Annotated in this window: 48 protein-coding genes and 4 pseudogenes (2 of these 52 cut by a window edge); 24 read left to right on the forward strand and 28 right to left on the reverse strand. The window is 72.6% G+C overall.

The annotated features are described in order from the left end of the window. Together NLX86_RS01950 and ptsP are read left to right on the forward strand one after the other, a co-directional pair. Positions 1-86, forward strand: partial view of a PTS glucose transporter subunit IIA gene (locus NLX86_RS01950; RefSeq protein WP_254369791.1) — the end only. 364 nt of this gene lie to the left of the window's left edge; 86 of the gene's 450 nt are visible here — the last part of the coding sequence; its start codon lies beyond the left edge, outside the window; it ends in the stop codon at positions 84-86. 75 nt (positions 87-161) lie between these two features. Next, entirely contained in the window at positions 162-1,832 is a 1,671-nt protein-coding gene (gene ptsP, locus NLX86_RS01955; protein WP_254369792.1) for a phosphoenolpyruvate--protein phosphotransferase, read from the forward strand. Between the two features lie 93 nt (positions 1,833-1,925). Here ptsP and NLX86_RS01960 read toward each other — a convergent pair whose 3' ends face one another. Both NLX86_RS01960 and NLX86_RS01965 read right to left on the reverse strand, forming a co-directional pair. After that, positions 1,926-2,810: a hypothetical protein gene (locus NLX86_RS01960; protein ID WP_254369793.1), complete on the reverse strand. Its 885-nt coding sequence runs from the start codon at positions 2,808-2,810 to the stop codon at positions 1,926-1,928. An 80-nt stretch (positions 2,811-2,890) separates the two neighbouring features. Next, entirely contained in the window at positions 2,891-4,891 is a 2,001-nt protein-coding gene (locus tag NLX86_RS01965; RefSeq protein WP_254369794.1) for an acetoacetate--CoA ligase, read from the reverse strand. A gap of 225 nt (positions 4,892-5,116) precedes the next feature. Between NLX86_RS01965 and NLX86_RS01970 the strand changes: the two genes are divergently transcribed. Next, positions 5,117-7,465 carry a glycoside hydrolase family 31 protein gene (locus tag NLX86_RS01970; protein WP_254369795.1) on the forward strand — a complete coding sequence of 783 codons (2,349 nt, stop codon included), beginning with the start codon at positions 5,117-5,119 and terminating at the stop codon, positions 7,463-7,465. A gap of 71 nt (positions 7,466-7,536) precedes the next feature. Here NLX86_RS01970 and NLX86_RS01975 read toward each other — a convergent pair whose 3' ends face one another. Beyond that, on the reverse strand, positions 7,537-8,097 hold the full coding sequence (locus NLX86_RS01975; RefSeq protein WP_254369796.1) for a GNAT family N-acetyltransferase: 561 nt from the start codon (positions 8,095-8,097) through the stop codon (positions 7,537-7,539). A gap of 122 nt (positions 8,098-8,219) precedes the next feature. Beyond that, positions 8,220-8,753 carry an NUDIX domain-containing protein gene (locus tag NLX86_RS01980; RefSeq protein ID WP_308409535.1) on the reverse strand — a complete coding sequence of 178 codons (534 nt, stop codon included), beginning with the start codon at positions 8,751-8,753 and terminating at the stop codon, positions 8,220-8,222. A 60-nt stretch (positions 8,754-8,813) separates the two neighbouring features. On the opposite strand from NLX86_RS01980, the gene NLX86_RS01985 reads away from it, so the two are divergent. From NLX86_RS01985 to glpK, 4 genes are all read left to right on the forward strand, one after another. Further along, on the forward strand, positions 8,814-9,623 hold the full coding sequence (locus NLX86_RS01985) for a M15 family metallopeptidase (RefSeq protein ID WP_254369797.1): 810 nt from the start codon (positions 8,814-8,816) through the stop codon (positions 9,621-9,623). 251 nt (positions 9,624-9,874) lie between these two features. Next, positions 9,875-10,222: a DUF962 domain-containing protein gene (locus NLX86_RS01990; RefSeq protein WP_254369798.1), complete on the forward strand. Its 348-nt coding sequence runs from the start codon at positions 9,875-9,877 to the stop codon at positions 10,220-10,222. Positions 10,223-10,541: 319 nt separating this feature from the next. Beyond that, entirely contained in the window at positions 10,542-11,267 is a 726-nt protein-coding gene (locus NLX86_RS01995; RefSeq protein ID WP_254369799.1) for an MIP/aquaporin family protein, read from the forward strand. A gap of 13 nt (positions 11,268-11,280) precedes the next feature. Beyond that, on the forward strand, positions 11,281-12,792 hold the full coding sequence (gene glpK, locus NLX86_RS02000; RefSeq protein WP_254369800.1) for a glycerol kinase GlpK: 1,512 nt from the start codon (positions 11,281-11,283) through the stop codon (positions 12,790-12,792). Positions 12,793-12,885: 93 nt separating this feature from the next. On the opposite strand, the gene NLX86_RS02005 is transcribed toward glpK, so the two are convergent. Genes NLX86_RS02005 through NLX86_RS02020 form a run of 4 tightly spaced genes read right to left on the reverse strand, consistent with a single transcriptional unit; the run spans position 12,886 to position 16,945 of the window. Then, on the reverse strand, positions 12,886-13,491 hold the full coding sequence (locus NLX86_RS02005; protein ID WP_254369801.1) for an ATP/GTP-binding protein: 606 nt from the start codon (positions 13,489-13,491) through the stop codon (positions 12,886-12,888). Continuing rightward, on the reverse strand, positions 13,472-13,867 hold the full coding sequence (locus tag NLX86_RS02010; RefSeq protein ID WP_254369802.1) for a DUF742 domain-containing protein: 396 nt from the start codon (positions 13,865-13,867) through the stop codon (positions 13,472-13,474). Before NLX86_RS02010 ends, NLX86_RS02005 begins: the two co-directional genes overlap by 20 nt. 10 nt (positions 13,868-13,877) lie before the next feature. Continuing rightward, positions 13,878-14,318 carry a roadblock/LC7 domain-containing protein gene (locus NLX86_RS02015; protein ID WP_254369803.1) on the reverse strand — a complete coding sequence of 147 codons (441 nt, stop codon included), beginning with the start codon at positions 14,316-14,318 and terminating at the stop codon, positions 13,878-13,880. Then, entirely contained in the window at positions 14,315-16,945 is a 2,631-nt protein-coding gene (locus NLX86_RS02020; RefSeq protein ID WP_254369804.1) for a nitrate- and nitrite sensing domain-containing protein, read from the reverse strand. The genes NLX86_RS02015 and NLX86_RS02020 overlap by 4 nt, the downstream gene beginning before the upstream one ends. 396 nt (positions 16,946-17,341) lie before the next feature. Here NLX86_RS02020 and NLX86_RS02025 point away from each other — a divergent pair, with 396 nt between their 5' ends. Beyond that, positions 17,342-17,752, forward strand: coding sequence for a hypothetical protein (locus NLX86_RS02025; protein ID WP_254369805.1), 411 nt, complete (start codon positions 17,342-17,344; stop codon positions 17,750-17,752). An 18-nt stretch (positions 17,753-17,770) separates the two neighbouring features. Here NLX86_RS02025 and NLX86_RS02030 read toward each other — a convergent pair whose 3' ends face one another. Continuing rightward, a complete protein-coding gene (locus NLX86_RS02030) occupies positions 17,771-18,091 on the reverse strand; it encodes a bifunctional 3-phenylpropionate/cinnamic acid dioxygenase ferredoxin subunit (RefSeq protein WP_254370075.1) in 321 nt (106 codons plus the stop codon). Positions 18,092-18,322: 231 nt separating this feature from the next. Between NLX86_RS02030 and NLX86_RS34940 the strand changes: the two are divergent. From NLX86_RS34940 to NLX86_RS02040, 3 pseudogenes are all read left to right on the forward strand, one after another. Further along, positions 18,323-18,981 (forward strand): annotated as a pseudogene (locus NLX86_RS34940) (NAD(P)/FAD-dependent oxidoreductase); the annotation flags it as partial. A gap of 97 nt (positions 18,982-19,078) precedes the next feature. Continuing rightward, positions 19,079-19,360 (forward strand): annotated as a pseudogene (locus NLX86_RS34945) (sarcosine dehydrogenase); the annotation flags it as partial. A 61-nt stretch (positions 19,361-19,421) separates the two neighbouring features. Next, a pseudogene (locus NLX86_RS02040) lies at positions 19,422-20,257 on the forward strand (SRPBCC family protein); the annotation flags it as partial. On the opposite strand, the gene NLX86_RS02045 reads toward NLX86_RS02040, so the two are convergent. The 3 genes from NLX86_RS02045 to NLX86_RS02055 all read right to left on the reverse strand — a co-directional run bounded on the left by NLX86_RS02045 (position 20,226) and on the right by NLX86_RS02055 (position 28,128). After that, a complete protein-coding gene (locus tag NLX86_RS02045) occupies positions 20,226-25,367 on the reverse strand; it encodes a hypothetical protein (protein WP_254369806.1) in 5,142 nt (1,713 codons plus the stop codon). The pseudogene NLX86_RS02040 and the gene NLX86_RS02045 overlap by 32 nt on opposite strands. 102 nt (positions 25,368-25,469) lie before the next feature. After that, positions 25,470-26,351 (reverse strand): hypothetical protein, encoded by an 882-nt coding sequence (locus tag NLX86_RS02050; protein ID WP_254370076.1) that lies wholly within the window; start codon positions 26,349-26,351, stop codon positions 25,470-25,472. A gap of 253 nt (positions 26,352-26,604) precedes the next feature. Continuing rightward, positions 26,605-28,128 (reverse strand): hypothetical protein, encoded by a 1,524-nt coding sequence (locus NLX86_RS02055; protein ID WP_254369807.1) that lies wholly within the window; start codon positions 28,126-28,128, stop codon positions 26,605-26,607. Between the two features lie 138 nt (positions 28,129-28,266). Between NLX86_RS02055 and NLX86_RS02060 the strand changes: the two genes are divergently transcribed. From NLX86_RS02060 to NLX86_RS02070, 3 genes are read left to right on the forward strand one after another with little or no spacing between them, the layout of a single operon-like run. After that, complete coding sequence (locus tag NLX86_RS02060; protein WP_254369808.1) at positions 28,267-29,028, forward strand: LamB/YcsF family protein; 762 nt, start codon at positions 28,267-28,269, stop codon at positions 29,026-29,028. Further along, on the forward strand, positions 29,025-29,681 hold the full coding sequence (locus tag NLX86_RS02065; RefSeq protein WP_254369809.1) for an allophanate hydrolase subunit 1: 657 nt from the start codon (positions 29,025-29,027) through the stop codon (positions 29,679-29,681). The genes NLX86_RS02060 and NLX86_RS02065 overlap by 4 nt, the downstream gene beginning before the upstream one ends. Beyond that, entirely contained in the window at positions 29,678-30,538 is an 861-nt protein-coding gene (locus NLX86_RS02070) for a biotin-dependent carboxyltransferase family protein (RefSeq protein ID WP_254369810.1), read from the forward strand. The genes NLX86_RS02065 and NLX86_RS02070 overlap by 4 nt, the downstream gene beginning before the upstream one ends. 328 nt (positions 30,539-30,866) lie before the next feature. On the opposite strand, the gene NLX86_RS02075 is transcribed toward NLX86_RS02070, so the two are convergent. From NLX86_RS02075 to NLX86_RS02095, 5 genes are all read right to left on the reverse strand, one after another. Then, the gene (locus tag NLX86_RS02075) at positions 30,867-31,739 is read right to left on the reverse strand and encodes an SGNH/GDSL hydrolase family protein (protein ID WP_254369811.1); all 873 of its coding nucleotides are present in this window, start codon (positions 31,737-31,739) and stop codon (positions 30,867-30,869) included. Further along, positions 31,736-32,917: a glycosyltransferase gene (locus tag NLX86_RS02080; protein ID WP_254369812.1), complete on the reverse strand. Its 1,182-nt coding sequence runs from the start codon at positions 32,915-32,917 to the stop codon at positions 31,736-31,738. The genes NLX86_RS02075 and NLX86_RS02080 overlap by 4 nt, the downstream gene beginning before the upstream one ends. Then, a complete protein-coding gene (locus NLX86_RS02085) occupies positions 32,914-34,038 on the reverse strand; it encodes a glycosyltransferase family 1 protein (protein WP_254369813.1) in 1,125 nt (374 codons plus the stop codon). Before NLX86_RS02085 ends, NLX86_RS02080 begins: the two co-directional genes overlap by 4 nt. A gap of 146 nt (positions 34,039-34,184) precedes the next feature. After that, complete coding sequence (locus tag NLX86_RS02090; RefSeq protein WP_254369814.1) at positions 34,185-35,612, reverse strand: HEAT repeat domain-containing protein; 1,428 nt, start codon at positions 35,610-35,612, stop codon at positions 34,185-34,187. A gap of 268 nt (positions 35,613-35,880) precedes the next feature. After that, complete coding sequence (locus tag NLX86_RS02095; RefSeq protein ID WP_254369815.1) at positions 35,881-36,273, reverse strand: ankyrin repeat domain-containing protein; 393 nt, start codon at positions 36,271-36,273, stop codon at positions 35,881-35,883. Positions 36,274-36,455: 182 nt separating this feature from the next. Here NLX86_RS02095 and NLX86_RS02100 point away from each other — a divergent pair, with 182 nt between their 5' ends. Both NLX86_RS02100 and NLX86_RS02105 read left to right on the forward strand, forming a co-directional pair. Next, positions 36,456-36,650, forward strand: a complete 195-nt coding sequence (locus NLX86_RS02100) for a hypothetical protein (RefSeq protein WP_254369816.1) — start codon at positions 36,456-36,458, stop codon at positions 36,648-36,650. A gap of 37 nt (positions 36,651-36,687) precedes the next feature. Next, entirely contained in the window at positions 36,688-38,328 is a 1,641-nt protein-coding gene (locus NLX86_RS02105) for a hypothetical protein (RefSeq protein WP_254369817.1), read from the forward strand. Between the two features lie 45 nt (positions 38,329-38,373). Here NLX86_RS02105 and NLX86_RS02110 read toward each other — a convergent pair whose 3' ends face one another. Beyond that, a complete protein-coding gene (locus NLX86_RS02110) occupies positions 38,374-39,873 on the reverse strand; it encodes a PLP-dependent aminotransferase family protein (protein ID WP_254369818.1) in 1,500 nt (499 codons plus the stop codon). Between the two features lie 97 nt (positions 39,874-39,970). On the opposite strand from NLX86_RS02110, the gene NLX86_RS02115 reads away from it, so the two are divergent. From NLX86_RS02115 to NLX86_RS02130, 4 genes are all read left to right on the forward strand, one after another. Then, complete coding sequence (locus tag NLX86_RS02115) at positions 39,971-40,606, forward strand: YitT family protein (protein WP_254369819.1); 636 nt, start codon at positions 39,971-39,973, stop codon at positions 40,604-40,606. After that, a complete protein-coding gene (locus NLX86_RS02120; RefSeq protein ID WP_254369820.1) occupies positions 40,603-41,367 on the forward strand; it encodes a glycerophosphodiester phosphodiesterase in 765 nt (254 codons plus the stop codon). The genes NLX86_RS02115 and NLX86_RS02120 overlap by 4 nt, the downstream gene beginning before the upstream one ends. A gap of 51 nt (positions 41,368-41,418) precedes the next feature. Then, positions 41,419-42,777 (forward strand): MFS transporter, encoded by a 1,359-nt coding sequence (locus NLX86_RS02125; RefSeq protein WP_254369821.1) that lies wholly within the window; start codon positions 41,419-41,421, stop codon positions 42,775-42,777. A 266-nt stretch (positions 42,778-43,043) separates the two neighbouring features. Then, a complete protein-coding gene (locus NLX86_RS02130; protein WP_161311542.1) occupies positions 43,044-43,418 on the forward strand; it encodes an RNA polymerase-binding protein RbpA in 375 nt (124 codons plus the stop codon). Between the two features lie 118 nt (positions 43,419-43,536). On the opposite strand, the gene fxsA is transcribed toward NLX86_RS02130, so the two are convergent. The 4 genes from fxsA to NLX86_RS02150 all read right to left on the reverse strand — a co-directional run bounded on the left by fxsA (position 43,537) and on the right by NLX86_RS02150 (position 47,570). Next, the gene (gene fxsA, locus NLX86_RS02135; RefSeq protein WP_254369822.1) at positions 43,537-44,106 is read right to left on the reverse strand and encodes an FxsA family membrane protein; all 570 of its coding nucleotides are present in this window, start codon (positions 44,104-44,106) and stop codon (positions 43,537-43,539) included. A 44-nt stretch (positions 44,107-44,150) separates the two neighbouring features. Beyond that, complete coding sequence (locus NLX86_RS02140; protein WP_254369823.1) at positions 44,151-44,918, reverse strand: polyprenol monophosphomannose synthase; 768 nt, start codon at positions 44,916-44,918, stop codon at positions 44,151-44,153. 508 nt (positions 44,919-45,426) lie between these two features. Further along, positions 45,427-47,070, reverse strand: coding sequence for an amidohydrolase (locus NLX86_RS02145; RefSeq protein ID WP_254369824.1), 1,644 nt, complete (start codon positions 47,068-47,070; stop codon positions 45,427-45,429). Positions 47,071-47,129: 59 nt separating this feature from the next. After that, positions 47,130-47,570, reverse strand: a complete 441-nt coding sequence (locus NLX86_RS02150) for an Lrp/AsnC family transcriptional regulator (protein ID WP_254370077.1) — start codon at positions 47,568-47,570, stop codon at positions 47,130-47,132. Positions 47,571-47,784: 214 nt separating this feature from the next. Between NLX86_RS02150 and NLX86_RS02155 the strand changes: the two genes are divergently transcribed. Further along, positions 47,785-48,201: a hypothetical protein gene (locus tag NLX86_RS02155; protein WP_254369825.1), complete on the forward strand. Its 417-nt coding sequence runs from the start codon at positions 47,785-47,787 to the stop codon at positions 48,199-48,201. 19 nt (positions 48,202-48,220) lie between these two features. On the opposite strand, the gene NLX86_RS02160 is transcribed toward NLX86_RS02155, so the two are convergent. From NLX86_RS02160 to NLX86_RS02180, 5 genes and pseudogenes are all read right to left on the reverse strand, one after another. Further along, positions 48,221-49,306, reverse strand: coding sequence for a phosphotransferase family protein (locus NLX86_RS02160; protein ID WP_254369826.1), 1,086 nt, complete (start codon positions 49,304-49,306; stop codon positions 48,221-48,223). 26 nt (positions 49,307-49,332) lie between these two features. After that, positions 49,333-50,464, reverse strand: a pseudogene (locus tag NLX86_RS02165) (hypothetical protein). Positions 50,465-50,875: 411 nt separating this feature from the next. After that, positions 50,876-52,048 carry an acyl-CoA dehydrogenase family protein gene (locus NLX86_RS02170; protein WP_254369827.1) on the reverse strand — a complete coding sequence of 391 codons (1,173 nt, stop codon included), beginning with the start codon at positions 52,046-52,048 and terminating at the stop codon, positions 50,876-50,878. A gap of 75 nt (positions 52,049-52,123) precedes the next feature. After that, complete coding sequence (locus NLX86_RS02175) at positions 52,124-52,516, reverse strand: hypothetical protein (RefSeq protein ID WP_254369828.1); 393 nt, start codon at positions 52,514-52,516, stop codon at positions 52,124-52,126. A gap of 39 nt (positions 52,517-52,555) precedes the next feature. Then, the gene (locus NLX86_RS02180; RefSeq protein ID WP_254369829.1) at positions 52,556-52,708 is read right to left on the reverse strand and encodes an SCO1431 family membrane protein; all 153 of its coding nucleotides are present in this window, start codon (positions 52,706-52,708) and stop codon (positions 52,556-52,558) included. Between the two features lie 130 nt (positions 52,709-52,838). Here NLX86_RS02180 and NLX86_RS02185 point away from each other — a divergent pair, with 130 nt between their 5' ends. Further along, complete coding sequence (locus NLX86_RS02185) at positions 52,839-53,357, forward strand: GNAT family N-acetyltransferase (RefSeq protein ID WP_254369830.1); 519 nt, start codon at positions 52,839-52,841, stop codon at positions 53,355-53,357. A gap of 24 nt (positions 53,358-53,381) precedes the next feature. Here NLX86_RS02185 and NLX86_RS02190 read toward each other — a convergent pair whose 3' ends face one another. Then, the gene (locus NLX86_RS02190) at positions 53,382-54,740 is read right to left on the reverse strand and encodes a peptidase C39 family protein (protein ID WP_254369831.1); all 1,359 of its coding nucleotides are present in this window, start codon (positions 54,738-54,740) and stop codon (positions 53,382-53,384) included. Positions 54,741-54,922: 182 nt separating this feature from the next. Here NLX86_RS02190 and NLX86_RS02195 point away from each other — a divergent pair, with 182 nt between their 5' ends. Both NLX86_RS02195 and NLX86_RS02200 read left to right on the forward strand, forming a co-directional pair. Next, entirely contained in the window at positions 54,923-55,531 is a 609-nt protein-coding gene (locus tag NLX86_RS02195) for a hypothetical protein (RefSeq protein WP_254369832.1), read from the forward strand. A gap of 396 nt (positions 55,532-55,927) precedes the next feature. Next, positions 55,928-56,606: the start of an AAA family ATPase gene (locus tag NLX86_RS02200; protein WP_254369833.1), read on the forward strand. The gene runs 1,229 nt beyond the window's last position; the window shows 679 of its 1,908 coding nt (coding positions 1-679); it begins with the start codon at positions 55,928-55,930; its stop codon lies beyond the right edge, outside the window.

The raw sequence follows: 56,606 nt of genomic DNA on the forward strand, positions 1-56,606 counted from the left end.
CGCTCGAGGCCACGGCGGACGCACTCGGCGAGCTTCGCGAGGACGGCGATGTGAAAGCCGGAGACGTTCTCTTCAGCTGGCAGTGACTTCAGCGCCGAAGTTACGGCTGGTCGGAATCCATCGCGGCGGCTGGGCCCGCCGCTCTATCGGAGACGGGTGAAATGGAGACAACGCTGCGAGGCGTCGGCGTGAGCCACGGTGTGGCGATCGGCGAGGTCCGGCACATGGGTACGGCGGTCCTGGAGCCGCCGGCCAAGCAGATTCCGACGGAGGAGGCCGGGCGCGAACAGGGGCGCGCCCGCCAGGCCGTCGAAGCGGTGGCGGCCGATCTGATCGCGCGGGGCAATCTGGCGGGTGGTGAGGCGCAGCATGTGCTCGAGGCGCAGGCCATGATGGCGCAGGACCCGGAGCTGATGGCGGATGTGGACCGGCGTATCGCTGTCGGCAGCACCGCTGAGCGCGCGGTCTATGACGCGTTCGCCGCGTACCGGGCGCTGCTGGCGGGTGCCGGTGAGTATCTCGCGGGGCGGGTGGCGGACCTGGACGACGTGCGCAACCGAATCGTCGCCCGGCTGCTGGGCGTCCCGATGCCGGGCGTTCCGGACAGTGACGAGCCGTACGTCCTGATCGCGCGCGATCTCGCGCCTGCGGACACCGCTCTGCTGGACCCCACGCTGGTGCTCGGCTTCGTCACCGAGGAGGGCGGGCCGACCAGTCACAGCGCGATTCTCGCGCGGGCGCTCGGTGTGCCTGCTGTGGTGGCGCTGCCCGGGGCCGGCGAGCTGGCCGAGGGCACGGTCATCGCCGTGGACGGCAGCACCGGTGACATCTTTGTCGACCCGAGCCAGGAGAAGCGGGCCGAGCTGGAGTCTGCCGCCGCGGCCCGCAAGGCCGCGCTCGCCGCGTCCTCCGGTCCGGGCGCGACCTCGGACGGGCACAAGGTGCCGCTGCTCGCCAATGTCGGTGGTCCCGGTGACGTGCCGGCGGCGGTCGCGGCGGGCGCCGAGGGTGTGGGGCTGTTCCGTACGGAGTTCCTGTTCCTGGACGACAGCAAGCAGGCTCCGTCCGAGGAGAAGCAGGTCGAGGCCTACCGCAAGGTCCTGGAGGCGTTCCCCGAGGGCAGGGTCGTCGTGCGGGTACTCGATGCGGGTGCGGACAAACCGCTGGAGTTCCTGACGCCGGTGGATGAGCCCAATCCGGCCCTTGGTGTGCGGGGGCTGCGGGCTCTGCTCGACCACCCCGAGGTGCTGCGTACGCAGCTGACCGCGCTGGCCAGGGCTTCCGAGGGTCTGCCGGTGCATCTCGAGGTCATGGCTCCGATGGTGGCCGACCGGACCGACGCCAAGGCGTTCGCGGACGCGTGCCGTGCGGCGGGGTTGCGGGCGAAGTTCGGCGCGATGGTGGAGATTCCGTCCGCCGCGCTGCGTGCGCGTTCGATCCTGCAGGAGGTGGAGTTCCTGTCGCTGGGTACCAACGACCTGGCGCAGTACACCTTCGCGGCGGACCGTCAGGTCGGTGCCGTCTCGCGGCTGCAGGACCCTTGGCAGCCGGCGCTGCTCGACCTGGTCGCGGTTTCGGCCGAGGCGGCCAAGGCCGAGGGGAAGAGCTGTGGCGTCTGCGGCGAGGCCGCGTCGGACCCGCTGCTGGCGTGTGTGCTGACGGGCCTTGGCGTCACCAGCCTTTCCATGGGTGCGGCGTCGATTCCGTACGTGCGCGCCACGCTGGCGAAGCACACGCTGGCCCAGTGCGAGCGTGCCGCTGCCGCGGCTCGTGCCACCGACAGTGCCGAGGAGGCTCGGATGGCCGCGCAGGCGGTGCTGTCCGGCGAGTGACCGGGTGAGTACCGGGTGAGTGTTGTTCGCTGAGGGGCCTTCCGCCGGACCGGTGGAAGGCCCCTCAGTCGTTGCGCGGTCAGTGGGCGGCGGTCAGTGGTGGCGGTCGGATTCGTCGACGGTGAACCCTGCGCAGTACTCCACGCCAGGCTCGGGTGAGACGGGCTCTCCCGTGGTCGCGTCGGTGCAGTAGGCGCTGAAGACCTCACCGGCGGTGAGGGGTTGGAGCCTGCCGCGGTCCAGCTTCCAGCCGCGGACCCGGTCCCCGGTGCCTGGGCCGCTGGTCCGCAGCACTACTCCTCCGGGGCTCTCGACGGCGATTCCGGCGGCGAGGACGGTCACGAAGTCCAGGCCGTCGGCGTCGTCGAGGCGCACGGGACCGTCCGCCGGCCGTTCGGCGTGGAGGACGGCGAGGAGCTGTTCGTCTTCGGCCGGGACGCTGCACACGAGGTGGTGGGTGCCGGGTCCGGCCGCTTCGAGGAGGCGCATCAGAACTCGGGAGGCCTGCTCGAAGGCGGACCGGCCGATGTCCTCTCCGCAGTCCGCGCAGTTTCCCAGCCGGGCCAACAGCATCGTCGCGTACTCCCAGGTGGCCCGGCGGACCGCCTCGTTGATGAGGAGGGGGACGAGGCGGTCGATGGGCTGGCCGGTGTAGCGCAGGGCTGCTCCGCCGGCCGCGATCTCGGCGGTGAACCGGGTGCGGCTGGCGGCGGTGTCGGGGTCGAGCCCCGAGTCCGTGCAGAACTCTTCGAATTCCTCCGGGTCGAAGAGCGCGACGGTGGTGTGTACTCCTTGGGCGGCGAGTGACCGCAGCAGGCCGTCCATCTGGTGCAGGTAGGCCGCGTGGTCGTCGAAGGTGAAGGTGCGGTAGCGCGTCATGGCCGCGAAGTCCTGCTCGTCGGCCAGGAGGCCTACGGTGCTGGGCACTTCGCGGCGCAGTGTCCGCCGCATGCTGGTGGCTTGCTTCTGGTGCGCCATGACTCCCCCTGAGCGCGCTTGATCAATGCTCACTCAGCGTAACCAGGGGGACTGACATCGGCCGATACGGCGGGTCGGGGCTATCTCCGGGTGCGGGCGAGCTCCTCGTAGAAGCGCAGGAGTTCGAGGTTGTCGACGGAGCCCGGGTTGACCGCCTTCGCCAGGGCCGTGCCCTGGAGGAGGCGCTTGACCGGGACCTCGATGCGCTTGCCCGTGAGGGTGTGCGGGACGCCGGGGACCTCGATGATCTCGTCGGGTACGTGGCGGGGGGAGAGCTGTTCGCGGATCGTCTGCTTGATCCGCGAGCGGAGGCCGTCGTCGAGGGTCGCGCCCTCGGCGAGGTGTACGAAGAGCGGCATCCAGTAGCCGCCGTCCGGCTCTTCGAGGCCGATGACGAGGGATTCTCTGATCTCGGGGAGGCGCTCGACGGCCTCGTAGATGTCGGCGGAACCCATGCGGACGCCCTGGCGGTTCAGGGTGGAGTCGGAGCGGCCGTGGATGATCACCGAGCCGTGGTCGGTGATCGTGATCCAGTCGCCGTGCCGCCAGACGCCCGGGAACATCTCGAAGTAGCTGTCGCGGTAGCGGCTGCCGTCGGGGTCGTTCCAGAAGTGGATCGGCATGGAGGGCATGGGGTTGGTGACGACCAGTTCGCCGACCTCGCCGATGACGGGCTTGCCGTGCGGGTCCCAGGACTGCAGGTCGGTGCCGAGGCAGGGGGCCTGGAGTTCGCCGATGTGGACCGGGAGGGTGGGGACGGCCCCGGCGAAGCAGCTGCAGACGTCGGTTCCGCCGCTGACGGACGCGATCCAGAGGTCGTCGGCCACCTCGTCGTGCAGCCAGCGGAAGCCGTCGGGCGGGAGGGGCGAGCCGGTGGTCGCGACGCACTTCACGCGGGAGAGGTCGAAGTCGCGGGCCGGGTGGACGTCCGCCTTGCGGCAGGCCATGACGTACGCGGCGGAGGTGCCGTAGAGGGTGGCTCCGGTGCGTTCGGCGATGCGCCACTGGGCGGCGGTGTCGGGGTGGCCGGGGCTGCCGTCGTAGAGCACGACGGTGGTGCCGGTGAGCAGGCCGGAGACGAGGAAGTTCCACATCATCCAGCCGGTCGAGGTGTACCAGAAGAAGCGGTCCTCGGGACCGAGGTCGCAGTGCAGGCCGAGCTGCTTGAGGTGTTCGAGGAGGATGCCGCCCTGGGACTGGACGATGGCCTTGGGCAGGCCGGTCGTGCCGGAGGAGTACAGGACCCAGAGCGGGTGGTCGAACGGGACCTGCTCGAAGACCGGCTCGGTGTCCGCCGCGGTGACGGCGGACCATTCGAGGGTGCCCTCCGGGGCCGGCGTGCCGAGGAGGGGGATGTGGACCACGGCCCGCAGGGTCGGGAGCTCGCGGCGCAGTTCGGCGGCGGTCTCGGTGCGGTCGTGCTCCTTGCCGCCGTAGCGGTAGCCGTCGACCGTGAACAGGACGACTGGTTCGACCTGCTGGAAGCGGTCGAGCACGCTGCGGGCGCCGAAGTCGGGGGCGCAGGAGGTCCACACCGCGCCGACCGCGGCGGTGGCGAGGAGGGCGGTGACGGCCTGCGGGATGTTGGGGAGGTAGCCGCTGACCAGGTGGCCGGGGCGTACGCCGAGAGCGCGCAGTTCGGCGGCGAGCGCCCCGACCTGGCGGCGCAGCTCGGACCAGGTCACCGGCTGGGGGTCGTGTGTCTCGTCCACGTGGAGGAGGGCAGCGTCGTGCGCCCGGGCGGGGTCCTCGGCGGCGCGCAGGGCGTGCTCCGCGTAGTTGAGGGAGGCGCCGGGGAACCATTGGGCGCCGGGCATGGAACGGTCGGCGAGGACCGTCTCGTACGGGGTGGAGAACCGGACGTCGAACCACTCGGCGACGGCTTTCCAGAACGTGTCCAGTTCGTCGACCGACCAGCGGTGGAGTGCCGCGTAGCCGCCCCCGGCCGGTGCCCCGTACCGCTCGGCGGCCCAGCGCTGGAAGTGGGTGATCTTGGCATCGGCGATGCGGCCGGGGCCCGGCTCCCACAGGGGTCCGGGCTGCGGCACGCCCGCACTGTTCGTCGGTGTCGCTGAGGTCATTGGGTCGGCTCCCGGGCTCTACGGCTCTACGCGTCGTGTGCGTGTGTCTCCCGCGCACGCGATGGGTGTGCGCGCGACGCGGCTGACACGGACGATGCCATGTGATCGACTCCCGCACCAGGGCGGGCCACCCGGAGTCGGCCGTCCGAAGATGTGCGCTCACTACGGGTGAACGCCAGTTGAACGCGCCCCGCGCGCCGGGGAACGACTGGCAGGGTGAACGGCATGGACGGTCGTGAGCTGGTGCGTTCGGTGCGAGAGGTCGGTTCGGTACGAGGGCTGCGCGCGCTACGGGCGGCCTGGCGGCACCATCGCATGGACGCGGCCGAGCTGCCGGCCCGCGGGGCCGAGCGGGCCCGGGTGCCGGGGCCGGTGACCGGTGCCGAGCCCCGTCCGGGGGGTGGCGTGGTGCGCTTCGCACGGTCCGAGCTCGAGGTGGTCGTCGCGGCCGGCGGACCGGTCTTCTGGGGATGGGACGGGGCCGGCCCGACGCCCTCCTACGCGCTGGCGGGCGACCGGCCGGAGCCGGACCCGCGGGCCGTTCTGGAGCCGGACAAGGACGGCGGCTGGCAGGTGGTGTCGGAGCGGCTGACCGTCGCCGTCTCCCGGCACGGGGCGGTCGAGGTACGCACGCCGGGCGGGGTGGTGCTGCGACGGGAACTGCCGCCGCGCTGGTGGGAGCCGGCCGCCGGGGGCCCGGCGCGCTGGGTGCAGCCGTCCGAGGTACCGGCCGACGCCCGCTTCTTCGGACTGGGCGGACGGGCGTGCGGGCCCCGGCTTCGCGACGGCACGTACCGGCTGTGGAACACCGATCCGCGTGGCGGGTTCGAGCCGGGCGACGACCCGCTCTACATCACCATGCCGGTGGAGGTGGTGGTCGCCGACGCGGGGACCCACCTCATGTTCTACGACAACTCGTGGGACGGCCGGGTGACGCTGCGCGAGGGCGAGGAGGGCGCGGGCTCCGGACCCGACCGGCCCGGCACCAGCGAGCTGCGGATGGAAGGGGGGCCGCTGCGCTGCTGGGTGGTGGCCGGGACCCCGGCCCGCGTGCTGCGGGGCTGGGCGGCGCTCACCGGGGCGCCGGCACTGCCGCCGTCCTGGGCGCTGGGACACCACCATGCGCGGTGGGGGTTCGGGAGCGAGCGGGAGGTGCGCCGGACAGCGGCCGGCTACCGGGAGCGGGGGCTGCCGCTGTCGGCCGTACATCTGGACATCGACCACTACGACGAGCACCAGGTGTTCACCGTCGACCGCGAGCGGTTTCCCGACCTTCCGGGGCTGGCCGGGGAGCTGCGCGCGCAGGGGGTGCGGCTGGTGTCGATCGTGGATCCGGCGGTCAAGGCGGAGCCGGGCCGTCCGCTGTACGACAGTGGGGTGGCAGCCGGGGCATTCGTGCGGGACGCGCGTGGCCGGGAGGTGCGGGGCGTTGTCTGGCCGGGTGAGTGCGTGTATCCGGACTTCACGGATCCGGGGGTGCGGGGGTGGTGGGGCCGGCTGTACGAGGAGCGGTTGGCCCAGGGGTTCTCGGGGATCTGGCACGACATGAACGAGCCGGTGTCCTTCGCACCGTTCGGGGACATGACGCTGCCGCGCTCGGCCCGCCATGCCATGGACGGCGCCGGCGGCGACCACCGGGAGGCGCACAACGTGTACGGGCTGGCCATGGCGCGGGCCGGGTACGAGGGGTTGTGCCGGCTGCGTCCGCGGGAGCGGCCCTTCCTCTTCTCACGCTCCGGGTGGGCGGGCATGCAGCGGTACGGCGGCACCTGGTCCGGTGATGTGACGACCGGGTGGCCGGGGCTGCGGGCGTCGCTGTCGCTGGTGCTGGGGCTGGGCCTGTGCGGCGTACCGTACTCGGGGCCCGACGTCGGCGGGTTCAACGGGAGTCCGTCGCCCGAGCTGTATCTGCGCTGGTTCCAACTGGGCGCGTACCTGCCGCTGTTCCGTACCCACGCGGCGATCTGGGCGGGGCGCAGGGAGCCGTGGGAGTTCGGGCCGCAGGTGCTGGAGCATGCGCGGGCCGCGCTGGCCGAGCGGGAGCGGCTCCTTCCGTACTTCGTGACGCTCTCCCATCTGGCCCGGCGCACGGGCGCCCCCTATGTGCGCCCGGTGTGGTGGGATGCGCCGGAGGACCGGGCGCTGCGCGACTGCGAGGACGCGTTTCTGCTGGGCGACGCGCTGCTGGTGGCGCCGGTGCTGGAGAGCGGTACCGATCAGCGGGCGGTGCGCCTGCCGCGCGGCCGGTGGTACGACACGGTGACGGGCGAGGCGCACCAGGGGCCCGGGCAGGTGCTGCTCGATGCTCCGCTGTCGCGCGTTCCGGTGCTGGCGCGGGCCGGAGCGGTGCTGCCGGTGCGCGGGGAGGACGGCGGGCTCGAACTCGACGTGTGGGCGCCCGCGCCGGGTCGTACGGGCGGCGGGCTGGTGGTCAGGGACGCGGGGGACGGCTGGGAGCAGCCGGAGATCGAGCGCTTCACGACTCGGGTGGGCCCGGCCGGGGTGTCGGTGGAGCGGGAGGGCTGCGCGGAGGTCGGTCTTCCGGTGCGGGTGCGGGGTCTTCAGAGCTCCTGAGCGAAGTGTTCGTCAAGCTCGCCTGCTCGCTCAGCTGCCGGCGTCCCTGCGACCCACATTGCGTGAGGAGATCAAGACGCCTGCTTGCCCGCCCGCCACTCCGGTGCAAGCACCGACCAGACCTCCTCGTCGTGCCGCTTCCCCCGGTACAGGTGGCTCTCCCGCAGCACGCCGTCTTTCGTCATCCCGAGCCGCCGGGCCACCGCGATGCTGGCCTCATTCGCCGCCGAGACCCACCACTCCACGCGGTGGATGCCCCGCTCCTCGACGGCCCAATCGATGATCACGCGCGCGGCCCGGGTCACCAGACCCCTGCCCACCGCCGACGGCTCCAGCCAGCAGCCCGCCTCGGCGGTGCCCCGTTCGACGTCCATCGTCCGGAAGATGACCGCGCCGACCAGCTTGCCGTCCGTCCGGATGCCGTAGATCCGCCCGGCGTCGGCCGCAGTCTTGTCCGCGTACGCCTGGAGGAACGCCCGGCTCGAGTCCAGGTCCGTAACGACGTCGGGCAGCGCGTTGTGCTGCCCGATGAAATCCCGTCCTCGGTCCATGTGGGTCAGGAACTCCTCGGCCTGCCACGGTTCGAGCGGGCGCAGCTCCGCGCCGTCGTCGCCCAGGGATATCGCGTACATCGTCACCCTCCACGGTCGGAACCAGCGCACACGGCGAAGGGATCTTCTCACGGGCGGCGTCATGGGCGTCTGCGACGGCGTGGCACCTCCGGTGGGCTGACCGCCGGGAGTGGGAATGGTGCTCAGTGCGGGTGCTGGGCGGGGGCGTACTGGCCGTGGAACCAGGCGCGTACCGCTGCCGTGTGCAGTGGGAAGGCCAGGTCGGCCGGCTCACGCAGGAGGTGCCAGCCGGTGGTCTCGTCGGTGGGGGCGGTGGACGGCAGGTCGGCTGCCGACCGTTCCGGCAGCAGGCCGAAGAGGAGGAGGTGCCCCGCCGGGGAGCTCATGGCGTCGGCGAGCGTGACCTGGTCTCCCCCGGCGTCGATGCCGGTCTCCTCCCTGAGTTCGCGTACGACGGCGTGCCGCCAGTCCTCGCCGTGGTCGATGAAGCCGCCCGGCAGCGCGATTCCGCCACGCTGCGGCTCGATGGTGCGGGTGATGACGACGAGCGCGGCACCTTGATCGTCGTGTACGGGCAGCAGGGCGACGGCGACCGGGAGGGGATTGCGGTACACCGTGTCGCCGCAGGTGGAGCAGTACCGGGGCCAGCCGCTGTCGGCCGGGTACGGTGCTCCGCAGCTGGAGCAGTGGGAGTTCTTCACCGGAATCACTGGCACGCGCGGACTGTATCCGATCCCGCTCTCCCTGCGGGCAGTTGGACTGGCAGACGGAGGACCATGACACGACTCGCCGCTGTACTGCGACGCACCCTCGCGGTGGGCGCCGCCACCCTGCTCGCCGCTACGGCCCTTGCCCCGTCGGCCGAGGCGAAGCCCGAGCCCAAGGCGCCGAAGGAGTTCGTGGCGCTGCGCTCCGTGGACCCCACGATCATCCAGGAGATGCGGTACACCACCGCGCACAACTTCGTCGGTGAGCGGGTGGACGGCTACCGGCAGCCCGTCTGCATCCTCACCCGGCCCGCGGCGCAGGCGCTGCACCGGGCCCAGACGCAGCTGTTGCGCCAGGGCTACTCCCTCAAGGTGTACGACTGCTACCGGCCGCAGCGGGCCGTCGATCACTTCGTGCGCTGGGCGAAGGATCTTCAGGACGAGGGGATGAAGGCGGAGTTCCATCCCCATGTCGACAAGTCGCGGTTGTTCGCGGACGGTTACATCGCCGAGAGGTCCGGGCACAGCCGGGGGAGCACGGTCGATCTCACGCTGGTGATGCTGCCGGCCGCGCCGACCCGGCCGTACATCCCGGGCGAGCCACTGGTCCCCTGCTACGCCCCGCAGGCCGAGCGCTTCCCCGACAACTCCGTGGACATGGGCACGGGCTTCGACTGCTTCGACACGCTCTCACACACCGAGGACCCGCGTATCGCGGGCGAGCAGCGCGCCAACAGGCGGCTGCTCAAGAGCACCTTGGCGGGGCTGGGGTTCGTGAACCTGGCCGAGGAGTGGTGGCACTTCACGTACAAGCGGGAGCCGTTCCCGAGCACGTACTTCGACTTCCCGGTGTCCCGCCGCTCGGTCGCCGGGCATTGACATTTCGCCAGGGGTCGATCACCGCGCCGCAACTGATGTCGACCGCGGTGGCGGTCATGGCGCCCGCCGGGTCCGACGCCAGCAACGCGGCGGTGTCGGCGACTTCGTCCAGCGTCGGGGAACGCCGGGAGCAGAGCCTCCCGGCGCAACGGGCGGCCGGGACCACCCCCGTGGATTCCGGCCGCCCGTTCCTTCCTCTCGGACGTGGATCAGCCGTATCCGGTTCTCACGTCAGCGATTACGGTGCCCGTATGGAGCAACAGACCTTTGAGTCGTACGAGGAATTCTGGCCCTACTACGTGGCGATGCACTCCCGGGCCGCCACCCGCTGGGTCCACCTGACCGGGACCCTGACGGGTCTCGCGGTGACGGCGTACGGGCTGGCCCGCGGCCGGAAGCGGTACCTGGCGGCGCTGCCGCTCATCGGCTACGGCACCGCCTGGCCGGCGCACTTCTTCATCGAGAGGAACAACCCGGCCACCTTCGGGCATCCGGCCTGGTCGCTGCGGGGTGACGTGCAAATGATCCGGATGATGCTGGCCGGCCGGGACGCGGAGCTGGCGGAGACCGCCGCCAAGTGGCTCGCCGGGAACCGCTGACCCCATGGCTCGTTCGCGCGCTCTACGTGCGCCGCCGGATGGCAAACCAGGCTGATGCGCCACGAACAGCACGTGCTGTCATGGGCCTTGACGGTCTGTCACGAGCGGAGAACACTGCCTAGCCTGTCACTGCCCAGCCTGTCCCCGTCACCGGGAAGACCGGCGAGGCGGCCGGCAGGCTCACCACGCTCGTCACGGACGCCGGGCGGGGTACGGGACTCGCCTGCACGGACTCCCCTGCCTCCGGCTCCGTAGCCATGGGAACGCACCCTGCACGGAGGACCGGGGCCAGGGCCCCGGGCGAGGCCTAGGAGCCGCCATGAGCAATGGAGACATATTCGTCGGTGAGGTCATCGGCACTGCGATACTCATCCTCTTCGGCGCGGGCGTGTGCGCCGCCGTCACGCTCAACCACTCGAAGGCGAAGGGCGCGGGCTGGGTCGTCATCGCGTTCGGATGGGGGTTCGGTGTGCTGGCCGGGGCGTACACGGCGGCCCCGCTGTCCGGAGGACAGCTCAACCCCGCCGTGACCGTCGGCATCGCGGTCGACACCGGCGAATGGGACAAGGTCCCGCTGTACATGCTCGGCCAGATGGTGGGCGCGTTCCTCGGCGCGGTGCTCGCCTGGCTGCTCTACTACGCGCAGTTCGGGGCCAACGCGGACCAGGAGACGGCACTGCCCACGCTCGGCATCTTCGCCACCGCACCCGAGATCCGGAATCCGGTGGCCAACCTGGTGACGGAGATCATCGCGACGATGGCCCTGGTGCTGCCGGTGCTGGCCTTCGGCCTCACCAAGGGTCTGGGCGAATCCGGAACCGCGGTCCTGATCGTTGCGTTCCTGGTGGTCGGCATCGGGCTCTCGCTGGGCGGCCCCACCGGTTACGCGATCAACCCGGCGCGCGACCTCGGCCCGCGCATCGCGCACGCCGTGCTGCCGATACCCAACAAGGGCGGCTCGGACTGGAGTTACTCCTGGATCCCGGTGGCCGGACCGCTGATCGGAGCGGTGCTGGCCGGACTCATCTTCAACGCAGCCTTCTGACGAAGGGGACCCCATGACGGACAAGTTCGTCGCCGCAATCGATCAGGGCACCACGTCCAGCCGCTGCATCATCTTCAGCCAGGACGGTGCGATCGTCGCCGTCGACCAGCGCGAGCACCGCCAGATCTTCCCCAAGCCCGGCTGGGTGGAGCACGACGCCACCGAGATCTGGTCCAAGGTGCAGGCCGTGGTGGCCGGCGCGCTCGCCAAGGCGGGGCTGCGGGCCGATCAGCTCAGCGCGCTCGGCATCACCAACCAGCGCGAGACGACGGTGCTGTGGGACCGGGCGACCGGCAAGCCCGTACACAACGCGATCGTCTGGCAGGACACCCGTACAGCCGCGCTGTGCAACGAACTCGGCGGCACGGACGGGCAGGACCGGTTCCGCGAGGCCACTGGACTGCCGCTCGCCAGCTACTTCTCCGGACCCAAGGCCGCCTGGCTGCTCGACAACGTGCCGGGTCTGCGCGGCCGTGCCGAGCGCGGCGAGATCGCGTTCGGCACCATCGACTCCTGGCTGATCTGGAACCTCACCGGCGGTACGCAGGGTGGTGTGCATGTCACGGATGTGACGAACGCCGGGCGCACCATGCTGATGAACCTCGAGACGTTGCAGTGGGACGCCTCGATCCTCGCCGCGATGAACGTCCCCGAGGCGATCCTGCCGGAGATCAGGTCCTCCGCCGAGGTGTACGGGACGGCGGTCGGGCAGCTCGGCGGCGTGCCGGTCGCCTCCGCCCTCGGCGACCAGCAGGCGGCGATCTTCGGCCAGGCCTGCTACGAGACGGGAACGGCCAAGAACACGTACGGGACGGGCAGTTTCCTGCTGCTCAACACCGGTAACCGGCCGGTTCCTTCGAAGAACGGCCTGCTGACGACCATGGGCTACCAGCTCGGCGGCGAGGCACCCGTCTACTGCCTCGAAGGGTCGATCGCTATCACCGGGGCGCTGGTCCAGTGGTTCCGGGACCAGCTCGGGATCATCCGCAGCGCCGACGAGATCGAGACGCTGGCGGCGAGCGTCGACGACAACGGCGGCGCGTACATCGTGCCCGCGTTCTCCGGGCTGTTCGCCCCGTACTGGCGCTCCGACGCCCGCGGTGTGATCACCGGCCTGACCCGGTACGTCACCAAGGCGCACCTCGCGCGTGCGGTGCTGGAGGCGACGAGCTGGCAGACGCGGGAGGTCGTGGACGCGATGTACCAGGACTCCGGCGTCCCGATCACCATTCTCAAGGTGGACGGTGGCATGACCGGCAACAATCTGCTGATGCAGCACCAGGCGGATGTGCTCGGTGTGCCGGTGGTCCGGCCCCGGGTCTCGGAGACCACCTGCCTGGGCGCGGCGTACGCGGCCGGGCTGGCCACCGGGGTGTGGTCGGACCTCGACGAGCTGAAGGCGCACTGGCAGAAGGATGCCGAGTGGTCTCCGCGCATGGAGGCGCCGGAGCGCGACCGCGAGTACCACAACTGGCGCAAGGCGGTGGAGCGGAGCTTCGGCTGGCAGGAGGACGGCATCGGGTAGTCGGGAAACCCCCATGGCCGCGGCCCGTACCCCAGTCGGTGGGGGTACGGGCCGTGCGGGGTGTGCGCGTGGCCGGTGCGGGCCCGGCCCGGGTCAGGTCGTGGCGGGCTGGCGGCGAGCGCTGGCGAGGTTCATGGCGTGCTGGACGACGGCCACCAGTACCTCCTTCGCGGACTCGCGGTTGCGCGCGTCGCACATCAGCACCGGGACCTCCGGGTCCAGGTCGAGCGCCGAGCGCACGGTGTCACCGGGGTAACGGTCCGCCCCGTCGAAGCAGTTGACGGCGACCGTGAAGGGGATGGAGCGCCGCTCGAAGTAGTCGACGGCGGCGAAGCAGTCCTCCAGCCGGCGGGTGTCGGCGAGTACGACCGCGCCCAGCGCACCCTGCGCCAGCTCGTCCCAGAGGAACCAGAACCGGTCCTGTCCGGGGGTGCCGAACAGGTAGAGCACCAGGTCCTCGCGGAGCGTGATGCGGCCGAAGTCCATGGCGACGGTGGTGGTCGTCTTGGCCTCGACGCCCTCGGTGTCGTCCACGGGACGGCCGACCTCGGTGAGCATCTCCTCGGTACGCAGCGGCTTGATCTCGCTGACCGCGCCCACCAGGGTCGTCTTGCCCACGCCGAAGCCGCCCGCGACCAGGATCTTGAGGGTCACGGGTTCCACAGGAGGCTTGGTGCGGCTAAAGCGCCCGAAGCCCATTGATCACCTCACGGAGGATGGATTCGTCCGGCAGCTCGGCCGGCGGTACGGGACGGGTGACATGGACCAGCTGGTCCTCGACCAGGTCCCCGATCAGGACCCGGACCACTCCGACGGGGACGTCGAGTTCCGCGGCGAGCTCCGCCACGGACTGCGGCGCCCCTCTGCAGAGGCCGACGATGTCGACGTGCTCAGGGGACAGGGTCTGATCCCTGGCGGGATCATCGGCGGCCGGTTCGGCGACGACGACCGCGATCAGGTCGAGGCGGTGCTGGCCCGCGCTGCTGGTACGGCCCCGCGTCATCGCGTACGGACGGACGACGGGACCGGCGTCGTCGTCGAACCAGTGGGACGGCTGCTGACCTGATTCGCTCATACCGTCCCACTCACCCTCCGGCGGACAGCCCGGCGCGTGGAGCGGTTGTCAGGTGGGCGCCCACCCGCTTGACCATCAGCGTCATCTCGTACGCGACCTGGCCCACGTCGGAGTCCGCGTCCGACAGCACCGCAAGGCAGCTGCCGTCACCGGCGGCGGTGACGAAGAGGAAGGCGTCGTCCAGCTCCACGACGGTCTGCCGGACCTTTCCGGCCTCGAAGTGCCGGCCGACGCCCTTGGCGAGGCTGTGGAATCCGGAGGCGACGGCGGCCAGGTGCTCGCCGTCCTCGCGGGTCAGTTCCTTGGAGGTGCCGGTGGGGAGCCCGTCGCCGGAGAGCACCACCGCCTTGCGGATGCTGCCGACTCGGTCGACCAGCTCGTCGAGCAGCCAGTTGAGCTCGCCGGAACCCCTGGTGGTGGCGTCCTGCGCTGCGGTCTGCGGTGCGGTCATCGACCGTCCCTTTCCGATGTGGTTCGTTGTGCGGTCTCGCCCCGGCTGGTGTCGCCTTCGGCGTTGTGCTGCCGGCCGCGCTGCCAACCGCGCTGGAGCGAGGCCATCCTGCTGCGTACTTCGTCGGCGTCCCGGTCGGCGTCGGATGCGGCTTCGTCGCCGTCCTGGCCGGTCCGGGGTGCGGGGCCGGCCTTGAGCTGGGGTGCGAGGCTGGCCTGGCGGACGCGCCGGGGCAGCCCGCCGGCCTCGCGTACCGGAGCGGCTGGTTCGGGCGCGACCGGTTCCGGGGCGCCGTGGTCCGGGGCCACTGCGGCGACCGGTCGACGCGCTACGCGGCGGCCGTGCTCGGCCACCAGTGTGGGCGGCCTGCGCCTGGGCAGGGGGACGGCCGCGCCCGCCCGCGTGGACTCCGGATCGCTCAGGCCGCCGCCCGTGCCGGAGTCGGAGGCGTGCTGGTGCTGCTCGCCGGCCGGGCCGGAGCCACGGCCCCGGGCGCGGAAGATCCCGCCGCGCTCGCTCTCGGTGTCCTCCAGGTCGCCCAAGTCACCCAGGTCGCCCAGGGGAGCTTCGAGTTCGACCGGCCCGTCCAGTACGCCGGCGGGGCCGGTGATCCCACCGGCGCGGACCTCGGTGAGGCCGGCGAGCCGGGCGGCGGTGCCGTTGCGGCGGGCCCCGGCCGCGGCGGACGCGGACGAGGTGCGGTCCAGCCGGAATCCGATGCCCTCGGTTTCGGGTGCATCGGTCAGCAGCGCCGCCGGGATGAACACCACCGCGGTGGTGCCTCCGTACGGCGAGGGCTGCAGCGAGACGCGGACGTTCTGGCGCTGGGCGAGGCGGCTGACCACGAAGAGGCCGAGCCGGTCGGTGTCGGAGAGTTCGAACTCGGGGGTCTCGGCGAGACGGAGGTTCGCGTCGAGGAGGGCGTCGGCGGCCATACCGAGGCCGCGGTCGTGAATCTCCAGCGTGAAGCCGTTGGCCACCCGCTCGCCGTGCACCTGGACGGCGGTGTGCGGGGGCGAGAACACCGTGGCGTTCTCGAGCAGTTCCGCGATCAGGTGGGTGAGGTCGGCGACCGCCGGGCCGCCGACCCCCAGGCGCGGCAGTCTGCGTACCTCGATGCGCTCGTAGTCCTCGACCTCGGCGACCGCGGCCCGTACGACGTCCATCAGCTGGACCGGCTTGCGCCACTGCCGGGACGGGGCGGCGCCGGAGAGGATCACCAGACCCTCGGCGTGCCGGCGCATACGGGTGGTGAGGTGGTCGAGACGGAACAGGTCGGCGAGTTCGTCGGTGTCCTCGGTACGGCGCTCCATCGTGTCCAGGAGCGTGAGCTGGCGGTGCAGCAGGACCTGGTTGCGGCGGGCGAGGTTGACGAAGACCTCGGAGACTCCGCGCCGCATGTCGGCCTGCTTGACGGCTGCTTCGACGGCGGCCCGCTGGAGCGTGTTGAGGGCCTGGCCGACCTGGCCGACCTCGTCCTTCTCGAATTCGAGGCGCGGTGCCTCGGTCTCGACGTCGACGTGTTCGCCCGCAGCCAGCCTGCGCATCACGCTGGGCAGCCGGACGCCGGACACTTCGTGCGCGTCCTTGCGCAGCCGTGACAGGTCGCGGATCAGGTCGCGGCCGATGCGTACGGAGAGGATCAGGGACACCACGAGGGCGACGAAGCCGAGCACACCGGCGATACCCGCCTTGACGAGGACGTTGACGGCGACGGGCTCGACGCGGTTCTGGTAGCGGTCTCCCGCCGCGGTGCCCATCTCGGCGAGGTCGTCGAGTACGGGATCGGCGGCCGCCTCCCAGCGTTCGAGGCCCACCGCGCGCGGTTTCTTGGTGGCGCCGGCGGCGATCACGCTCTCCTCGGCCTCGCGCAGGGGCTTGGTCTCGGGGCTGCGCCAGTACTGCTCGAAGACCTCGCGGTCGTCGGCCGGGAGGATGGCCAGGTTGAACTCGTAGAGCAGGGTGCGGTTCGCGACGAGGTCGGAGATGAGCCGCACGTCCTGGTCGGTGAATCGTTTCGCGGCGAGCGCCGAGGCGAGTACGGCGTCCTCACGGGACAACACCTCGCGGGCGCGGGTGATACCGACGAGCGCGCGGCCCTGCTTGTCCATCTCCACGTTCTCCAGGGCATGGAGATTCATGAGGAATGCGTAGCAGGGGTCGATCAGGCGGTTGTAGAGCTCGAGTGCCTGCTCCCGGTCGACCACACTCTTGTCCACGGACATGCGCAGCGAGGTGATTCCGTCGAAGGCCTCGAGGATGGAGGCGAGGCGGCGCCCGACGTCGGGGCGCATCTCCTCACTGACGTCCGGGTCCTGGGCGTTCGCCTTCATGTCCGCGACGGCCTTGTCGGTCGCGGCCCGTCGGCTGTTCAGCGCGGAGAGGGCATCGGCGGTTCTGGGGTCGCCGAGGTAGACGAGTGTCTGGCGGCGCTCCTTCTGGATGACCCGGACCACGTCCTCGACGGGGTAGCCGACTTTCTCGACGACATAGGCCACGTCGAGCAGTTGGCCGGCCTCGCGCCCGGTGAGAACCGTGGCGAAACCCCACAATGCGGTCAAAGAGACGAGCGGTACCAGCAGCAACGCCACGATCTTCCGGCGGATGGACTTCCCGCGAAAGCGCATGGCCTCCCCCAGCTCAACCCCGCCGCGCGGGGTAGGTGTTCCGTCAATAAACGGCGTGAGCCTACTACTGCCGCACAGACAACTCGAAGGCACGTCCGGACTTTTTCGGCCGCCACACGGAACGATGATCACGAGTTGTCCGTTAGTTCCGGGACGGCGCCGTCCTGAATGTGCTGTATGGCACCTGGTGTGGTGTCAGATCTCCCACATGGATGGATGGCTGGAATTCTACGGTCCGCGGGAATCCTCTGCGGCTGCCGTTCGTCTACCTGTACGGGGCACGGGGGAGTAAATGCGCCAGTTGCGTCGTTTGCGGCGTGGAGTGCGGCGTAAACATGCGCAATCCGGGCAGCCACCTAGGAGTTGAGCGGAACCGCACGGTGGGGAGAAGGACCAATGGCCACGGGCACGGGCACGGGTGAGAGCACGGATTTTGCGGACGTCACGCGATCGCTTTGGGTGGATGAGCCTGTGGCGCGCAGGCGCCTGCCGGATCCCGTGCGTACGGCTGCCGTGCGCGCCGTACTGATAGTGGCGTTGACACTGATGCAGGCGGTGATCGCCTTCCTGTGCACCGTCGTCGGGTCGTGGCTGGCGTTTCCGATGGTGCTCAGCAGTGTGGCGAGTACGGTCGTGGCCACGTGGGGCGTGCTGGATGTGTGGGTGACCCGCCAGGTGTGGAACCAGCGCAACGGCGTGGTGTCCGTCCCGAGCAGTACGGCCCGCCGGATGCGCCGGGAGCGGCGGCAGGCCCGCCGGACCGCCCGCATACGGGAACGGAGCCCGCGCCCGCTGTCGCGGGCCTGACGCCACGGACGACGAGGCTCAGGCGACCGCGTCGGCGGACGGCGAGGGCTCCACATGGATCACCCCGTCGATGACCTGCACCCGATGGGTCCGCACCGGCCGGCGGGCCGGCAGACACACCGCCTCGCCGGTGCGCAGATCGAACTGGGCGGCGTGCAGCGGGCATTCCACGTAGCAGCCCTCGAGCCAGCCGTCCGCGAGTGAGGCGTCCTGGTGGGTGCACGTGTCGTCGATGGCGTACAGCTCGCCGTCGGCGTTGAAGACGGCGAGGGGCGGGGCGGTGTCGAGGCGTACGGCCTCGCCCGAGGGAAGATCATCGACGTGGCAGACCGGAATCATTTCGTCCCCCTCGGGTCGGTCGGTGCGCATCAGAATCGGCAGCGGCGGGTGCGGTCGTCAAGGTGGTCCCGGGGTGGTTCTTCCAGAGGCGCCGGGACGGCCGAGTTCAGCCCCGGCACCCTTTGCCGCCTGCTAACCCGCTGGTATTGAAAGTGACTTGAGAACTCCGGAGGGCCCCGACCGCCTGACCCGCTCGTCTCGCCGCCCAGTGCACCGGATTCGAGGAGGGACATGTCCAGGACGTCCACACACACCGCCCGCCTGGTCGTCATCGGCGCCGGCATCGTCGGCTGCTCGCTGGCCGACGAGCTGACCGCCCGCGGCTGGTCCCATGTGACCGTGCTGGACCAGGGGCCGCTGCCCGCCCCCGGCGGGTCCACGTCGCACGCGCCCGGCCTGGTCTTCATGACCAACCCTCCCGGACGATGACGGAGTTCGCCGCGTACACGGTGCGGATGTTCTCATCGCTGGAGGCCGACGGTCAGCGGGGGTTCCTGCCGGCCGGCGGACTGGAGGTCGCGACCACCCCCGAACGCTGGTCGGACCTGCACCGCAAGACCGGGCTGGCCGCGTCCTGGGGCGTAAGGTCGGAGCTCCTGACCCCGCGCCGGTGCGCCGAACTGTGGCCGCTGCTCGACCCCGGCCGGCTCCTCGGCGGGTTCTCCACGCCGGACGACGGTCTGGCCCGTGCCGTCCTCGCCTCGCAGGCGCAGCGCGGGAGCGCCGAGGCGCGCGGCGCCCGATTCCTGGACCGGCACACGGTCACCGGAATCGATCAGTCGGGAGGGCGGGTCAGCGGTGTCGTGACCGACCGCGGCACGTTCCCCGCCGACATCGTGGTCTGTGCCGCCGGCTTCTGGGGGCCGGTGATCGGGCGGATGGCCGGGGTGTCCGTACCGCTGCTGCCGCTCGCGCACCAGTACGTGCGGACCGCGCCCCTCCCGCGCCTGGGCGGGGCGCGCGCCGAGGCGAGCTCTGGGAGCGCGGATGTGGGACACGCTGTGGGAGGCCGGCCGGGAGCACGGCGTGATCGCCGCCGGGCGCAGTGCGTTCAACAGTCTGCGTCTGGAGAAGGGGTACCGGGCGTGGGGCCAGGACATGACCGCGGAGGACTCTCCGTACGAAGCGGGCCTGGGATTCGCCGTGCGGACGGACAAGGGCGACTTCACCGGCAGGGCCGAGCTGGAGCGCCGTCCGGTGGCGCGCCGGCTGGCCTGCCTCGCCCTCGACGATCCGGCGGCGGTGGTGCTGGGCAAGGAGCCGGTGTACGTGGGCGGGGAACCCGCCGGTTATGTCACCAGCGCCGGGTACGGCTACACGGTCGGCCGTGTACCACGCTTGGACGTACGACCTGGACGGGCGGCTGATCTCCGCACCCAATCTGGCGAACATGCCCGACGTCGACCGGGTCGAGCGGGGCCTGCTGACGGTGGCCGTGCGGGAGTGGCTCGGCTATGCGTGGGTGTGCCTGGCGGACGAGCCGCCGTCGTTCGAGGAGACGGTCGTGGGGGCCGCGACGGAGCGGCTGGGCGACCCGGCAGCGATCGAGCGGACGGGGCGGGCGAACTGGCCCTGGGCAGACGCATCTCGTACGACCTGAAGGCCAACTGGAAGCTGATCGTCGAGAACTTTATGGAGTGCTACCACTGCGCGACGATCCATCCCGAACTCACCGATGTGCTGCCGGAGTTCGCGGAGGGGTTCGCCGCCCAGTACCACGTGGGGCACGGGGCCGCCTTCGCCGACGCGGCGGAGGGCCTCACCGTCGACGGCAGTCCCGGCTTCGGCCGGATACCCGGCCTCGGCGAGGAGCAGGACCGCCGATACTTCGCGGTCACGGTCAGGCCCCAGGTCTTCGTCAACCTGGTGCCCGACCATGTGATCCTGCACCGGATGTTCCCGCTCGCGCCGGACCGTACCGTCGTGGAGTGCGACTGGCTGTACATGCCCGAGGTCGTCGCGTCGGGCGCGGACCTGGAGCGTTCGGTGGAGCTGTGCCACCGGGTGAACCTTCAGGACTTCGCCGCCTGTGAGCGGACTCAGCCGGGGATGGACTCGCGGGCGTACCGCGCCGGCGGGGTGCTCGTGCCGAGCGAGCACCACATCGGCGCGTTCCACCGGTGGGTGGCGGAGGCTATTGCTCCGCCGGGACCTGACGGCGTTTGAACATCCGGGTCGCGGTGATCTCGCCGTGCACGGTCTCGCCGTCCGGGTCCTGCTGCGGCAGGCCGGGCCGCAGGTGCTCCTCCACGCTGATGTACTTCAGCCCGGCCCGCAGGTCGGCGTCGTTGCGCAGCCGGATGACGAGGGGGAACTCGGCGAGGGCGGTGGTGTCGAAGAGGCCGGTCGTGTAGAGCAGCTGCACGCCGAGTGCGTCCGAGACGGCCCGCTGCAGCTCCAGCAGGTACGTCGCGTTGGCGCGGCCGATCGGGTTGTCGAGGAAGAGCGTGCCGGCGTGCCGGTGCTTTTCACGGCCCCGGTCGTTGCTGCGGAGTGCGGCCATCGTGCAGTACAGCGCGATGGCCGCGGTGAGCAACTGGCCGCCGGAGAACACGTCGCCCATCTGCCCGACCGGGACGCGCTCGGCGCGCAGTACGGCGTCCGGCTTGAGGATCTCCACGGCGATACCGCGGGGCTCCAGTGCGGCCTGGACGCCGCGCAGCAGCAGGGACATCCCGTCCCGGCGCCCCTCTCCGAAGGACGCCGTGCTGTTCTTCCTCACGGCGGCGCGGGTCGCCTCGTCGATGACCTCGCCGAGCCGCTCGGTGAGCGTCGACTGGTCCGGCTCCTCGAACCGGATCCGCAGGAACTCCTGCCCCGACCACTCGCCGAGCCCCTCCGGCAGCTGGGAGAGCCGTTGCGCGGAGCGCAGCGTCGCCAGCGCGGACTCCACCAGTCCGCGCAGCCGGTCGACGATGCTGTCGCGGTTGCGCTCCAGCTGCTCCAGCTCGTCGGTGAGCACGCGCAGCCGGGGCGCAAAGGCGTGCGCCCACTTCGCGGCGTGCTCCGGCAGGGTGGCCACCGGGAGCTCCCGGATCTGCTGGCGCGCGGGTGTGCGCACCTGCTCGTAGCGGGTGGCGTTGGCGTGCCGTACGAGGGTGTCGCTCGCCTCACGCACGGCAGCCTCGGCCGTCGACAAGTCGGCCGCGCAGCCGCGCAGCGACCGGCGCGCCTCGGCGGCCGACTGCCGGGCCTCCTCCAGGGTGCCCGGGTAGGGCTCGGGTCCGGCCTCCTCCGCGTCCTGCTGGCCTTCCCGCAGCAGGTCGCGCAGCAGCGCGGCGGTCTCGTCGAAGCCGCCGGCCGCGTCCTCGGCGGCACGGTGGGCGTGCAGCAGCTCGGCGTGGGCGGCGCGGGCCGCCTCCAGCGCATCGGTACGGGCGGCCAGTTCGGCGGTGGCGGTGCGCAGCGTCGACTGCGCCTGCTCCACATCGGCCGGGACCAGTTCCTCGGGCAGCTCGGTGTGCGCCTCGCCGGCCGGCGGGGCGTGCCGCTCGGCCTCGCCGCGCAGCCGGCCGAGCTGCTCGCTGGCGGTGGAGGCTCGGGACTCCAGCAGCTGGACGAGCGACTCGGCGCGGGCCGCGGCGGCCTGCCGGGAGGGGCCGTCCGCCCCGTCCGTTCCCTCCAGCAACTGGGCGGCGCGGGTACGGACCTTGTTGGTGAGCCGGTCCAGCTCGGCCAGCGCGGCGCTCTCGTCGCTCTCCGCGCGGGCCTGTTCGGCGCGCAGGTCGGCGCCGACGCCCACCTTCTCGTACAGCTGGGACGCGGCGCGGTAGGCCTCGCGGAGGGCGGGCAGCGCGGTGCGGGGCGCGCCGCCGTCCGACTCCGGCTGGTTCTCCGGCGCGCCCGCGATCTCGGCGCGCTCGGCGCGCAGCGCGCGGGCGGTCCTGCGCGCGTCGTCTGCGGCCCGCTGCGCGGCGCGGCGGTCCTCGTCCGCGGCTCTGGCGCGGTCCAGGCAGACGGTGGCGCGGGCTTCCGACTCGGCTGCCTCGTCGGCGAGTTCGCGCAGCTTGCTCTGCCATCCGGAGCGCTCGCGCAGCCGGAACGCGAGGCCCGCGAGGGCGTCGGCGGCGCGGCGGGCGCGCTGGGCGGCGTCCTGCCGTTCGTCGCGGACGCGGGCGGTGTCGGCGGCCGCCTCGTCGGCCTCGGCGCGGGCGGTACGGGCCTCGGCCAGCTCGGCCGCCGCGGCCTCCGCGGCGGTCCGCGCGGCGTGCGCGGCCTCGGCGAGTTCGGCGAGCCGGCCCGGCGGGCAGCCGGTGCGCCAGGAGCCGAGCCGGGCGGACAGCGCGCGGTCACCGGCCAGCCGGGCGGCCAGCGCACGGATCTCCGTATCGCGGGCGGTCGCCCGTGACCGGAGCGCCTGGCGCTCCTCGTCGGCGGCGTGCTCGTCGTGCATGGCCGGGTTCGGCGGTACGAGGAAGACGTCGCCTTCCGCCGCCGCGGCGGGGGAGGGTACCGGTGCCAGAAGTGCGGCGGCGGTGCCGACGGCGACGGCGGAGCGAGGCAGCAGGGCGGCACCGGCGAGGACTTCGCGGGCGCGGGTGTGCGCGGCGGGGTCGGTGATGACGACGCCGTCGACGAGCTCGGGCCGGGCCGCGAGCACGGCGGCGTGGTCGACGGGGTCGACGGACTGGGCGAGGTAGCGCCAGCCGGGGAGTGCGGGAATGCCGTGCTCGCCGAGATATTCGACGGTGGCGAGCACATCGGGCCCGGGCGGCAGCAGCCCGCCGTCACCGAGCGCACCGAGGATGCGGGCATCGTCGGCGGCGGCGGTACGAAGCTCGAACAACTGCCGCTCGGAGGAGGCGACACCGTCGTCGAGCAGCCGCCGAAGATCGTCGGCACCCCGGTCCAACGCATCGACACCCAACGCCTCACCCCCGACCCCGGCGCCGCGTACGGCCGGGTCCCCGCCGGACGAGCCCCCGCGCCCGGACCCGGCGTGGCGACCATCCCCGCCCGAGCCGCCGCCGCCCACAGCGGCACCATCGCCCGCCCCCGGGCGGCGACCATCCCCACCCGAGCCGCCGCCCACAGCGGCACCATCGCCCGCCCCCGGGCGGCGACCATCCCCACCCGAGCCGCCGCCGCCCACAGCGGCACCGACGCCCGCCGCCGGGCGGCGACCGCTCGCGCGGGGGCCGTCACTGCCCTCGGCCGCGCCTCCAGACGCAACTCCGTCTGCACCTCTGCCGACGTCGGCCGACGCACCGTCGCCGGCCCCGCCCGTGCCGGCGGCTGCGTCGTGTGCCGCCGCGTGGCGGCCGGCGCCGCCGGAGCCATCACTGCCCCCGGCCCCACCACCAGGCGCCGCCCCGTCCGCGGCTCCGCGCGGCGCGCCGGTATCCGCACCGGCCGTCGGTACCCGGCCGTCCGCGCGGCCGGCGGTGCCGCCGGGTCGGCGGGGATGGGGGACGCCGGGGGGTGCCGTGGGGGTTGGCAGGCTCAGTAGTTCTGCCAGGCGGGCGTCCTGGGCGATGGATTCGGCTGCCCGGTGTTCCGCTTCGTACGCCGCGTCCGCGGCCCCCGCCGCATCCGCCGCGCGCGCCGCCGCGAGTTCGGCCCGGCCCTCCGCCGCGGCCGCCTCCCTGGCCCGGTCGGCCGTCTCGCGCGCCGCGTCGCGGGCCGCGTCCCAGGCCGCGACGGCCGTCTTCTCCGCGTCGCTCGCGGCCAGCGCCGCGCGCGCCGGGTCCGCGTCCGGCGCCGAGTCGTCGAGCCAGCCGGCCCGGACCGCTTCCGCCGTCTCCTGCGCGACCTCGTTCAGCCGCTGGCGCAGATGCTCCGCCTCGCTGCGGGCGCGCTGCGCCGCGGTCGCGGCGGCCGTTGCGTCGCGGTGGGCGGCCTCACCCGCCGACTGGAGCACCGCGGACCGCTCCTCCTCCTCATTGGCGACCCGCTCGCCGCCCTCCGCCGCCGTGTGCAGCGCCCGTACCAGCTCCCCGGCGGCCGTGGCCCGGGCGGCCAGCGCCGGGGCCGCGTCCCGTTCAGCCTCGCGGATCGCCACGGCGACGCGCGCGGAACGGTCCGCCGCGGCCCGGTGGCGCAGTACCGCTTCGGCGGCCTGCCAGGCGGAGTACAGCGTGCGGGCCTCGACCAGCTCCCGGCGCTGCGCGGCGGCGGCCTTCTCGGCGACGGTGAGCGCCAGCGACGCATGCCGGTAGGCCAGCTCGGCGGCGATCAGCGAGCTGCGGCTGCGGCCGTTCTCCGCCTCGGTCACCTTGTGCGCGGCGGCGGTGACCTGCTGGGACAGGTCCGCCGTCCGGCCGCGCTCCTCCGCGGCCCGCGCGGAGACCCGCCGGGCGAGCGTACGGGTACGCCGCTCCGCCCCGGCGTGTACGTCACGGGCGCGTCCCCGCGCGTCCGCGGCCTCGACGATCCGGCCGAGGAGGTCCATCGAACCGGCGGTGAACTCCCGTTCCGCGGTCAGCTCGGAGCGGCGGCCCAGCTTGTTGCCGAAGCCGTGCACCAGGTCGGCGAGACCGTCCGTGTCGCGGGTGTCGGTGACCGCGCGCAGCAGGAGGTCGGTGAAGTCGGAGTCCTTCTTGACGGCGAACAGGCCCGCCGCCTCGCCCTCGTCGGCGTTCATCTCCCGCTGGTAGCGGAACAGTTCGGGGTCCAGGCCCAGGTCGCCGAGGTGCTCGTTCCAGCGGTCGTGGATCTCTTCCCAGTACACATCGAGGTGCGGGTACGCCTTGCCCGCCTCCGTGACCGCGTCCCGGAAGCCCTTCATCGTGCGGCGCCGCCCCTGCGCACCCGACGCGCCCTCCGCCGCAGGCCGCACGGCCGTTGACTCGGCGACCGGCAGCGAGTCCAGGCTCAGCCCCGGCCCGGGCCGGAAGGAGTACCAGGCCTCGGCGAACTTCCGCGGGTCGTTGGAGACCTGCCGCCCGCGCCACTCGCTGACCTTGCCGACGACGACGCATTCGCCGGTCAGGGTGTGCTGCCATTCCAGCGCGACATGCCCGCAGTCGTCGGCGAGCAGGAACTTGCGCAGCACGCCGGAGCTGGCGCCGCCCAGCGTGTTGCGGTGTCCGGGCAGCATCACCGAGAAGATCAGCTTCAGCAGTACGGACTTGCCGCCGCCGTTCTCCAGGAAGAGCACGCCCGCGGGGGCGGGCCGGCACGGCGGACCGGTCGGCTCCTCCTCGAAGAACTCCGCCTGCGTGGGGGCGGGGTGGGGCACCGGCTCGCCGACTCCGCGCAGGTCGAGCACGGTGTCGGCGTAGCGCGCACCGGCGGGCCCGATGGAGTAGAGGCGGATCCGGGACAGCTCGTACATGGCGGCGGACTCTCGTTGTCTTCGGACGTGCGGACGTGCGGGCGTGCGGGCGTGCGGGCGTGCGGGCGTGCGGGCGTGCGGGCGTGCGGGATCAGTGAGTGATCAGGCGTGGAACGGCAGACCGGCGTCGGCGGCCAGTTCGAGGCCGTCGGCATCGGGCGGCGGCAGGAGGGTCGCGGTCCCGTCGGTCACCGGTACCACGCCCAGGTCCAGCAGTTCGGCCATCGCCGCGCTGCCCGCCATGTCGCGGACCTGCAACTGGTAGCGGGCGGTGGTGCGGTACGCGCCTCCGGCATCGTCGCCCGTGCGCTGCAGGAAGCCGGAGTCGGTGAGGAAAGCGACTGCCTTTCCGACGATGCCGGTGGTGGATCCGGCCAGCCTCCGGGCGTCTTTGGTCGCACCGGTGGCGCTGCGCCGGGCGTAGACCCGCCAGGCGGCTTCGAGTCCGGGCGCGTCCGTGGTGGGGTCGGTGTTCTCCCCCTGCTCCTCGGCACGCTCTTCGAGACGGCGGCAGGCCTGCCGTACGAACGCGTCGACCCCGTTGACGGTGATCCGGCCGATGTAGCCGTCGTCGGCGAGGTCCTCGGGGCGCGGGAAGGCCAGTGCGGCGACGGCCAGGTGGGCCAGGCCGTGCAGAAAGCGGTCGGCCGAGTCGGCGGTGGTACGGCGTGCGTAGTCGCCCATGCGTACGGCGAAGACGGAGTCCTCGTCGGCGGCGACGGCCATACCGGCGCGCGGCGAGACCTCCAGGACGACAAGCCCGAGGCCGGTGGCGACGGCGTCGGCGATCCTCGCGAACGGGGAGTCCTCGCGGTAGCGGCGGAGCAGCTCGGCGTACTCGGCGTCGCGGGCGGGGAGCAGCTTGGGCTGCAGCCCGAACGCGACGAGTCGCGCCGCGTCGGCGGCGTCCGCGGGCGTGACGGCGCCGCCGACTGTGCCCTGTGCGGCCCCGGCCGCCTCACCCGCGTCCGGCTCACGCCACACCTCGCGCCCGGCATGCTGGTCGGTCACTGCTGCTCCTCGCTGCGGAATCGCTGATGTACGTAAGCCGGTGTACGGAAGCAGCCGGTGCCGCGGCGCTGCCCTGGAGCGCCTGCGGCGGGCTTCTTCCCCACCCCGCCCCTTCCCGAATCGGGGGCAGGCCCCCAGGCCCCCGCAGAATTCAGCCCGTCCGGTGATTGAGGACCGGGGTGCGGGGCGGAGCCCCAGACGGGCAGAGGCGCGCCGCAGGCGGTTCTCACGCTGCCTCCGTGCGGTCCGCGGCCATGCCGGCCGCGTCCAGCAGGGCCGTGCCGACGATCAGGTCGGCTCCGCCGAACTCCGGGTCGTCCAGTTCCGTGCCGTCGTCGACGGCGAAGAGCAGCCGCTCCTCGCCCTGCCGGTACGCCGTGCCGACCGGCGGGCTCGCCGCGTGGACCGCCAACAGCGCGACCAGGTACGGCAGATCACGGTCGCGGCGGCGGGCCTCGGCCAGCAGTCCGGAGAGCCGGCGCGGCGCGTCGTGCGGCAGGTCGAGCAGCTCCATGGCGCTCGCCAGCTGCTCCTCGCTGAACCGGCTGTCGTCGGGGGTGGCGATCAGATCGGGCTCCGGCATCTCCGCGCCGAGATGCTCCCGCTCCACCGGCGGCGTGAGCAGTATGTCGACGAGATCGCCGACCCGGACGGCGACGGGCGTGCGCAGCCCCGTACCGCGGGCGAAGAACGCGTCGGTGACGCGGGTCGCGTGCTCCACGGGCAGCGGAAGCACCGGCGCGAGGAGCTGTCCGTACAGGTCGAGGCCGGAGCGGCAAGCGGGAGCCGCGAAGGCCTGCCGGTCCTGCTCGGCACGGAACAGCGGGCCGGCCTCCAGCAGCCGGGACTGCAACTGCGTGTGGCGGCGGATGCAGTCCTTGACGATGTCGACGAGCTCGGCGGCGCGCCGCTTGTGCTCCGCCGTCTTGGGGTCGGACCCGGTCTCGGCCTCGTCGCGCGCCTTGCGGATGTTGGTGAGGATCGCGTTCTCGTGGCGGTAGCGGTCGGCGACGTGGTCGAGTGCCTCGGCGATCATGTCGGGCACGGTGTTCAGCCAGTCGACGGCGCGGACATTGCGCCGGGTCGCGTCGAGTGTCCTGCGGAGCGTCTCGGCATACTGCACGGTCCGGTAGCGGGCCTGCTCGGCGGCGAGCTGCGCGTCGGCCAGCCTACCGCGGCTGATCAGCACCTCCAGCTTCACCTCGGCGGCGATCTGCGCGCTGGTGACATCGGTGTCCAGGGCGCCGACGAGGACGTTGACCGCTTCGTCGGTGGTACGCAGGTACACGCTGCCGCCGTACCCGGGCACCTCCTCGATCAGCTTGAAGTCGTAGTCCCGCCGCACATAGGCGCCGTCGGGGCCGAACGTGCCATAAACCGCCCGGAAGCCGCGGTCGACACTGCCGACGTTGATCAGGTTCTCCAGGACCCACCGGGCGACCCGCTCGTGCTCCGCGGCCGGGCGGCGCGGGGCCTGGGCGGCGACGCGTGGGAGCAGCCGGGCCACTATCTGCTCGTGGTCGGCGCCGGTGTCGAAGTCCATGTTCAGCGTGACCAGGTCGATCGCGGAGAGCGCGACTTCCGCCATGGCGTAGACCGAGTATTCGCCCGCCAGGTTCGCTTTGCGCACGTCCAGGTCGTGCAGCGGCGCGGTGCACGCGAGCGCGCGGAGCCGCCGGGCCAGGCCTTCGTCGGCAGCCGGGCCCGGCGCCGGTGAGGGAACGGTCTTCGCCGGGGCAGGAAAGGTCACGACGGCAAGATTAGGCGGTCGCACTGACAACGACCCAAACGGCACGGATGGGCCGGTACGGCCGAGCTGCTGCCACTACGGCCGCTTACGCCCCGGGCACGCCCGCTCCCCGGCCCATCGCTGTCATACGCTCACCGCATGGCACCGACGATCGATCTCAACGCCGACCTCGGCGAAGGCTTCGGCCGCTGGACACTCACCGACGACGAGGCCCTGCTGTCCGTCGTGACCAGCGCCAACGTCGCGTGCGGCTTCCACGCCGGAGACCCGTCCACCATGCGCCGCGTGTGTGAGACCGCGGCCCGCAACGGGGTGCGGATCGGCGCCCAGGTGTCGTACCGGGATCTGGCGGGCTTCGGGCGGCGCGCGATGGATGTGCCGCCGGACGAGCTCGCCGCCGAAGTGGCGTACCAGATCGGCGCGTTGGAGGTGTTCGCCCGGGCGGCCGGGTCCCGCGTCGGGTACGTCAAGCCGCACGGCGCGCTGTACAACCGCACGGTGCACGACGAGGGCCAGGCCCACGCGGTCGTCGAGGGCGTGCGGCTCGCCGGCGCTGATCTGCCGGTGCTGGGCCTGCCCGGCTCCCAACTGCTGACCGCGGCGGAGAAGGCGGGGCTCACCCCCGTCGCCGAGGCGTTCGCCGACCGGGCGTACACCGCGCGGGGCACGCTGGTGCCCCGTGGCGAGCCCGGCGCGGTGCTGCGCGATCCGGAGGCGGTGGTGGCCCAGGCCCTGTCCATGGCGCGCGACCGGGCGGTGACCGCGATCACCGGTGAGCCGCTCGCCGTGCGGGCCCGCTCGCTCTGCCTGCACGGGGACACTCCCGGCGCGGCCGAGCTGGCCCTGCGGGTCCGCCGCGAACTCCTCGGCGCCGGTGTGACGCTGGCCCCGTTCGCATGAGCACCACCGGGACCCTGCGGGCCCTGCCGGTGGGCGAGCACGCGCTGCTGATCGAGGCAGGCTCGGCGGAGGAGGCAGAGGCCCTGCACGCCGAGCTGTTGCGCCGCCGGGCCGCCGAAGAGCTGCCCGCCGTACGGGAGATCGTGCCGGCCGCCCGGACCGTGCTGCTGGACGGCCTGGCCGATCCGCCCGCCCTGGCGGCGCAGGTCACCGGCTGGTCGGTCCCGCCGCTCGCGCCCTCGGCGGGCGCCGAGATCACGGTCCCGGTGCGGTACGACGGCCCGGACCTGGCGGAGGTGGCCGCGCTGTGGGGCGTACCGGCGGCCGAGGTCCCGCGCCTCGTCGGCGGCATCTCCTTCCGGGTCGCCTTCTGCGGCTTCGCCCCCGGCTTCGGCTATCTGACCGGGCTGCCCGAGGGTTTCCATGTCCCCCGCCGGGCCACGCCGCGTACGAGCGTCCCGGCGGGTTCGGTGGCGCTGGCGGGCGAGTACGCGGGGGTCTATCCGCGCTCCTCGCCCGGCGGCTGGCAGCTGATCGGCTCGACGGACGTCGTGCTGTGGGATCCGGCGCGGGAGCCCGCCGCGCTGTTCTCCCCCGGTACCCGGGTCCGTTTCACCGAACTCACACCGACAACGGCGGAGGTCGGCCGGTGAGCCTGGAGGTCGTCCGGCCCGGTGCGCTCACCACGGTGCAGGACCTGGGCCGCGCGGGGTACGCGCATCTGGGCGTTCCGCGCTCCGGTGCCCTCGATGCGTACGCCCACCGCCTGGCGAACCGGCTGGTCGGGAACGCGCCGTGCGCGGCGACCCTGGAGACCACGGTCGACGGCACCGCCGTGCGGACCACCCTCGCTGTCACGGCGGCCGTGACGGGGGCTCCCTGTCCGGTACGCGTGGACGGGCGCCCGGCGGCCTGGGGCGCGCCTCTGCGTGTGCCCGCCGGGACCGTGCTGGAGGTGGGCCGGGCGGTCAGGGGCGTCCGCAGTTATGTCGCCTTCCGCGGCGGCATCGACGTACCCCCCGTGCTCGGCAGCCGGTCGACGGACCTGCTGTCCGGGCTCGGCCCGGAGCCGCTGGCCGAGGGAAGCGTGCTGCCCCTGGGCGCGCCGCAGGGCCCGTCCACCGGGGCGGACGCGATCCCGGTTCCGGCTCCCCCGGCGGAGCTCGTACTCCCCCTGCGCCTCGGCCCGCGCGACGACTGGTTCACTGCTGCGGCGCTGGCCGGTCTGGGCCGGTCCGTGTACCGGGTCTCCCCCGCGAGCAACCGCGTGGGACTGCGCACGGAGGGTCCCCCGCTGGCGCGCGCGAGGAACGGTGAACTCCCCAGCGAGGGCATGGTGCTGGGGGCCGTCCAGGTACCGCCGGACGGCCTTCCCGTGATCTTCCTCGCGGATCACCCGGTCACCGGCGGCTACCCGGTGATCGGCGTAGTCCCGGAGCCCCAACTGCCAGCCGCCGCCCAGGCGGTACCGGGTACCCCACTGATCTTCCAGCCGACAAGGCACAGCTGACCGCACCCAGCCCGGCTCAGCCGGCCCGCGACGCCGCCGCACGCCCGGCGGATCCACCCGTGACCCAACCGCAAGCGCAGCGGACCGGACCGCCCCCGGCTCGACCCGCACCCGCACGGGGACCCGACACCGCCGCCCCGGCCGAAGCCGGCACTGCACGGCGAACCGGACCCGCCCAGCGCGCGCAGCCCGGCGGCTGCAACGCCCGCATGGCTCGGCGGATGCACGCCCCGGCTCGACCGGCGCCGGCGCCGGCAATTGCGAATCGGCCACCCCCCGGGGGGGCAGACCCATGGACGCTGATCGACGCAGCGTGCCCCGCAGCCGGTCACGCCGCGCCCGCCTCCGCCGGTGTCCGCGTCGGCAGGGCCGACAGGGCCGTCGCCACCGCGTGGGAGGCGCCCACGTCCAAGCGGGCGCTGGTGCCGCGTACTCGGTGCTGGACCTCCTCCGCCGCCAGGCGCAGGAGTTGCGGCAGCAGATCGGTGCAGCGGCGCGCCACCCATCCGGTGCCGGCCGTGGCCAGCCACAGCATGCTCGCCGAACGGGTCGGGGCGGGTTGCTCCGGTTCGCGGCCGGGGGCGGGACCCGCCGCGTGCCCGGCTGTCGCCAGCAGGGCGTGGAAGTGGGCCGCGAGCATCCGGTGCCCGCGCTCGCCGGGGTGCAGCCGGTCGGCACTCCACATGGCCCGGTCGGTGACCCAGTCGCCCTCGGCGGCGTGCAGATGGACCGCGCCGTACCGCTCGGACAGCGCGTGGACGACGGCGTTGACCGCACGCTGCCGCCTGGCCAGCGGGCGGGCGAGCGCGCCGGGCAGGCCCAGCATGGTGCCCGGGTCGGGCAGGCAGGCCGTCATGAGCTGGGCGCCGTCCCCGGTGAGCGCGTCGCACACCGTATCGAGGCGGCCTGCCACCTCGTGGATGTCGAAGGTGCACCGCAGGGTGTCGTTCACCCCGACCACCACGGAGGCGAGGTCGGGGCGGAACGCGAGAGCGGCGGGCAGCTGCTGCTCCGCGACGTCACGGGTCTGTGCCCCACTGACCGCGAAGTTATGGAATTCCACCTGGGGTTCCCCGGGTACGAGCCCGTCGGCGAGCAGCGCCGCCCAGCCGCGCCAGCCGTCCGCCACGGGATCGCCCACGCCCTCGGTGAGCGAGTCCCCCAGCGCGGCGAACCGCAGTGTCCCTTGACGGTCCGTCATGCCGCCACCTCCGGCGCGTGTACGACTCGGTCGCGTACCGGCGCGTCATGGGCGGCGAGGAACGCCTCGACGGCGGCGCCCCACCCGTACCGCTCCGCCCGGGCCCGCGCCGCCTCGCGGCGCAGCGCCTCGGGCCGGTCGAGGAGGGCCTGTACGGCGTCGGCGAACGCTTCGCCGCCGTCCGCGGCGGCCCGTCCGGCCGCCCCCAGGATCTCGGGCAGCGCGGAGGACGCGCTGGCCACCACCGGCGTACCGCAGGCCATCGCCTCGAGGGCCGCCAGCCCGAATGTCTCCACGGGCCCGGGGGCCAGGCACACGTCGGCGGAGGCCTGCAGGGCGGCCAGGCCGTCCCGCCCGGTCACATGCCCGAGGAAGGAGACCGGCAGCCGCTGCGCCCGTGCCCGCTGTTCGAGACGGCCGCGCAGCGGGCCTTCCCCCGCGACGACCAGGACGGCCCGGACGCCCCGCCGGCGCAGTGCCGCCACGGCGTCCAGGGCCGTACCGGGCCGTTTCTCCACGGAGAGCCGGGAGGCCAGCAGGAGCAGCAGCTGGTCGGGGCGGGCGTGCCGGCCGCGCAGCAGCGGGCTGTGCCGTTCGGGGTGGCAGCGTTCCAGGTCGACACCGAGGGGGGCGCGTACGACATTGCGTGCGCCGATCCGGGCGAACTCGCGCTCAGCCCACTCGGTGGTGCACACCACCGTCGAGTACGCCTTCGCGGTACGGGAGTTCAGCCCGTCCGCCGCTCTGCGCGCGGCCCGCTCCGGCAGTCCCCAGGACCGCAGCACGCCGTCCGCGGTCTCGTGGGACACCATCGCGGCGGGGACTCTGGCCCGCCGCGCCCACTCCCCCGTCCAGCGCAGCGTCGTACGGTCGGACACCTCCAGCCGGTCGGGTGCCAGGCCGTCGAGCAGCCGTGCCACCCGCCGCCGGTCGGCCAGCACGCGGTAGCCGCCGGTGCCGGGCAGCAGCGGGCCGGGCAGGGCGATGACCCGGCCCTGTCCGGTCTGCCGGTCGTCCTCCCGCTCGCCCGGGACGATGAGTATCGGCTCGTGCCCGGCCGCGCGGTAGCCGGTGCCCAACTCCCGCAGCGCGGTGCGCAGTCCGCCCGAGGCGGGGGTGACGAAGTTCGCCAGCCGCACGATCCGCAGCGGCGCGGACGAAGCGGACGCCGCGCTCATGCCGCCACCGCCGCGCGCTCGCCGAGTACCTCGGCGTAGTGGTCGAGCAGCTGGTCGCCGATGGCCTCCCAGGTGCGGCCCTCGACCGCGGCCCGGCCGGCCCGCCCGTACGCGGCGCGCAGTGCGGGGTCGGCGGTCAGGGTCCGTACCGCCGCGGTCATCGCGTCGGAGTCACGCGGCGGGACCAGCAGGCCGGTCCGGCCGTGGTCGACCAGGTCGAGCGGCCCGCCCGCGGCGGGTGCGACGACCGGCACTCCGCTCGCCATCGCCTCCTGCACGGTCTGGCAGAAGGTTTCGTACGGTCCGGTGTGCGCGAACACGTCCAGGGAGGCGAAGATCCGGGCGAGCTCTGGCCCGGTTCTGCGCCCCAGGAAATGCGCGCCGGGCAGTGCGGAGCGCAGTCCGGGTGCGCTCGGCCCGTCGCCGACCACCACCAGCTTCACGCCGTCCAGTCCACAGACGCCGGAGAGAAGTTCGACCTGCTTCTCGGGGGCCAGCCGCCCGACGTATCCGACGAGCAGCTCGCCGCCGGGCGCGAGTTCACGGCGCAGCGCCTCGTCCCGCAGGTCGGGCCGGAAGCGGACGGTGTCGACGCCGCGCTGCCACAGCCGTACCCGGGGCACCCCGTGCAGCTCCAGGTCGCGCAGGGCCGCCGTGGACGGCGCGAGGGTGCGGTCGGCGGCGGTGTGTACGGCACGCAGGCGCCGCCAGGCGGTGGTTTCGCCGGCGCCCATGTACGTACGGGCGTAGCCGGCCAGATCGGTCTGGTAGACGGCGACGGCTGGGACGCCGAGCCGTGCGGCGGCCGCCATGCCGCGCACGCCGAGCACGAACGGCCCGGCGAGGTGGACGATTTCGGCCCGGTGGGCGGTGAGCGCGGCGGCGACCCGCCGGCTCGGCAGGGCGACGCGCACTTGCGGATAGCCGGGCAGGGGCAGGGACGGCACCCGCACCACCGGGCACGGCTCCGTGCCTTCGGCCGGCACCCCGGCCGCGGTGGCCGGGGCTATGACGAGCGGGTCATGACCGCGCCGGGCGAGGTGCCGGGCGGTCTGCAGGGCGCAATGGGCCACGCCGTTGACATCGGGCGGGAAGGACTCAGTGACGATGACGACACGCATACCCGTGTTGTCGTCGTGCGGGGAGTTCCTGTGCCAACGAGGATCTTTCCTGGCCTGGAACGTCCCATGAGCGTTTTCCGTCACGCCGGCGCTCGCGACACCCCCGCCAGGCGCGCCGTCCGCCCTGCCGTCCGCCCCGCCGTGCGTCACACGGCGGTGGCGTCCGGTCCTATCCGCATCCGTACGGCCGTCTGCACCTCGGCCTCCTCGGCCGGGTCCGCGGCGAGCCGCCTGAGCTGCTTGACCACCCGCGCGTCGCCGGTCTCGGCGTGCCGTGCGGCCACCTCTCTGGTGCTCTCCTCGCAGTCCCACAGGCATTCGACGGCAAAGCCCGCGGCGAAGGTGGGGTCGGTGGCGGCCAGCGCGCGGGCCGACCGGCCGCGCAGGTGCGACGAGGCCGTCTCCCGGTAGACGTGGCGCAGTACGGGTGCGGCGCAGCCGATGGAGAGCCGGCCGGCCCCGTCGACGAGGCTCCACAGGTAGGGGGCGTCCGGGCCGTCGGCGCGTACCGTCCTGCGCAGCGCGCCGAGGACGAGCCCGGCGTCCTGGCCTCCGCCACGCGCGGCGAGCAGCGCGGCCGCCTCGGCGCCGAGCAGGTCGGGGCGGCCTGCCCAGGCGCGGGCCCGTTCCACCGCGGCGGGGCTGTGCATGCGGCCGAACGCGGTGACGGCGGCCTGGACGACGTGGTCCGACGCGGCGATCGCGGCGGCCCCGATGAGGTCGAGCACCTCGGGGTCCTGTTGTTCCGCGAGGTAGCGCAGGGCGGTGGCGCGGGCGCCGTCGGGCCCGCTGCGGGCGGCTTCGACGATCCGCGTGCGGTCCTCGGGGCCGGCGACGGCGGTGAGGCAGCGGGCTCCTGGTACGTGGAGGGGGAGCGCGGGCCGGCGTTCGAGGCCCTCCTGCGCCCAGTCCAGTACGGCCTGGACGCTCCAGCCGGGGCGGGGACCGGTCGGGTTCAGCTGTCGCTGCCAGCGGTCGAAGGAACCCTGCTCCTGCGCCGCCCGGATCCGGGCGGCGAGCGCCGGTTCCCGCGTGTCCTCGGCCCACAGCCGCCAGGGCCGGGGCTCGAAGGCGTCCCGGACGGCGGCGGCAAGCTCGGCCTCGCCCTCGGGGGTCGCGGGGAACCTGGAGAGCACGGGCCGGGCCAGTGAACGCAGCCCGGCGTCGTCGTCGCGCAGCGCCAGTTCGTCCAGCGCCCACGCCCAGTTGGCACCGGTCGCGGCGTAGCGGCGGAGCAGCGCCAGGGCGTCGTCGCGACCGTACGAGGCGAGGTGGCCGAGTACGGCGAGGGCGAGCCCGGTGCGGTTCTCGTCGGCGTCGACGAGGTCGTCGACGTGGAAGAGGTGCTGCTCGATCTCCCCGAGTCCGCCGTCGAGATCGAGGTAGAGCCGGGCGTAGTAGAGGGAGCGGTTCTCGACCTGCCAGTCGTGGCGGGGGTCGCTGAGCACGCAGTGGTTCAGAGCCGCAAGAGCATCGGTCCGCGGCGCCGCGAGCGCGTGCAGTGTTCCGTCGCCGCGGCCCCTCTGCAGGAGGCCGAGCAGGGTGCCGCTCGGCGCTATGACTGGTTCGAACATGGAAAATGCCTCACATCAAGCTGTCGACGCAACCGGGGATTGACGCATTACCTGGCCGCGTAACACCATGTCGGGCCGCCCGCCGTCTTCTGCCTGGTGTAGACCATCTTCCGCTGCCTCTCGTCGGTGGCCCGGGAAAGGGCCCTGTTCGGGATCACTTCGGTTCGGCGTCTTCTGCCCTACCCCGTGTTCGTGAATCCGACGTCATGATGACCCAGTCATTTCGCCACCGCGACCACATTTACGACAGGCCACCGGTACCGGGCCCTCACCGCTCCCCGAAGAGCTCCAGCAGTTCGGCCTTGGCGAACATCCGGGCCGTGTCGACGGCGGACGGCGTGCCCGCCTTCGGGTCCGCGCCGCCGTCGAGCAGCGCCCGGACGACCGCTTCCTCCCCCTTGAAGACCGCTCCGGCCAGCGGGGTCTGCCCGCGGTCGTTGGCCCGGTCCGCGTCGGCGCCGCGCGCCAGCAGGGCCGCCACGGCCGCCGGGTGGCCGTGGTAGGCGGCGAGCATCACCAGGGAGTCACCGCGGTCGTTGGTGAGGTTCACCGGAACGCCCGCGTCCACGTAGGCCGCGAGCGCTTCGGCGTCGCCCTGGCGCGCAAGATCGAAAATCTTGGTCGCCAGCTCGACCACCTCGGGGTCCGGGGCTTCGCTCATCGGGACGTACCGCCTTCCTCTGCCAGTGAATCGCCAGCGTACTGCCCGCCTGCTGGCCAGCCGGGTACCCCCGGTCAGGTGAAAAGGGCGCAAATTCACCCGATTGCACCTTTTATCGCATAGATACTTCCTGTGAGCCTGGAACAACTCAAGGTGACTGTCCCCTCACCCAGGAGAACCTCATGATCCTGTCCATCTCAGGCGTGGTGCTGCTCGCCGTCATCGTCTTCCTGTTCTGCCGCAAGGACGGACTCAAGGCCTCACACGCGGCCATCTGCTGCCTCTTCGGCTTCTACCTCGCGGGCACCGCCATCGCCCCAAGCATCACGGCCGGCGGCCACAGCCTCGCCAGTCTGCTGGGCGGGATCAAGCTCTGACCGCCCGCTCCGCCCACCACAACTCCAGGAGACATACGTGGCAAGGCGACCACTCCCCCGCATTCTCCGCAGCGGCAGCGCATCCATCGCTCGCGGCCGCGAGTTCGCGCGCACGGCCGCCGACAGCGCCACGGACGTCCTCCATCCGCTCATCAGCATCAGTCGCGGTCTGCGTCGGCTGGCATCCGCCGGACGGCGCAGATGGGCCGCGACCCCCAAGGACCGGCGCGCTCCCGCGCTGCTCCTGGGCGCGGCCTGCGCCCTGGTCGTCGCGCTCATTCCGTACGGACCGCTGCTCGCCCTCATCACGGTGATGGCGGCGGCCGCCTGGAGCGGGCGTGACCGCACCCCCGTGAAGACCGGGCCCGACGAAGCGGAGAAGGAACGGCTCCAGGCCCTGTACGAGGCACTGGTCCCCTACTTCTCCGTGCCGGAGGACCCGGCTCCGCTGTTCACCCACGGCGGGGAGTGGGGCAAGGCGTTCAGCGAGCACACGTTCGACGACGCCGGCCGGCTCACCCGGCTGCGGATCCGTTACCCGGCGTACTTCACCGACGGTGAGGCCGCGTCCCGGGCCCGGATCGAGCAGGTGCTGCACGCCAAGTCCGGGCGCGGTCGCGAGTACCTCTTCGAATGGGACGAGGAGAGCAACCAGCTCGACCTGAGCGTGCTGGCGGCGCTGCCGACGGGCATCGCAGCTCAGCGCTTCGTGACCACTCCCGGCGAGATCGTCCTCGGCTTCACCGACCCGGGCGGCGTGCCGCGGAGCATGCCCGTCGCCGAGGGCGACGGGACCCGTGACGCACCGCCGGTGGTCTGGCGGACGGGCGCCCGTTCCACCGAGCCGCACCTGCTGGCCGTCGGCCGGCCGGGCAGCGGCACCACCACACTCATCCGCTCGATCGCGCTGCAGGCCCTCGAACACGGCGACATCCTCGTCGTGGACGGCAGCGGGACGGGCGAGTACGCGTGCCTGACCGGGCGCACGGGCGTACTGGCCGTCGAATGCGGGCTGGCCGGCGCGCTGGCCACCCTCGAGTGGGCGGCGCACGAGACCGAGCGCCGGCTGATCACCGCGAACCGGGCCCGCCAGGCGGGCCACCCCGCCCCCGAGGACACCCGGCGGCCGCTGTGGATCCTGCTCGACCGCCCCAGCGTGCTGGGGCACCTCGCGGCCGCGGACGGGCGGGCCGAGCCGCAGGACCTGCTGCGCGTGCCGCTGCGACACGGCCGGACGGCCAATGTCACGGTCGTGGTGGCCGACCAGTTCGAGAGCATGGAGATGATCGGCGAGACCGTACTCTCCGACACCCGCGCCCGGGTCGTGCTCGGCCCGGCCACGGTGAACGAGGTCGCGTCGGTGCTCGGCGCCCCGCCGCACACCACCCCGACCCAGGACGTCCCGACCGGCCGCGGATACGCCCGGCTGGGCACCGGACCCGTCCACCGCCTTCAGGTACCGGCCACGCCGGATCCCTACGACGACGCGACGAGCGAACCGCACCGCCGCGCGGTACTCGACCTGCTCCCGGAACACCAGATTCCGCCGGACCCGGAGCCGGACGTCGGCACAGACGTCGAGACAGACGTGGAGACCGACAGCGAGCCCGACGCGGAGTCCGACATCGAGGCCAAGGCCGACATCAAGAGGCCGGCCCCAGTACCGGCCGAGGGCTGAGAGCCACGATCGACGCAGGCCGTGACCCCGGAGGGGCACGCACCCCTACGCCACGAAGGTCCGGGGGACTTCCGTGCCCGTCGTCGCTCCCGTTTCCACCAGCCGTGCCGCCGCAGCCAGCCGGACCGCCGCCTCCTCCGCCAGCGGACCGCCGACCGTGAACGGCAGCCGTACGTATCCCTCGAACGCGCCGTCGACGCCGAAGCGCGGGCCGGACGGCACCCGTACCCCGACGCGTTCGCCGGCCTCCGCGACACGTGAGCCGGAGAGCCCGCCCGTACGCACCCACAGCGTGAGCCCGCCGCGCGGTACGTCGAACTCCCACTCCGGCAGCTCCTTGCGGACCGCCGCGACCAGGGCGTCGCAGTTCTCCCGCGCCTGGGTGCGGCGCATCTCGACGGCCGACTCCCAGCCGTCGGTGTGCATCAGCCAGTTGACCGCGAGCTGTTCGAGGACCGGGGTGCCCAGGTCCGCGTAGGCGCGTGCCGCGACCAGACTGCGGATCACATCGGGCGCCGCGCGCACCCAGCCGATCCGCATGCCTGCCCAGAAGGCCTTGCTCGCCGAGCCGACGGTGAGGACCGTGCTGCCCGCCGGGTCGAACGCGCAGACCGGACGCGGCATCTCCATGTCCGGATCGAGGTGCAGCTCGGACATGGTCTCGTCGACGACCAGGACCGTGCCGGCCGAGCGGGCGGCCTCGACGAGCTGCCTGCGCTGGTCCTCGTCCGCGAGGGCGCCGGTCGGGTTGTGGAAGTCGGCCACGACGTAGGCGAGCCGGGGCGCGGCGTCGCGCAGCACCTGGCGCCAGACGGGCAGGTCCCAGCCGGCCAGCCCGTCCGCCATGGCGACGGGCACCAGCCGGGCGCCGGCCGCCCGCATCAGCTGCAGGATGTTCGCGTACGACGGTGACTCGACCGCGATGCGCTCGCCGCGGCCCGCGAAGAGGTGGCAGATGGCGTCGATGGCGCCCATCGCGCCGGTGGTGACCATGATCTGTTCGGGCATGGTCGGGATGCCGCGCGCGGTGTAGCGGTCGGCGATCGTCCGGCGCAGCGCCGGCAGTCCCGCCGGGTAGTCGCCATGGGTGTGCGCGTACGGCGGCAACTCCTCCAGCGCGCCCTGCACGGCCCGGGTCAGCCACGGCTCCGGCGCGGGCAGCGCGGCGCAGCCGAGGTCGATCATCGAGCCGAGCGACTCGGGCGGCAGCGGCTCCAGGCCGCGGGCGGGCAGCGGGTTACCGGCCGGGACCGCGGTCCAGCTGCCCGCTCCCCTGCGGGACTCCAGGAAGCCCTCGGTGCGCAGTGCCTCATAGGCGGCGGCCACGGTCGTGCGGCTGACGGCCAGCGCCACGGCCAGTTCGCGCTCGGCGGGCAGCCGGGCGGCGACGGGGACCCGGCCCTCGAGGACGAGCAGCCGGATGCCGTCGGCGAGGGAGCGGTAGGCGGGCGGGCGGCGGGTGCCGGGCCCGGCCGGGCGGGCCTGCTGGGAGGTGAGCAGCCGGGCGAGTTGCGCGGCACCGACCGCCGAAGTCCACTGAGCCATGATCCCAGTCCACCTTCCCCGAATTGGCCATGGATGACATCTCTTTCCAAGCCACAGAGTGTCATGAACCGGGCCACTACCACCACAGGGGCGCACCTTGACCCGTCGACTGCTGTATCTCTACCTCGGTCTGGCGCTGTACGGAGTGAGCTCCGCGCTCCTCGTACGCGCCGGGCTCGGCCTGGAACCGTGGGGTGTGCTGCACCAGGGCCTGGCCGAGCGGACCGGGCTGACCATCGGCGTGGTCTCGATCATCGTGGGCGCGGTGGTGCTGCTGCTGTGGATCCCGATCCGCCAGCGGCCGGGCCTCGGCACGGTGTCGAACGTGTTCGTGATCGGGATCGCGATGGACGGCACCCTCGCCGTGGTCCCGGCTGCCGGGTCCCTCGCGGTCGGCATTCCGCTGATGGCGGCTGCCATCGTCCTCAACGGCGTGGCCACCGGGCTGTACATCTCCGCCCGCTTCGGCCCGGGCCCGCGGGACGGCCTGATGACCGGCCTGCACCGGACGACCGGACGGTCGATCCGCCTGGTGCGCACCGGCATCGAGGTGGCCGTGGTGGCCACCGGCTTCGTCCTCGGGGGCTCGGTCGGCGTGGGCACGGTCCTGTACGCGGTGGCGATCGGCCCCCTCGCGCAGATCTTCCTGCGCGTGTTCGCCATTCCGGCGGCGGACACCGTCAGCCCCGTGGTCGCCGGCCGGAAACCCGGACGAGCGATACTGCCCAAGTGACAGACGTACGCCATCCCTATCTCGACCACCCCGGCACCATCCCCTTCGCTCACCGCGGCGGGGCGGCGGGCGGCCTGGAGAACACCGCGGCCGCCTTCCTGCGGGCCGCCAAGGCGGGCTACCGCTATTTCGAGACCGATGTGCATGCCACGGCCGACGGAAAGCTCGTGGCCTTCCACGACGCGACGCTGGACCGGGTGACCGACGCGCGGGGCCGGATAGCGGCGCTGCCCTGGAGCGAGGTACGGCAGGCGCGGGTGGCGGGCCATGAGCCGCTGCCGCTGTTCGAGGAACTCCTCGAAGCGTTTCCCGAGGCCCGCTGGAACGTCGACATCAAGGCTGAGCCTGCCCTCCTGCCGCTGCTGGATCTGATCCGCAGGACCGGAGCCTGGGACCGGGTGTGCGTCGGTTCGTTCTCGGAGAGCCGGGTGGCCAGGGCGCACCGCATGGCGGGCCCCCGGCTCGCCACGTCGTACGGCGTCCGGGGCGTCCTGGGCCTGCGGCTGCGGTCGTACGCGATCCCCGCCGCCCTGCGCAGCGGCGCCGTGGCAGCGCAGGTTCCCGAGTCCCAGGCCGGCATCCGCGTGGTGGACCGCCGGTTCATCGAAACCGCACATGCCCATGGGCTGCAGGTCCATGTCTGGACGGTCAATGAGGCGGATCGGATGGCAGCGCTCCTGGACCTGGGCGTGGATGGCATCATGACCGACCAGATCGACCTCCTGCGCACGGTGCTGACCGAGCGGGGAGTCTGGACCTGAACGCCGCGCCGCCGTCACCGGTGCCGCACGGGGACGAGCGAGGGGGCGCGGGTGAGTGCGGAGACCGCGGACGGGGCAGACGCGACGGCGGAAGCCGCCGGGCGCAGACGTGAGCAGCATGGCTGGTACTTCTACGACTTCGCGTGTTCCGTCTATTCGACGAGCGTCCTCACGGTGTTCCTGGGGCCGTATCTGACCGAGGTGGCCAAGGCCGCCGCCGACGCGGACGGCTTCGTCCACCCGCTGGGCATCCCGGTGCGGGCCGGTTCGTTCTTCGCGTACTCGGTGTCCGCCTCGGTGATCCTGGCGGTTCTGGTGATGCCCCTCGTGGGCGCGTTGGCGGACCGTACGGGCCGCAAGAAGCCACTCCTCGCGGCCGCCGCCTATGTGGGCGCGGCCGCGACGGCCGGCATGTTCTTCCTGGACGGCCACCGCTATCTGCTGGGCGGCTTCCTGCTGATCGTGGCCAACGCGTCGCTGGCCGTCTCGATGGTGCTGTACAACGCCTATCTCCCGCAGATCGCCGAGCCGGCCGAGCGCGACTCGGTCTCCTCCCGGGGCTGGGCGTTCGGCTACAGCTCGGGCGCCCTGGTGCTCGTCCTCAACCTGGTCCTGTTCCAGGGCCATGACGCGTTCGCCATCTCGCAGGGGACGGCCGTACGGATCTGCCTGGCCTCGGCCGGGGTGTGGTGGGGCGCCTTCACGGTGATCCCGCTGCGGCGGCTGCGCGACCGGGCGGTGGCCCGCGAAGGCGGGTTGGTCCCGGTCGGCCAGGGCTGGCGGCAGTTGATCTCCACGCTGAAGGACATGCGCCGGCACCCGCTGACGCTGTCGTTCCTGCTCGCCTATCTCGTCTACAACGACGGCGTGCAGACGGTGATCTCGCAGGCCTCGGTGTACGGGTCCGAGGAACTGGGCCTGGAGCAGTCCACGCTCATCGTGGCCGTACTGCTGGTGCAGGTGCTGGCGGTGGCAGGGGCCCTGGGGATGGGCCGGCTGGCTCGTACCTACGGCGCGAAGCGCGTCATCCTCGGCTCGCTCGCCGCCTGGACGCTGACCCTGGCGGCGGGGTACTTCCTGCCGGCCGGGGCGCCGGTCTGGTTCTTCGTGCTGGCCTCGGCGATCGGGCTGGTCCTGGGCGGCAGCCAGGCGCTGTCCCGTTCGCTGTTCTCGCACCTGGTGCCTCGGGGCAAGGAGGCCGAGTACTTCTCCGCGTACGAGATGAGCGACCGCGGCATGAGCTGGCTCGGGCCGCTGGTGTTCGGACTGACGTACCAGGTCACGGGCAGCTACCGGGAGGCGATCATCTCTCTTGTGATCTTCTTCGGGCTGGGATTTGTCCTGCTCGCCCGGGTCCCGGTGAGGCGCGCGGTGGAGGCAGCGGGCAATCCTGTGCCGGACCGGATTTAGACCTCGAAGTGAAAGGCCGGTAGTGTACGCCTTCGGCCTGCCAGGCGGACCGTTACTGCGCGCTAAAGAAGTAGAAACGCCGGGTGACATCTGCGGCCAGATGTGACAAACCGGGCACTGGTGGGTACTCCAACCCTTGCAAAAGCAGCGGCACGACGGGCGACGCATGACCCGGAACGGGAATCTTTACCGCCGACCGGACGTTGACCGGATGACGACGACAGCGACACCTGTCCTGTGGGCGACAAGCCCGGGAGGCACGATTCATGAGTGAGCGAGCTCTCCGCGGTACGCGACTCGTGGTGACCAGCTACGAGACGGACCGCGGCATCGATCTGGCCCCGCGCCAGGCGGTGGAGTACGCATGCGAGAACGGACATCGATTCGAGATGCCGTTCTCTGTAGAGGCGGACATTCCGCCGGAGTGGGAGTGCAAGGCGTGTGGCGCCCAGGCACTCCTGGTGGACGGCGACGGCCCTGAGGAGAAGAAGGGCAAGCCCGCCCGTACGCACTGGGACATGCTCATGGAGCGGCGCACCCGCGAGGAGCTCGAGGAGGTGCTGGCCGAGAGGCTGGCCGTTCTCCGCTCCGGTGCCATGAACATTGCCGTGCATCCGCGGGACAGCCGCAAGTCCGCATAGCGCCCAGGCGTTCGCGTACGCACCGCAACAACCGAACAGAACAAGAGCCGCGGGCTGCTGCACACTCCAGGGTGTGCCGCAGCCCGCGGCTTTGCTGTGACGGGTGCCCGCCCCCCGGTCAGGGGGTGAGCGGCGGTCGCGGGCCCTCGTCCTGGCGCGGCGCGGGACCGTCCGGCCGGATCACCTCACCCTGCACGACCTTTCCGTCCGGGCGGTGAATGCGGGCCTGCTGGAAGGCGTCGCCCAGGCTGCCGGGGGTGGCGGCCCGCATCCGGTCGAGCGACCGCTCCGCGTACGCGCCGAGCCGCGAGCGGACCGGCGGGAGAAGCAGCAGCAGCCCGGCCGCGTCCGAGATCAGTCCCGGCATCATCAGCAGCAGGCCGCCGAGCATCATGAAGCCGTTGCCGCCGGACTGCTTGTCCCGGCCGGCGGGTACGGCGCCCGACTGGGCCTGCTGGAGGGTCTCGGTCAGGCTGGTGAACGCGCGGCGGCCGGCCCGCTTGATGACCACCGCACCGAGCACGGCCCCGCCCACCAGCAGCGCGAGAACCGTCAGGCCGCCCGCGGCGTCCGCGACGACCGTCAGCAGCCAGATCTCGAGGACCAGCCAGGCGGCGAGGGCGAGAGGGAGGAAGGAACGGGCTCGGGAGCGCTTGGGAGCCGCGGGAGCGGGTGTGCCGGTCGTCATGCTCCCAGTGTGCCCGGTGGCACAGCAGGTCGGCATAAGGGTGATCAGGAAGGCTTGCGGCCGAGGAGACGGTTCGCCCGCGTGCCGACGCCCCAGGCGGTGACGCGCCAGAGGGCCTCCACGACGATGTCACGGCTCATCTTGCTGTCGCCGACCTCGCGCTCGACGAAGGTGATGGGAACCTCGACGACGTGGTAGCCCGCCTTGACCGCGCGGCGGGCCAGGTCGACCTGGAAGCAGTACCCCTGGGAGGCGACCTCCTCCAGCCCGAGCCCTTCGAGGGTCTCCTTGCGGAAGGCCCGGTAGCCGCCCGTCACGTCCCGGATCGGCACGTCCAGCAGCAGCCTGGAGTACGTGCTGCCGCCGCGGGAGAGGAACTCACGGGACTTGGGCCAGTTGACCACCCGCCCGCCCGGGACCCAGCGCGAGCCGAGGACCAGGTCGGCGCCCTTCAGCGCGGTCAGCAGCCGGGGCAGCTCCTCGGGCTGGTGGGAGCCGTCGGCGTCCATCTCGACCAGTACGCCGTAGCCGTGCTCGAGACCCCAGCGGAAGCCGGCCAGGTAGGCGGCCCCGAGCCCCTCCTTGCCCCTGCGGTGGAGGACCTGGACGTGGTCGTCCTCGGCGGCGAGCTCGTCGGCGATCTTGCCGGTGCCGTCCGGGCTGTTGTCGTCGGCCACGAGGATGTGCGCCTCGGGCACCGCGGACCGTACCCGGGTGACGATCGGCTTGATGTTCTCCGCCTCGTTGTAGGTCGGAATGATCACCAAGGCTGTGCCGAGCGGGCCGTACCGCCGCTCACCGCCGTCGCTCACTGCTTCCCCTTAAAGTCCGTTCAGAACACCACCATAGCGAGCGCACGTGTACGGGCCCGCCCCGACGCGGGCGCCGGGTGCCGGCCGGCGGAAAACGGGGAACTGCGGATCGGGGCCCGGCGCCCTTCGGGCCGACCTGGGACCCGCTGGCTGCGGGTCTACCGAGAGCCGTTGTCTACTGAACGTCCGGGCCCCACCCGGGTCGCACCTGCCGGCCGGCTGAAACCTTCCCTCGCCCCCGAGGCGCGGGCGCTGAACCTGGCTCCCAGTGGTGGTGCGCCGGTGCGGCACACCGCCCCATGACCCAGCGGCGTTCGACGACTGCGTGGAGGTTTCCCGGCCGGACGTCCTGTGGTGGACCCGGCCGAACCTACCGGCCGGTGGCCGCCCCCTGTCAACAGTCGTTCGACCTGCGGCGTTTCATCGAACCAGCAGGTCAGTACGGAGGGGCCGGGCGGCGAACCGGCCGCGCGGCGCACATCGATCGGCGGAACGGCACGCCCCCATGTCACTCGTTCGGCCGTACGAAGACCGTATGTCCGAACACCACCGTCCGCAGGCAGACGGGCAGTTCACCGCCCGGAGTGAGGTCCGGCAGCCCCGGGGTGCCGGAGCGCGGGTCGGTCGACCAGCGGGCGAGCCGGTCGTCGGGTGCCTGGACGACGAGCTCCGCCGTACGCCAGACCGCGTAGTCGGCCGGTGCGCCCGGGACGAGGACGCCCGCGTCGTCGCGGCCGATGGCCCGCCAGCCGCCGCGGGTGTGGGCGGTGAAGGCCGCCCGTGCGGAGATGCGGTGTTCCGGGGTGCGGTGGAAGGCCGCGGCCCGGACGGTGCCCCACGGGTCGAGGGGCGTGACCGGGCTGTCCGAGCCGAAGGCGAGCGGGACACCTACGCGCAGCATCGCCGCGTACGGGTTGAGGGTGCGGGCGCGCTCGGCCCCCAGACGCTGGGCGTACATCCCGTCCTCGCCGCCCCAGGCCGCGTCGAAGGCAGGCTGCACGGAGGCGGTCAGGCCGAATTCCGCGAAGGCCGCGATGGTCTCCGGGGTGAGCATCTCGGCATGCTCGACGCGGTGGCGGGCGGCCCGTACGCGGGCCAGGCCGACCTTGTCGGCGGCCGCCCGGACTCCCTCGGCCACCGAGGCGATCGCGGCGTCCCCGATGGCGTGGAAGCCCGCCTGGAGGCCCGCCTCGGTGCAGGCCGTGACGTGGGCGGCCACGGCGGCCGAGTCGAAGTGCGCGGTGCCGGAGTGGGAGGCGTCGGCGTACGGCTCGTGCAGGCAGGCGGTGTGCGAGCCGAGGGAGCCGTCGGCGAAGAGGTCTCCCGCCGCGCCGATCGCGCCGAGTTCGCGGATGCGGTCGGCGTCCTCGGCGTCCGTCACATGGTCGGCCCAGTAACCGAAGACCCGTGGCCCGGGCTCCTCCCCGGCCAGCTTCAGCAGACCGGTGAAGTCGTGCTCGTCGGAGATGTCGGGGCCGCCGCACTCGTGGACCGACCCGATGCCGAGCGAGGCGGCCCGGGCGAGCGCGGCCCGCTGCGCCTCGGTGCGCTGGCCCGGGGTGACGGCGGCGTGCGCCGCGGCGCGGACCGCGTGGTGGGCGTCGCCGGTGAGCGGGGCGTCGGGACGGTAGCCGGTCAGCTCGGTGACACCGGGGACCAGGTCGAGCAGAGCGGTGGTGGCGACGGCCGAGTGGACATCGACCCGGGTGAGGTAGAGCGGCCGCCCGCCGGTGGCCTCGTCGAGTTCGAGGCGGTACGGGGGACGCCCTTCCGGCCAGCGTGACGCGTCCCAGCCGTGGCCGAGGAGGACCCGGTCGGCGGGCCGGCCGACCGCGTGGACCCGTACGAGATCCAGCGCCTCGCCGAGCGAGCGGGCGCCCGAGAGGTCGAGGCCGGTCAGGGCGAGGCCGGTGGCGGTGGTGTGCACATGGGCGTCCGTGAACGCCGGGGTGACCAGAGCGCCTTCGAGGTCGACCACCTCGTCCACGCCGTCCGCGAAGGCGTCCGCGGCGCCCTCCGAGCCCACCCATGCGACATGGCCGCGCTCGACGACCATGGCCGTGGCGAAGGGGTCGGCGGGACTGTGCACGTCCCCGCCGCGCAGCAGTACGGTGCGGTGGGGTTCGGGCTGGATGGCGGTGCGCTCGGTCATGGGGACCAGTCTCCCGCCTGTGCGGGGGTGGTCCGTGCGCGGGGTCCCGGCGGCCCGGGTCAGATGCGGGGCGGGCGGGCCTCGTACGGGGTGGAGAGGACCACCGTCGTGCGGGTGGACACGCCGGCCAGGGCGCGCAGCCGGCTCAGCAGGTCCTCCAGTTCGAGCGGAGAGGCCACGCGCACCTTGAGGATGTAGTTCTCCTCCCCGGCCACGCTGTGGCACGCCTCGATCTCGGGGACTCCGGCCAGCCGTTCCGCGATGTCGTCGGGAGCGCTGGGATCGAACGGTTTCACCGAGATGAAGGCCGTCAGGGGCAGGCCGACCGCCTCGGGGTCGACCACTGCGGCGTAGCCGCGGATGACACCGCGCTGCTCAAGTCGGCGTACGCGCTGATGAACCGCCGAGGTGGACAGGCCGGTGGCCTTGCCCAGATCGGTGTAGCTCATGCGCCCGTCCCTGACGAGCAGATCCACGATCTGGCGATCCAGCTCCTCCATAGTGCTCATAGCGGATCAACCTATTGCCCCGGAGCGCTCCGGCACAGTCGGCGGTGGCCGCCGGGTGGCACCTGCGGCGGGCATGTGACGAACGCCACAGGTTTGTGACGCCGCCGATGGACGCGGCGTGGTTACCCGCCGCGCGCGACGGGAAGTGCTTGCTGTGGTCGAGGCCGCAAGTGCCTTATCGGCCCACCCGAGGGGGAGATTTTCCATGCAGAACCCGAAGCGCAACGGACGTACCGAACCGGAGCCTGTCGATTTCGCCGACTCCATCGAGGACGACGACGCCGAACTCGACGCGTACGACACATTCGAGATGTACCGGGTGATCTGCCCGGACTGCGCACAGCCGATCGCACTGCTGGCGGACGAGGACGTGCTCCCGGAGCACGCGCTGTGCCCCACCCCGTGGAATCCGTTCGGGCTCACCGCGTGCACGGGCACCGGGCGCTCGGCGTCGGACGCACGGCCGGCCGACCTGACCCTGGAGGTCCAGGAGCAGGACACCGCGCTGCTGTTGACGCTCCCTCAGGGCCTCGACTGGCGGACGCAGCCGTTCTCGCACGTCGGCGGTCCGGGCTCGCGTCCCGTCAGGGTGCCGCGGCAGGCGCAGCGGCACGCCGCCTGACCGCTCGGACCGCCTCTCGTCACCAGTAGCTTCCCTGCACCATGGCCGCCAGGCTGCCGTGGTGCAGGATCAGGCCGTCCGGATTCTCCGGGACCTGGACCTCGCCGAAGTGGACTTGTCGGTAGGCGACTCTGAGCATCACGATCGCGTGCCGCAGCGCGGCGTAGAGCGTGTGGAACTCCATGTCGCGCGGGGTGTGGCCGGTGAGCCCGGCATAGCGGCGCTCGATGCTGTCGCGGCGCAGGAAGTCCGGCAGGCCGCGCTGGCCGAAGCTCACCGTCAGGTCCTGGAAGAAACGGTGCAGATAGACCGTCCACCCGAGGTCGACCTCGCGTGGGACGAGCGCCGCCATCTCCCAGTCGAGTACGGCGGCCGGCTCGAACCCGGCGTAGATGATGTTCCCGATGCGGGCGTCGCCCCAGTTGAGGACGGCCGGCCCTTCGTCGGCGGGCCAGAGCTGCTCCAGCCGGTCGAAGGCACTCTCGATCAGCGGTGAACTCGGCAGACCGTCAACGACCCAGCCGTAATAGGCACGTTGGGCATCGACGTGCAGGCGCAGCGGGCTGCCCGTGCCAGACGGCAGCAGGAACACGGCCTCCTTGGCCGGGACCTGGTCGTGCAGCCGGGCGATGACCGAGATGCTTGCCTCCTCGAGGCGGGCGCGCTGGGCGGCGGTCGCCGAGTGCAGCCAATTGCCCTCGTACGTATAGGGCATGACATCCGGCGGCACCCGGCCCTCGGCCCGCTCCATCACGAAGAACGGGGCGCCGAGGGACGTCGGGTCCTCTTCGAGCCACTGCACGCGGGGCACGGGCACGTCGGTGTGCTCGGCGACCAGGCTCATCACGCGGTGCTGGCGGGGCATGTCGTACGTCGGGAAGATCGTGTACGCGTCCGGATCGGCGGCCAGCCGCAGGGCGCAGGCGCGCACCGGCGCCCCGGGGTGGTCGATGTCGAAGAGCAGGGTCTCGCTGGACATGCCGTTGGACTCCGGGACGCGGATCCCGGTGACGCGGACGCCGGGCAGGTGCCCGTCGAGCCACCGGGTCAGCCGCCGGCCGAGCTCCTCGGGATCGCGGGTCGTGGTACGGGGGCGGGGAACCATGCGGGTACTCCTGTCGGGTCAGGGACTCAGGGAGCCACCGAGTCGTAGCCGGTGAAGCCGCTGGGGTCGTGGCGGCCGAAGGTGCCGTGTTCGAAGATGCCGTGGCCCACCTGGCCGTCGAGCGTGAAGCGGGCGGCGTGGTCGGTGACGCCGAAGGCGGCCATCGGGTGCGCGGCCGGGTCGGAGAGGTCGTAGCTGCGGCGGTCGGTCCAGTCCCGGCCCTGCCAGGCGCCGTGCTGCCAGTCGGTGGCGGGCGGGTAGCCGGCGCCGACGCCAGTGGGGAGGAGGCCAGGACCTCGACCCCGAGTTCGTGGGGTTTGCGGGCCGGGTCGGTGAGGTGGACGACGGCGCGTTCGGGGTGGCGGGTGCCGGGTCGGTAGCTGATGTCGGCCTGGGGCCAGCCGAGTTGGACATCGCGGCGGCCGCTGCCGTCGGGGTGGACCAGCAGCGCCTCGTTGAGGGTGCGGTGGCCGTCGGCGTCCTCCTGGGCGATGACCATCAGGAAGCGGTCCTCGAAGCGGACGGGTATCCAGAGCCAGTGGAAGCCCTCGGGCCGGTACTCCTCGGCGGCCCGGCCGCCCTCCTCGCCGGGGATGGGGCGCACGCCCCAGCTGCGGTCGCGCGTCCCGGTCCACTCCCTGGGGGTGAGGCGGATTTCCCGGCCCGGGCGCGCAGCGTGCCGGTGCAGCCGCCCGCCTGCACGAAGCGGCGGCCTTCGAGCATCAGGCGGTCGCCCCGGCGCTGGACGTGGTGCGGTTCCCAGACGGCGGGGAATTCCGCGGTCCACTCGATGTCGTAGGCGAGGGAGTGGGGGTCGTCGGGGTCGGGGTCGCAGTGCAGCCGGATCCGGCGCAGCGGCTCCTCGACGGTGATCCCGAGCGGACCGACGCAGAGGTTCATCCGGTCGTCGGCGAGGGCGTCCGAGGCGCGTACGGCGAGGAGTTCGTCCCCGAGCCGGAGGGTGGCGTACGCGTCGATCACGCCCGCGTTGGGGTAGACGCCGAGGCCCACGATGAGGAGGGCACGCCCGGTGTGGTCGACGACGTGGAAGATGCACCGGTCGTACGCGTTGCGGTCGCCGGTGACGACGTGCTTCATCGACAAGGGGGCCTGGTGGATGGGGTATTCGTCGAGTGCGACGGGGCGGTCCTCGGCCACGGCAAACCTCCTGGGCGCGGGGCGGGCAGCGCAAACGGGTCAACGCAGCTGACGGTATGTCAGAAACCCTGCCGAAGGCCATACTCGTGTCACCGCTCACGGCCGCCCGGCGCCCGCCCCGGTCACATGGTGAACTCACGCCCGAATACCGCAGGGGGTGACCCCGGGATCCCGCCCCGCGTTGGCCAGATATGGACACGCTGTACTCCGCGACCGGCCGACGCCGTCGCCTGGTGACGCCCAGCCCCGAAGAATCGGTTCATCACCCCGCCGATCCGCCCATCTACCGGGCGCTCCTGACCCATTGGGCGAACAGCGGCCGCACTCTGCCGGGACGCCGGGACCCGGAGTGGTCCCGGCTCACGGCGGCGCCGATCTGGCCGGGCCGGACGGGCCGGCCCGGCTCGCAGTTCAGCGCGACTCGGGACCCGCGAGGTGACGGGCGATGACCATGCGCTGGATCTGATTCGTACCCTCGACGATCTGCAGCACCTTCGCCTCGCGCATGAACCGCTCCACCGGGAAGTCCATCGTGTAGCCGTAGCCGCCGAGGACCTGCACGGCGTCCGTGGTGACGCTCATCGCCGCGTCCGTGCAGAACAGCTTGGCCATGGCGGCCTGCCGCGAGAAGGGCCGTCCGGCGTCGCGCAGCCGTGCCGCCGCGAGGTACAGCGCCCGGCCCGCCTCGATACGCGTGGCCATGTCCGCGAGCATGAAGCGCAGCCCCTGGAAGTCCGCGATGGGCCGTCCGAACTGCAGCCGTCCGGTCGCGTACGACAGCGCCTCGTCCAGCGCCGCCTGGGCCACCCCGATCGCGCAGGCCGCGATGCCGAGCCGGCCCGAGTCGAGGGCGGACAGCGCGATGGCGAAGCCCTGACCCTCCTCGCCGATCCGGCGGGCGTCCGGAACGCGCACTCCGTCGAAGTGGAGTTGGGCGGTGGGCGAGCCCTTCATGCCCATCTTCTTCTCCGGCGCGGCGGCGCTCAGGTTCTCGGCGTCGCCCGGCACCAGGAACGCCGTGATGCCCCGGGCGCCATCGCCTCCCGTACGCGCGAGGACCGTATAGAAGTCGGCGATGCCGCCGTGGGTGATCCAGGCCTTGGTGCCGGTGATGACCCAGTCACCGCCGTCGCGGACGGCCTTGGTGCGCAGGGACGCGGCGTCCGAGCCGGAGGCGGGCTCGGAGAGGCAGTACGCCCCGAGGAGGCCGCCGCCGAGCATCGCGGGGAGATGTTCGGCCTGCTGCTCCTTGGTTCCGTACCCGGCGAGGGCGTGACAGGCCAGGGAATGGACGCTGACGCCGAGGCCGACGGTGAGGCGGGCCGCCGCGAGTTCTTCGAGGACCTGCAGGTAGACCTCGTAGGGCTGGTCGCCGCCGCCGAATTCGGAGTCGTACGGCAGACCGAGCAGACCGGAGTCGGAGAGGAGGGTGAACACCTCGCGCGGGAAGTGCCCGGCGTCCTCCTCCTCGGCGGCCCGGGGCTGGATCTCCCCCTGGACGATCTCGCGCACGAGCGCGAGCAGGTCCCGGGACTCCTCGGTGGGCAGCTGTCGTTCCACCGGCTGCGGGGCGCGGTCGGGCATGGCGGCGCTCTCCTCCCTGATCGGGCGCTGCGGCGGTCGCCGCGCAGGGTGTGGCTGCGCCGCCGTATGTACTGCTCACCAGCCGAGGCGGCCCTCCCGGATCACGGACGGGTGCTGACCAGCGGCTGTGGCGGCTTGAGTATGCCCGATCGGGGCCGTCCCGTCACGACTTCCAAGATCCACTGCCGAGATCAGCCCTCGGTGTGCTCCACCGGGGGTGCGGGGCACTCCGGCACCAACTCCTCGATCGCGCCGAGCCTGTGTCTCAGCATCCGTGCCAGCAGCGGCACCCACGGTGTCCCGCTTCGGCTCCTGGTGTCCCAGCCAGTCCAGCGTGACGCCCTCGACGCTGTTCAGCCAGCCGACCAGGGCGAGGCGGGCGAGCGGCGGGAGGTTGCGGTGCCCGTACGCGCCGTCGGCGATGGTGCCGATCAGCTCCTCGCGCACCGCGTCGCGGATCGCCTGCACCTGGGTGTCGAATCCGACCCTGGAGGTCCCCGCGTACGGCTACATCAGGCCGGCCTGGGTGACGAACATGGCGAGCACGACGACGAGGGTCCAGCCGAGGATGTGCTCCAGCAGCTTGGAGTCCTCTTCCTCGGGTCCGCCCGTGCGGGCGCGGGTGGCGGTGGTCGTGGCTGTGGCCGTAGTCGCAGTCATTGCAAACTCGCTCGGTCGTCTGGCAGTGGACGTCCCCCCCGTGACCCGTCCAATGTGCCAGCGAAACCAGCGTTCGAGGGAGAGATGTTCGTCACGCCGCCCCGGCCGCGCGGCTTATAGCGTCTCCCCCATGGAGACGACGACTCTGCACGGGGCCGAGGTCACCCTCCGGCCCGCCGCTGCCGCCGACGTTCCGGCGCTGGCCGCCATTCGGGCGAAGCCCGAGGTGTACGCGCGCTGGCGCGGCGACGCAGACCTGGCGGCGGAGATCGCCGGCTACCTCGACGATCCCGACGTCCGCATGCTGGTCATCGAACGGGACGGCCGTACGGTCGGTGCCATCCAGTGGGGCGCGGAGACCGATCCCGACTACAGCCACGCGAACATCGATCTCTACCTGGACCCCGCGGCGCACGGCCGGGGCCTGGGTACCGACGCCGTCCGCACCCTGGCCCGGCACCTCGTCACCGACCACGGTTTCCATCGTCTGGTGATCGATCCGGCGGCGGACAACGCCGCCGCCATCCGCTGCTACACCAAGGTGGGCTTCCGCCCGGTCGGGATCATGCGCAGCTACGAACGCGGAGCGGACGGCACGTGGCACGACGGCCTCCTGATGGACCTGCTGGCCGACGAGCTGACCGACTGAGCCGACGAGCACGGGCCCGGCCCGTCAGAGCAGGCCGAGCGACCTCAGGGCGAGCCGCTGCCGGGCGGTCGGGTGGGCCGGGAAGTAGACGTAACAGACGCCGCCGGTGCCGGAGACCACCTTGCCGCTCGCGTTGTACCGCTTGGTGCGCAGCCAGATGTTCTCCCACTCGCGCCGCCGGTAGACCCGGCGTACCGCCTCGTTGCCGGTCGAGGCCGGGTCGTTGGCGATCACGTCGCCGTCCGCCGTGAAGCCGATCACGGTCATCAGGTGGCCGGCCGTGCCGTAGCCGGCCCCGGTCAGCTCCTCCTTGAGGAAGGACTGTGACGTGATGGCGGGGATGCCCGCGCCGATCAGCGTCTGCAGGTCGCTGAGCGAACCGAGCCGGGTGACGACGGCGCTCATGTCCCGGTAGGTCGAGGCGTAGGCGGCGTTGAAGGGCCAGTTTCCGCAGCCGTCGTACTGGTAGTCGAAGGTGTACCGGGCGGCATGGCAGACCTGGGGGTCCGCGAAGGCCGGGTTCACCCAGGCCAGGTCCTCGGCGGTGGGCTTGCGGCCCCAGTATTCGGTGATCATCTGGGAGGAGGTGGGACTGCACCAGGCCTCGCCGCCGTTGTCGTACTCCGGGTACTGGCCGATGTGGGTGTTCTGCGAGTAGCGCGGGACGGTCAGCTCGCGGGCCGGTCCCGGCGTCGAGGCGGGCACCGTGAACCGGTCCGGGATGTCCGAGGCCACCGCGCCGACCTGCCAGACGGTCGGCGTGAGCTTGCTGCCCGGCTTGCGGTAGAGCGTCAGACGCAGCTGGTACGAGACCAGGCGCAGACCACTGGCCGCATCGTCGATGGAGAAGGTGTCCGTCCAGATCGTGCTCCGGCCGTCCGTCTGGTCGTCGACGGAGGTACGCCGGATGTCGACGTCACCCGCCGCCCAGCGGCCCATCACGTACCAGGGCGTCGAGGTGGCGTCCGAGTAGGTGCCGCGCAGCTCCACGAGCAGCCAGGTGCCGGCCGGCGTGTGCGCGTTCCAGGAGGCGATGACCTCGGTCGCCGGGACTTTCGAGCGGTGGACCGGCGAGGTCCAGCTCGCGTACTCCCAGGCGGCGGTCCGCCCGGTGTGCGGATCGGTGTAGTCGGTACGGCCGGCCGGGGCGGCGATCGCCAGTCCGGGGCGGCGTCCGGGCACGGCTCTGGTCCCGGTCCGGGTGCCGGAGCGCCAGTCGGTGTACGAGTTCCAGAAGCGGTTGTCCACCGGCGAGGCGGCCGGGCCGCGCACCATGGGCGTCGCCGGTGCCGCTGCTCCCACCGCGACGGCGGGCGGGGCCGCGGATCCCGCGGCCGCGAGTGCGGCCGCCAGCACGGTTCTGCGCGGAGTGGGACTGGTCATGGGCGAGGCCCCCTCGTTTGCCCGAGCCGTGTCCGGTCGGGGCAGCAGGTGCACGACAGTGGGCCAACTATTGCGGTTCCCGGCGGAGTTCTGCCAGGGCTCCGGCCCGCGCCACGCCCACCAATATGGGACTGGACCACTGGCGTGACCTGCGGCGGCGTACACACGCTTAGGCTGACAGGGTGGCCTCACTCGACACGCTCGCCGCGGAACTGCGCGCCCTTCCTCCCTCCTGCGGCCCGGTGCGGCTGATCGCCGTCGACGGGCACGCCGGCTCCGGCAAAACCACGTTCGCCGACCGGCTCGCCGCCGCCCTCGGCGGCGCCCCCGTGCTGCACCTCGACGACGTGGCCACGCACGAGGAGCTGTTCGGCTGGACGCGGCGGCTCCTGGAGGGGGTGATCGGTCCGCTGTCCCGTGGGGAGGCCGCGCGGTACGCCCCGTACGACTGGACGCTGCGCCGCTTCGGGCCCGAACGCACCCTGGAACCCGCTCCGGTGATCATCCTGGACGGGGTCGGGGCCGGACGGGGCGAGCTGCGTCCTTTTCTCGCGAGTCTGCTGTGGATGGAATTGGCGGAAAACCAGGCGTGGAGGCGTGGTCGCGGCCGGGACGGAGGTACCCTGGCGGGCTTCTGGGACGGGTGGGAGGCGGCGGAACGGCGGCACTTTCACCAGGACCCTTCCCGGCCCTTCGCCGACACCCTGGTACGACAGTGCGAAGAGGGGTACGAGTGGTCTTCCGGGGCTGCTGCGGCAGCAGGATCAGGCCCTCACCCTCACCGAGGGTGACCGCTCGGCGCAGTCGCTCCGGAGCGGCCGAAACGCGCCCCTGAGACCCGCCAACTCTGCTTGACCTGGGGGCCGTACAGGTCTTACGTTCTCAATGTGCGGTCTTTTGGACCGTCGCAGACGCGAAGCCCCCGGTTGTTCCCCCGTGACCGGGGGCTTCGTTCTGCCCCTTGCGCTCTGCGCGGGCCCCGCGCGTCGCCATTCCCTCACCCTGGGTCACTGTGCCGTCGGCCGCCCCGGCCGGCCGGCCGCCGGGGTGCACCCTACGGCCGACCCGGTCTCCGCAGGTACGATGCCCCTCGGTACAACTCCCGTCCACGACGCGGCGGTTCAGCAATCCTGCCGACGGGCGCTCGCCCGCCGGCACACCACGGGGGCACGGCTTGTGGGGGACTGATGGATTTCGGCACGCAGGGCACGCAAGCCCCGGCCGATCTCGCGTGGCTGCGCGGCGTCGACGCCTACACGATGGGCGCGTACCCGCAGGCCGAGGAGGAGTTCCGGGCGGCCGTACGGCTCGACCCCGCAATGGCCGACGCCTGGCTCGGGCTGCACGCCTTGCGCGTCGACACCACCACCGCACTGCTGCGGATGTTCCGCCACCGCGAGCGGTTCGGCGAACAGCGGGCCCGGCACCGGCGCACCCTCAACTCCTGGTACTGGCTCGGCTGGTGGGTGCAGCCGGTCCTGGAGAGACCGCGCGACCTGCTGCTGGCGCACGCCTCGCACTGGCTCGACGGCCGCCATGTGCCGGAGCTGGACCGCGCGCTCGCGGGGCTGCCGCCGGTGGACGCCGACCCCCAGGTCCGCTTTCTGCACGCCTGCCGCGCCTACCTGGTCAAGGACTGGGATCAGCTGGTCCGGCACACCGAACCGCTGGTCGACGATCCGCTGCTGGGCATCGAGGCCGGGCTTTTCGGCGGCATGGCACGGGTCCGCCTGGAGATGTACGGACAGGCCGAGCCGCTGCTCTCCGCCGCGCTGATGCGTTGCCGCAGCGAACAGCCGCAGCGCAAGGAGCTGCGCTACTGGCTCGCGAGGGCCCACGAGGGCACCGGGCGCAGCGCCGCCGCGC

Source organism: Streptomyces sp. A3M-1-3 (assembly GCF_024213665.1).
Taxonomy (GTDB): Bacteria; Actinomycetota; Actinomycetes; order Streptomycetales; family Streptomycetaceae; genus Streptomyces.

Bases quoted from the DNA above. Each gene is read 5' to 3' on its own strand.
- ptsP (WP_254369792.1), top strand. From the start codon at position 162: ATGGAGACAACGCTGCGAGGCGTCGGCGTGAGCCACGGTGTGGCGATC.
- NLX86_RS01960 (WP_254369793.1), bottom strand. From the start codon at position 2,810: ATGGCGCACCAGAAGCAAGCCACCAGCATGCGGCGGACACTGCGCCGC.
- NLX86_RS01965 (WP_254369794.1), bottom strand. From the start codon at position 4,891: ATGACCTCAGCGACACCGACGAACAGTGCGGGCGTGCCGCAGCCCGGA.
- NLX86_RS01970 (WP_254369795.1), top strand. From the start codon at position 5,117: ATGGACGGTCGTGAGCTGGTGCGTTCGGTGCGAGAGGTCGGTTCGGTA.
- NLX86_RS01975 (WP_254369796.1), bottom strand. From the start codon at position 8,097: ATGTACGCGATATCCCTGGGCGACGACGGCGCGGAGCTGCGCCCGCTC.
- NLX86_RS01985 (WP_254369797.1), top strand. From the start codon at position 8,814: ATGACACGACTCGCCGCTGTACTGCGACGCACCCTCGCGGTGGGCGCC.
- NLX86_RS01990 (WP_254369798.1), top strand. From the start codon at position 9,875: ATGGAGCAACAGACCTTTGAGTCGTACGAGGAATTCTGGCCCTACTAC.
- NLX86_RS01995 (WP_254369799.1), top strand. From the start codon at position 10,542: ATGAGCAATGGAGACATATTCGTCGGTGAGGTCATCGGCACTGCGATA.
- glpK (WP_254369800.1), top strand. From the start codon at position 11,281: ATGACGGACAAGTTCGTCGCCGCAATCGATCAGGGCACCACGTCCAGC.
- NLX86_RS02005 (WP_254369801.1), bottom strand. From the start codon at position 13,491: ATGGGCTTCGGGCGCTTTAGCCGCACCAAGCCTCCTGTGGAACCCGTG.
- NLX86_RS02010 (WP_254369802.1), bottom strand. From the start codon at position 13,867: ATGAGCGAATCAGGTCAGCAGCCGTCCCACTGGTTCGACGACGACGCC.
- NLX86_RS02015 (WP_254369803.1), bottom strand. From the start codon at position 14,318: ATGACCGCACCGCAGACCGCAGCGCAGGACGCCACCACCAGGGGTTCC.
- NLX86_RS02020 (WP_254369804.1), bottom strand. From the start codon at position 16,945: ATGCGCTTTCGCGGGAAGTCCATCCGCCGGAAGATCGTGGCGTTGCTG.
- NLX86_RS02025 (WP_254369805.1), top strand. From the start codon at position 17,342: ATGGCCACGGGCACGGGCACGGGTGAGAGCACGGATTTTGCGGACGTC.
- NLX86_RS02030 (WP_254370075.1), bottom strand. From the start codon at position 18,091: ATGATTCCGGTCTGCCACGTCGATGATCTTCCCTCGGGCGAGGCCGTA.
- NLX86_RS02045 (WP_254369806.1), bottom strand. From the start codon at position 25,367: ATGTACGAGCTGTCCCGGATCCGCCTCTACTCCATCGGGCCCGCCGGT.
- NLX86_RS02060 (WP_254369808.1), top strand. From the start codon at position 28,267: ATGGCACCGACGATCGATCTCAACGCCGACCTCGGCGAAGGCTTCGGC.
- NLX86_RS02065 (WP_254369809.1), top strand. From the start codon at position 29,025: ATGAGCACCACCGGGACCCTGCGGGCCCTGCCGGTGGGCGAGCACGCG.
- NLX86_RS02075 (WP_254369811.1), bottom strand. From the start codon at position 31,739: ATGACGGACCGTCAAGGGACACTGCGGTTCGCCGCGCTGGGGGACTCG.
- NLX86_RS02080 (WP_254369812.1), bottom strand. From the start codon at position 32,917: ATGAGCGCGGCGTCCGCTTCGTCCGCGCCGCTGCGGATCGTGCGGCTG.
- NLX86_RS02085 (WP_254369813.1), bottom strand. From the start codon at position 34,038: ATGCGTGTCGTCATCGTCACTGAGTCCTTCCCGCCCGATGTCAACGGC.
- NLX86_RS02090 (WP_254369814.1), bottom strand. From the start codon at position 35,612: ATGTTCGAACCAGTCATAGCGCCGAGCGGCACCCTGCTCGGCCTCCTG.
- NLX86_RS02095 (WP_254369815.1), bottom strand. From the start codon at position 36,273: ATGAGCGAAGCCCCGGACCCCGAGGTGGTCGAGCTGGCGACCAAGATT.
- NLX86_RS02100 (WP_254369816.1), top strand. From the start codon at position 36,456: ATGATCCTGTCCATCTCAGGCGTGGTGCTGCTCGCCGTCATCGTCTTC.
- NLX86_RS02110 (WP_254369818.1), bottom strand. From the start codon at position 39,873: ATGGCTCAGTGGACTTCGGCGGTCGGTGCCGCGCAACTCGCCCGGCTG.
- NLX86_RS02130 (WP_161311542.1), top strand. From the start codon at position 43,044: ATGAGTGAGCGAGCTCTCCGCGGTACGCGACTCGTGGTGACCAGCTAC.
- fxsA (WP_254369822.1), bottom strand. From the start codon at position 44,106: ATGACGACCGGCACACCCGCTCCCGCGGCTCCCAAGCGCTCCCGAGCC.
- NLX86_RS02145 (WP_254369824.1), bottom strand. From the start codon at position 47,070: ATGACCGAGCGCACCGCCATCCAGCCCGAACCCCACCGCACCGTACTG.
- NLX86_RS02150 (WP_254370077.1), bottom strand. From the start codon at position 47,570: ATGGAGGAGCTGGATCGCCAGATCGTGGATCTGCTCGTCAGGGACGGG.
- NLX86_RS02155 (WP_254369825.1), top strand. From the start codon at position 47,785: ATGCAGAACCCGAAGCGCAACGGACGTACCGAACCGGAGCCTGTCGAT.
- NLX86_RS02160 (WP_254369826.1), bottom strand. From the start codon at position 49,306: ATGGTTCCCCGCCCCCGTACCACGACCCGCGATCCCGAGGAGCTCGGC.
- NLX86_RS02170 (WP_254369827.1), bottom strand. From the start codon at position 52,048: ATGCCCGACCGCGCCCCGCAGCCGGTGGAACGACAGCTGCCCACCGAG.
- NLX86_RS02180 (WP_254369829.1), bottom strand. From the start codon at position 52,708: ATGACTGCGACTACGGCCACAGCCACGACCACCGCCACCCGCGCCCGC.
- NLX86_RS02185 (WP_254369830.1), top strand. From the start codon at position 52,839: ATGGAGACGACGACTCTGCACGGGGCCGAGGTCACCCTCCGGCCCGCC.
- NLX86_RS02190 (WP_254369831.1), bottom strand. From the start codon at position 54,740: ATGACCAGTCCCACTCCGCGCAGAACCGTGCTGGCGGCCGCACTCGCG.